This is a genomic window from Rhodococcus sp. IEGM 1379, from assembly GCF_030056815.1.
Classification (GTDB): Bacteria; Actinomycetota; Actinomycetes; order Mycobacteriales; family Mycobacteriaceae; genus Rhodococcus_F.
The window spans coordinates 1-57,671 of the sequence record NZ_JASHKR010000027.1; the positions used below are offsets into that span (position 1 = coordinate 1).

Here is a 57,671-nt window from a genome sequence, read left to right on the forward strand (position 1 = left end):
CGCCGTCCTTGAACTGCACCGTGCCGGCAGCGTTTGCGGGAGTGACCGTGGCCGTCAGATCGACGGCGGTGCCCGTCAACGTCGTCGGAGGAACCGACAACGTCGTCGTGGTGTCCACGGCCGGAGCCCCGACCTCGACAGCTGAGACCGCAGACTTCGAGTTGTCGAAGCCGGTACCGGATGTGTACACCGCAGTCACGTTGTGAGTGCCGAGGGTGACGAAGGTGTGCGAGAGAGTCGCCGTGCCGCCGGAGACTGAAACAGCACCGCCGATGTCGACGCCGCCGTCTTTGAACTGGACAGTGCCCCCGGCATTTGCGGGATCGACCGTCGCAGTCAGGTCAACGGCGGTACCGGCAGTGGCGTTCGCCGGAGCCTCCAATGTGGTGGTGGTGGGGGCGACGACGCGCACCCACGCGCCGCTGCCGCCCTGCTGACTGCCGAACGTGTAGACGTCGAACTTGAAGCCGGCGTTGTAGTCGCCGGTCGCCTGGGTCAGGGGGATTTTGTAGGTGACAGCGAAGTCGACGTTGTCGAGGTAGCCCTTGGTGCCGATGACTGGTACCGAGTTGCAGCCGCCGCCGGTGCAGGTCGCCTTGACGCCGGCAGCGCCCTCGGGGGTGACGTTCGACAGCTTGCTGATCGTGTGCGAAACGTACTCGAAGCCGGCGGGCTGGATCTGCCGGATCGCGGTCATGTACCGGCCGATACCGCTGTTCTTCCAGATCTTGGAAGTGAAGGTGACGGTGTCGCCCGGGTGGGCGATGTTGCTACCCGGGGCACCGTTCACCGCGGTCAGGCTCAGGTTCCACCTGAGGTTGTCGGTCGACTGGTCGCCCGTCGACGCGGGCGGCGTCGTTGCCGGATCGTATGCGACGGCGACGCCGGCGCCGGCGAGTATCAGTGTTATCGCGGCACCGGCCGCGATGATGGGTGTCGCCAGGCGACGACTTAGGGATGGATGCACGGGTGCTCCTTCAATTCCTTACCGCAAGTGCGGCATTGGGTTTGAGCAAGAATTCGTCTTAAAGAGAACGAAGCTATCCAGATTGGACACGTGACCAACACAATATGGGACTTTCATCCCGGAGGTCAATATTTCGAACGGGACAATCTGAAATATCGAATTTTGTCGAATAGTGTTGTAAACAAATAGATTTAATTTCAATTGTAGAACCTATTCAAACGAAAGGCGCGCCCCCGAACAATGTCGGTGACGCGCCTTTCGTTTACTGTCTTACGACTGCGATCTTAGGATCCGAAGATGCTTGACAAGCTGCCGAAGCCTCCCGGGCCCGGATCGGTACCGGCGGGAACCGTCAGTGCCTGCGGAGCAGACGCTGAGTCGATAAACCCTGCAGCGCCGATGAATTCAGCGGTGATGCTGAACTCGCCCGAAGCCGCAAACGTGGTAGGTAGTGTCGCAACACCGTTCACCACGGCGACGGGAGCGCCGAGAGTGACGTCACCCATCTTGAACTGGACCTTGCCGTTGGCGTTGGCCGGATCGACCGTGGCCTTCAGTGTGACCGGGGCGCCCTTGGTGATCGTTCCGACCGCGTCCAGGGTGGTGCTGGTCTGCACCGCTTCTGCCGGAGCGTTGGTGACGCTCACCGGGAATGCCGGTGCGACGGAGCCTGCGACGCCGGTGGTGCCGGAGTAGCGCGCGACAACCTTGTGGGTGCCGGTGGTGCCGAAGTTGTACTGCGCCACTGCGACACCGTCGGTGCCGACCGTGCCGGTCACCTTCTCGCCACCATCGATGGTGAACTCCACCGTGCCACCCTCCACTGCCGGGGTGACCTGCGCGTGCAGGCTGACGTCCTGGCCGACGTAAGCGAGGTTCGGGCTGGTCATCGCGAGGGTGGTGACGGTGTCGTCGGTGCTGACGTTGATGGTCTTGACCGCCGAGGTGGAGGCGATGAAGCCGGTGGAACCGGAGAACGCTGCCGTGATCGCGTAGTCACCGTCGGTGTCGAAGGTGTGGGTGATCGAAGCGCTGCCGGCAGTGACGTCGGCGGTGCCGAGAGAGGTTGCGCCGTCGAAGAACTCGACGGTACCACCCGGTGCGGCGGGGGCGACGTTCGCGGTCAGGGTGACCTCGGCGCCGTTCTTGACGGCGCCGGGAGCCACCACGGTGGTGGTGGTTTGCTTGTCGGCTTCGATGATGTTGGTCGTAACCAGTGCGCCCGCACCGGCGTTGAGCGGTGTGGCATCACCCTCGGCATCACGTGGGGTGCACTGGGTCGGTGCCCATGCGGTGATTAGCAGGGTCGCCTTCGGTAGGAACGTCAGGAAGTTCTTGTCGTTGGCCCACTTTCCGGCGTCGCCGCCGGTGCGCAACTTCATTTCGATCGTGCCCGAGGCACCGGCCTTGAGCCGTGCTTTGACTTGGGGCAGCTTGAAGGTTGTTTCCGCGCCGCTGGTGGCCAGGGCTACGATCCCGCCCTCGGAACTCTTGCTCGTGTTCGGACCGTTGCCGATCGTGGCGTTGTTGCCCGAGAGGCGGATGATCTTACCGGCGGGGTCGGGATTGCCGTTCTCGTTGATGCGCAGCACATTCGGTGTCACCCCGCTCAGGCCGATGCTGGTGCCGGGCACGATGTCCCCGCTTATAAACTCGGCGTTCGCCGGGATATCGACGTCGATCTTGATGCGCGAGATGCTCTTGACGCTTGCACCCGAGACCTCGTTGGGGACGGAGATCGGCGGTGGTGTGATGGTGACGTCGAACTCGTCGCCGGCGTTGACCGATTCCGGGGCGTCAACGGACACGGTGGCTGGCTGACTCAGCGCGGTCGGTCCTGCTACCGCGGACGGCGTTGCCAGGCAGGAAGCTATGAATGTGTTGTCGACGGTTTGGGCTTGGGCGGGTACTCCGGCGAACATGGTGACGCAGACGAGGGCTCCCACACCGACAGGTGTGACGAGCCGTTGAATCCTCTTCTTCTGCACGAATTCTCCTACGGATGAATGGAAAGTATCGAAGGTGCCCGTCCGAGATCCGGGGCGCGGCGTGCGCGCCCCGGATCGGGCTACGGGCGCGGACCTAGCTACCGAAAATGCCGGACAGCGAACCAAGGCTGCCGGTACCGGGACCGGGGGTGGTTGCGGTGGTGATACCCACGACGGTGGGGCCGGACACGGAGTCATTCCATCCGTCGCCGCCGACGAAGGCGGCGGTGACGGCGTAGGTGCCTTCGGCGTCGAAGATGTGCGTGATGGTGGCGACACCGTCGACGACGGCAACGGGTGCGCCGATCGCAGTGGTGCCGACCTTGAACTGGATGGTGCCGTTGGCACCGGCGGGGGCGACAGTGGCCGTGAACGTCATGGCGTTGCCCACGGTGGAGTTGCCGGCGATACCGAGGGTAGTGGTGGTGTCTTCGCGGTCGGGTTCGACTGCCTTGACGGTGACCGAGTACTCAGCGGAGGTCGAGGTGGCGAATCCGGGAGCTCCGACGAACGTCGCTACCACGTTGGAGGTTCCGACGGTGTCGAAGGTATGCGGGAGAACGGCGACGCCGTCGCCGGTGCCCACATCTGCTGTGCCGACGGGGACGCCGTCGACGGTGAATTCGACCTGACCTGCATTCGGGAATGGCAGGACGGTGGCGGAGAGGTTGGTTTCGACGCCTACGGTTGCGGTGACCGGCTCGAGAACTGTTGTGGTGGTGCCGAAGTCAGCATCGTTGACGGTCAGTGGGGATGCTGCCGAGTCGGAGTTGAGGTTGCCGCCGGTGCCGGTGAAGTGCGCGGTGAAGCTGTGTGAGCCAGCCTCGACGAAGGTGCGGGTGATCGCGGCGCTTCCGTCAATCACGTCGACCGGGCTGCCGACGTTGACGTCGCCGTCCTTGAACTGGACCTGGCCGGTTGCGGTGGCCGGGCTGATCGCGGCATCGAAGGTGACGGGTGCGCCGACGACGGCGGTGGCGGGAGCAGTCAGCGTGGTGGTGGTGTCAGTCGTCACGTCGACGGTCGAGATCTCGGAAGTGGCGTCGTGAAAGAGGGTATCGCCGGTGAACACGGCTGTGATGTCGTGCGCACCCGGGGTTTCGAAGGTGTGCTGTGTGGATGCAACGCCACCGACGACGGTGACGGGGCTGCCGATGTTGTTGTCGCCGTCCTTGAACTGGACGGTGCCGACAGCGTCAGCCGGACCGACGTTGGCACTCAGGTCGATCTGCTCACCGGTCTTGGCGGCTACCGGGGCCGTCAGTGTGGTGGTGGTGGCGACCTTCGGGTCCACAACACGCACCCACGCGCCGCTGCCGCCCTGTTGACTGCCGAACGTGTAGACGTCGAACTTGAAGCCGGCGTTGTAGTCGCCGAACGCCTGGGTCAGGGGGATTTTGTAGGTGACAGCGAAGTCGACGTTGTCGAGGTAGCCCTTGGTGCCGATGATCGGTACCGAGTTGCAGCCGCCGCCGGTGCAGGTCGCCTTGACGCCGGCCTCACCCTCGGGGGTGACGTTCGACAGCTTGCTGATCGTGTGCGAAACGTACTCGAAGCCGGCGGGCTGGATCTGCCGGATCGCGGTCATGTACCGGCCGATACCGCTGTTCTTCCAGATCTTGGAAGTGAAGGTGACGGTGTCGCCCGGGTGGACGATGTTGCTACCCGGGGCACCGTTCACCGCGGTCAGGCTCAGGTTCCACCTGAGGTTGTCGGACGACTGGTCGCCCGTCGACGAGGGGGGTGGCGGTGTCGGGTCGGCGACGGCGGTGCCGGCACCGCCGAGCATCAGGGTTATCGCGGCACCAGCCGCGATAATGGGTGTCGCCAGGCGACGGCTTAGGGACGGACGCACGGATCCTCCTTTATCGTGTGCCGCAGGCGGCACTCGTACCAAACATGACTTAGGTCACATGACTGCAAAGGGTACACATAACTGGACGTCCGTATAGGTGCTTTGGGGCTTTTACGCCAGTTGGTTTCTGCACACATCGGAGACTGGTCCAGGGAACAAGGTCCTGCGGGGGCTGCGACGGCAATCTTGGGCGCGGACTGTCGATCGATAGTGAACTATCGGCATAGGCAGGCGTATGTACCACGCGCTGATCGAACAGGAAACGACTGCCGCAGACGAGCGCCGCGCTACATCGATCCAGCCCAAGGTGGCGCAGTCGAAAAGGAATTACAGGCGAATTGGGGTAATCGGGGCCGCAGCGGCGAGTTTGGGCCGGGATGCCCTGAGTGGACTGGAGTCGTGTGTGCCACGGGAGTCCATCGGCAGTGGGGAGGACCGGGCCGAGCGAATTTTGGCGTGCGGGATTGAAACTTACAGAGATTGAATAGTTTTTCTCAGTAACGTCAACGGATCAGTGTCGTCACGTCGACCCCGGGGGCCGGCTCCCTCAGGATTGACGAAGCGGCCTTCGTCCGAGCGGGTCCATTCACGCACAGCCCAGCGCTCTTTGATCGCCCAATGCCCGCTACGACGCTCCATGTGGTCGACGAACCGTGCGCCGCTGGTGAAGTTGACCATCCCGACGCCTTCGGGGCCACCCCAATGTGTGGACATCGAGTACGCCTCGCTGATCGCGAAGTCGCCGTGCAGTTCGACGAGATGATTACCGATGTGGTGCATGGTGCCGCCGATGGCGGAGAGTTTCGGCGTCACCCACGCGATGTATTCGTCTACGTTGCCGTCGAATCCGGTGTGATGATCGATGGCATCGGGATGGTAGGCGCTACGTACGAGGTCGAAGTCGAGACGGTCGATGCCTCGGGCGTAGGTCAGGACTACTTCGCGAATTGCTTGCTTGTCCAGCAGATCTTGCACAGCCTGGTCCATCTCAGGCCTCCTTGATGTTGCTCATCCAGTTGAGTAGTTCCGGCAGTTCTTGCGCAGCACAGTCGAATACGGCGGGCCGAAATACGACGACGGATGCGCCGCGGTCGGACAAATCGTGGGCTCTTTCCGCGGTGGCTGCGAGATCGATAGTTCCGTTGTCGCGTCGAACGGGGGCGGCAGAGACCTGGATACGAACACTCTGGGGATCGCGTCCGTGTGCCTCGAATGTATTGCGCAGCAGCGCCACGCTGTCCGTGAATGTAGGTAGGTCGGTGGGGTTGACGGTCCAACCGTCGGCGACGCGTGCGATGCGGTCGAAGTTCCGTTGACTGGGAGCGAATCCGAAAAGAACAGGCACGCGGTCCTGCGTCGACAGCGGAAGGCTGTGGTAGTTCTCGAAGGAGAAATCGCGACCCTTGAAGTTGGCGGGTGCCTGCGTCCAGAGTTCGCGGCAGGCCTCGACGGTTTCTTCCATGCGACCGAACCTGGCGTCGAAAGGCATGTTGGTGGCGGTGTATTCGGCCTCTTGCCAGCCGACTCCGAAGCCCATCGTCACGCGTCCGTCGGACAAGGCGTCGAGGGTGGCGACCTGTTTTGCGAGCAGCGCCGGTGGCCGAACGGTTGCGATCAGGACCGATACTCCGAGGCGAGTGCGTTCGGTGACTGCCGCGATCGAGGAGAGCAGTGAAATCGGCTCGTACCAAGGATGATCCAAGGGAAATGCGAAGCCATGCTCGTCTACCCGTCCCGCATGAGCGTCGGCATTGAATCCGATGTGATCACCGGTGCAGATCAAGTCGATGCCGACTTGATCTGCGCGGGTGGCGAAGTCGAGAACCAGTCGGATCTTGCCGTCGAAGAGTGCTTCGAGGCCTAATACATTGACGCCAATCTCCACTGTGAAACTCTTTTCTGCCGAAGTTTGTTTCCGAATGTCAGATCCGAGGCAACTCGCACTCGTCGACGACGAACTGAATGATCTTGCTCTGATCCAGGAAATTGGATTCGTCGGCCCGGATCAGGTTGCCTATCTCCGGTCGGGCGTGGGTTGCCAGCATGTCGGCGTAGCCGGCTTTGTCGTGGAACCACATTTCGGTGATGACGTCGAAATGCGGGTCAGGAATGCCCTCGGCACGCAGAACCTGAGTCAGATCAGGGAAATTCCGTCGGTATTCGATGATCTGAGGAAAGGTTTTCGCAATCAGTGGAGCATGGTTGTTCTCGTAGTAGTCGATGAACTCTTCCCGTGTGAGTCCAGGCTTACGGGTGAGTAGCGCGATTGCTTTGAACATTGCCAGTCTCCTGTTTCAGGTGCAGTGAGATGTATTCAGAGTGTTCGTTTCGCGTGAGCGGACATGTCGCCGAGATGGTCCAGGCAGAAGAGTCGCTGCGTGAACTGCCACGATCCGTTGACGCAGCTGAATCGATCGAAGTATCGGCCAGACAGAATCGGTTGCAGCGCAAGGTCGTCAGTTCCCTGAATGACCATGACGTACGACAGCGCCGAGGCCTGATCGCCGTCAACGAAAACCCGAGTGTTGGTCAACATGTGCTTTGTACGAGGCATCGGGGGAGTGCCGTACATCCGGATGAAGCTGCTGCACGCGGCGAACACCGCATCGGCGTCGGAGGAAATGACGGTGGTGGCAATACCGTCCGGACCGCATTGACCGTAATCGGACTGCGCGAACAGCGCTGCGACTTCACGTAACCTGCCCTGATCGATCAGGTGTGTGTACTCGCAGAGCAGGTCACGGACCGCCATTTCGGCGACGATCCGTGACAGCTCTTCGGTCATACTGTGATCTCGCGCCGCACCATCTTGCCAGTTGCGTTGCGGGGCAGCAGATCACGAGTGATTCGCCACTTCGACGGCACCTTGAAGTAGGACAGGCGCTCGGCGGCGTACGCGCGGAGCTCTTCCTCGTCGGTGGTCGAACCGGGGCGCAGAACGACGACAGCCGAAACTTCCTGGCCGAGGTCCGGATGCGGCATGCCGATGACGGCGCATTCAACCACGTCGGGGTGCTCGTCGAGGGTCTGCTCGATCTCGGTGGGGTAGACGTTTTCGCCGCCGCGCAGGATGAGATCGGAACGACGGCCGGTCAAACGCAGGCGACCGTTCTCGACTACGCCGAAATCTCCGGTGCGGAGCCAGCGTCCGGGAGAGATTGCGGAGGCCGTGGCCTCCTCATTTTCCCAGTATCCGAGCATGACGAACGGGCTGCGTACGCAGACTTCACCTTCGATGCCGTCGGGCAGCCACTCGCCGAACGGGTCGCGTATTTCCATCGACACGGTGATGATCGGGCGTCCGAGAGTGCCCGGGAATTCTTCGAGTTCGGCTCCGATCGCAACAGCGATAGCTGTGCTGCATTCGGTGAGGCCATAGCTGTCGACCAGAGCATTGCGCGCGAAAGGCACCTGCTCCTTGAGCCGCTCCTTGAACGCGGGCGACGACGGAGCGGACGCCAGAGAGAAAGCAGTCAGCGAGGAGACGTCGTACTTGGCGATGTTGCCGTGCTCGATCAACCGCGACGCCATCGTGGGAACCGCACCCCAGCTGGTGACGCGTTCGCGCTCGACCAGTCCGAGAACCTTGTCGACGTCGAAGGCGCCTTCATACAGGATGACGGCGCTGCCGGTGGCTAGTCGCGGGACTACAAGGTTGTGCAGGCTGGCGATGTGGAACAGCGGGGACGTCAGTAGGTAGCGCAGTGGGCTGGGCTTGGATGCGTCGTACTCCCGGCCCATGAACGCAGCGCCGATAGCGTCGCTGTACTTGTGATAATCGACAACGGCCATCACGTTGCGGTGCGAGTGCAGGGCGCCCTTGGGCCGGCCACTGGTTCCGCTGGTGAACAGGATGACGGCTGGGTCGTCCTCGTCGATGTCGGTGTGCGGAACTTCGGCGCCTGCATACTCCGCGATGAGGGCCGGCAGGTCCTCTTCCATAGTCAGGACTGTTACGTCAGCAGGCAGTTCGGGCAGGGCTGCGCCGCGCTTGGCGTCGACTACGAGGACCTTCGGACGGGACAGCTCGATACCGTGTGTCACCTCACGCGGAACCCACCAGCCATTGAGACCGACCGCGATGGCACCGAGTGCCTGCGCCGCGAAGAAGGTCATGACCCACTCGGGGTTGTTGGCGGCGAGAATTCCCACACGATCGCCCTTGCGGATGCCGTACTTGTCCCGCAGCGCAGTCGCCAGGGCAGCTACGGAGTCGGCATGCTCGGTAAAGGAGATGCGACGGTCGCTTGTGACCAGATAATCGGCGTCTCCCCAGGCCCGGGACGCGGAGATGAGTTCACCGATGGCATGTCCACGATTCTTCATCACGGGCATGACGGTGCCGAGAACCTCTTCTTCGGCGATCTCGAACGGCCCACCGGGACCGGTGAGGCGTGAGACCACCTGGTCCAGGAGCAACTGCGGATCTGCGGGGGCAGTCATGGATTGGCCTTTCGTATTGTGGCGCTTTTCACGACACAAAATCTCACGTCCAATGATATCTGCGGGGATTGTTACCACTGAGCGAGACTGGTCGGGTTCCCTCCGCGGCACGCCGTTAGCGTTTCGAAACGAATCGCACTCTGCGCAACCACTCAAATGCGTACTGCGCACACAAGAGCTTCTTCCCATCTCGAGTAGGACACAGGACACGATGACGAACACCGCCACCGAAGCATCTACGAGCACGTCCGTTGCCACGCCGCAGCGCGAAGATGTCGCGCAGATGTTGATCGACCGCATCGGTGATCAACATCTGGGACTGAGGACCCGCACCCAGGACTGGACGTGGGATCAGGTCGTGCATGAAAGCGCTGCCCGCGGCTCTTACGCGAAGTCGCTTCGCGGCGCCGGCCCGTTCCATATCGGTGTTCTCCTCGAGAACGAGCCCGAGTTCCTGTTCTGGCTCGGTGGCGCGGCACTCACGGGCGCCACAATTGTAGGTATCAACCCGACGCGGCGTGGAGCTGAACTCGAAGCCGAGGTTCGGTACGTCGATTGCCAGATGATCGTCACCGACAAGGCCGGCCGCGAGAAGCTCGCCGGTCTGGATCTCGGACTGACGGACGACCGCTTCATTCTCGTCGACGACGCGTCCTACGTGGAAACCATTGCCGCGCATCAGGTGGAAGCGCCGCAGATCGACCTCGGTGTCGACGCGACGACTCTCTTCCTTCTTCTCTTCACCTCGGGCACCACCGGAATGTCGAAGGCTGTGCGCTGCAGCCAGGGCCGTCTGACCCGCTTGGCTTACGCGAACTGCGCTAAGTACGACATCGACCGCGACGACGTCTGCTACTGCTGCATGCCGCTCTTTCACGGTAATGCACTGATGGCACTGTGGGCGCCTGCACTCTCGCAGGGCGCCACCATCTGCCTCGTGCGCAAGTTCACCGCTTCCGGATTCATGCCGGACGTACGCTTCTACGGCGCAACGTATTTCACGTACGTCGGCAAGGCGCTCGGTTATCTGATGGCGACGCCGGAGAAGTCCGACGACATCGAGAACACACTGACTCACGGCTTCGGCACAGAGGCATCTCCGGGCGACAAGGCTGAGTTCATCCGCCGTTTCGACGCACAACTTTTCGAGGGCTACGGCTCGAGTGAGGGTGCCGGTTCGGTAGTTCTCGATCCGAACCAGCCGGCTGGAGCGCTGGGCCGTCCGGCCAGCGAAAACATCGTCATCGTCGACCCGGACACTCGCGAAGAGCGTCCGCGGGCGTTGCTCGACGAGCACGGCCGGGTCCTCAACCCGGACGAAGCCATCGGCGAAATGGTTGACAAGGCCGGCTCGCAGAAGTTCGAGGGCTACTACAAGAACGAAGACGCCATTGCGGAGAAGATTCGCCACGGTTGGTACTGGACAGGCGATCTCGGCTACGTCGACGAAGCAGGCTTCATCTACTTCGCCGGTCGCAAGGGTGATTGGATCCGCGTCGACGGAGAGAACACGTCGGCACTGATGATCGAGCACATTCTGCGTCGCCACCCCAAGGTTATTGCGACGGGCGTTTTCGCGGTACCCGATCCACGTTCGGGCGATCAGGTCATGGCAGGCATCGAGGTTGCCGACCTGGCCGATTTCGATCCGATCGAGTTCTCGAATTACCTTGTCGCACAGGCGGATCTTGGAACCAAGGCAGCTCCGCGATTCATTCGGGTGTCGACGCACCTGCCCACCACCGGTTCCAACAAGGTGCTCAAGCGCGAACTGCAGCTAGATCGCTGGCGCACCGAAGAGCCTGTGTACCACTGGGTCGGGCGCGGAAACCCGGAGTACAAGCTCATGTCCGACGCTGATTGTGATGCACTCGAGCAGGAGTTCCACACCCACGGGCGTTCGCGGTTCCTGTGAACCGTGTCGCGCTGGTAACCGGCGCCTCCCGCGGGATCGGCCGCGAATGCGCGCTGGCTTTTGCGCGCGCAGGGTTCGACGTTGCGATCACGGCCCGCACCATTCGTGAAGGTGAGGGCCGCGCGGCGCCGAGAACGCGTGCGGGAGAGCAGGTTATCCCGGTGCCGGGCAGTCTCGAGACGACGGTTGCTGAGATCGAAGCGTGTGGTGTGCGGGCGCTGGCCGTGCCGATGGATCTTCTCGATCGAGCATCGGTCATCGCGGCCGGTGAGCGCGTCCTGAACGAATGGGGCCGCGTCGACGTTCTGGTCAACAATGCCTACGCGCAGACGGTCGGAAACATGGATCGCATTCTCGACATCGAGATCGACGACGCCCAGGCGATGGTTGTCGGAAACTACCTGCATCAGCTTGCCCTTGTGCAGGTAGTTCTTCCGTCGATGGTCGAGCGCGGTAACGGCATTGTCATCGGACTTGCCTCGGGCTCGGCTACTTTGGACCCGCCAGCGCCTCCCGGTGAAGGTGGGTGGGGTTTGTCCTACGCGGCGTCCAAAGCCGCGTTCGGACGCATTGCCGGTGCGATCAACTCGGAGTACCGCGGCGCAGGCATCAAGGCGTTCAACCTCAGTCCGGGGTTTGTGATCACCGAGGCCGGTAAGGCTCGCGGCGGCGCAAACGCGATCGTGGATGCGGGATTTGCCGCTACACCGGCGTCGGTTCCTGCAGCGGCTGCAGTGTGGCTCGCAACAGATCCTGACGCCGAACGCTTCCTCGGCAGAGTTGTGGACGGTCCGAAATTGATGGCGACACTGGAGGAAACTGCATGAAGCTCGGCATTGTTGTCCCGGTAGAACTGGGACGTAGTGGTGATCCCGATTGGATTCTCCAGTTCGCCAAGGCAGCAGAGTCACTCGGCTTCGACGAAATCTCGGCAGTCGAGCATTCGGTTGTCATCGCCGATACCGAAAGTGAATACCCGTACTCACCGACCGGTAAATCTCATCTCCCCGACGACTGCGACATTCCTGATCCGCTCGAACTGTTGTCGTTTGTCGCCGGTGCGACAACCACTTTGGGGTTGTCGACCGGAGTGCTGGTGCTGCCCAACCATAATCCCGTAGTCCTCGCGAAGAGGCTTGCGACGCTGGATCGACTCTCCGGGGGGCGCCTGCGCATCTGCCTGGGATTGGGCTGGATGAAAGAGGAAATCGAAGCCTGCGGTGGCGATTTTGAGCGTCGAGGCAAGACTGCCGACGAGGCAATAGCCGTGATGCGCGCACTCTGGGCTGGTAAGGAAGCCGTCGATTTCGACGGCGAGTACTACTCGTTCAAGGGTGCGTACAGCTGGCCGAAGCCGCACAGCGAATCCGGTGTGCCGCTGTACATCGGTGGACACAGTCTGGCTGCAGCCCGCCGCGCCGGCCGACTGGGCAACGGCTTCCAGCCCCTGGGCTTGGTAGGCGAAGAACTCGACAAGGCAATTGCGGCGATGAAAGCTGCTGCGGTCAAGGCTGATCGCGATCCGGCTGAGGTTTCCGTGGTTCTCGGCGCAACGCTGCCGCGGTTGGACGAAGCGAAACTCGATTGGGCACGCGGGTTGGGAGCGGACCGCGTCGTGCTGTCTGCCAGCCGTCGCGGCACATCGTTGGAACTCGTCATCGACGAGATGACGGAATGCTCGAAGAGGTTGGGTCTGACCAACTGACATAACGGAAAAGCGGTCTGCAGCGTTAATGCTGCAGACCGCTTTTGTGTATTCCCGAGCGTCAGTTCTCGGAAGAGGTGACCGGAGGCGTTGCTTCGATATCGCGAATCATCTCGCCGTCGATGGACTCTTCCGGGAAGACGAATTTGCGCATCGCCCACCACCGGAAGACAGTCGCCAACAGGGTGCCGATGATCGATCCGCTGATGAAGTCGGAGAAGTTTTCCATCAACACGGAGACGTTGGGCTGGCGAAGATCGAACACGTAACTCGAGATCCAGAGCGGGACCTGGTTGATGGCCAAGCCGATGCCGGCGACGATGAAGAACAGTGCGGCCTCGTGGTGGCGTTGCCGTCCGCCTCGCTCGGCGAAGGACCATTCACGGTTCAGGACATACGACAGAACCGTCGCGACCAAGACCGCGATGATGTTGGCCGTGACTGGATGCTGAGGTAGAACCGTCCACTTGATGCCGAAGAACAAGATGGTCGTGACGACGAAGGCGATGCCTCCGACCACCAGGAACTTGAGCATCTCGGCGTGCGGGAGAACCCGCACGAGAACCTTCTCCGGAAGGCTGTTGACCAGTTTTCCTACAAACGCCATGTTTCGAGGCTAACCGGGTGGACGCCAGACAGCATAAATATTCGTTTCCCCGATGTTCATCGGAAGTTAAAACCCGTACCCCAGCACAGCCGGCCTCGCGGTGCCGAAGGCGACGTCGAAGCGGTGAATTTCTTCGGGGGAGGAGGCCTGGACACGGCCCGCGGCCGCGAAACCCTTGGCCTGGTGCGCGCCCAGGTACACACTGCTCAGAACGTCGGACGGCATGGTGATCCGGGCATCGGCGTCGGTGGGTGTGCAGGTGGCCTTGCCGCCGCGAATTGTCAGCGCGAAGGTGCCGCCGGCATCGAGGAATGGATCTTCGATCGTGATGACGGTATCGAGGTCAGCGACATATTCGCGGGCTTCGAGGGCTGCCGGAACATCCATGATCCGCAGCCACAGCCGGTCGGATCGGCGGGTGGTCCGCACCAACCGGTAGTCCGTCAGCATCAGCCGCAACGGATCTTCCGGATGCTGCCGAGTGTCGATACGGGTCACGAGATCGAGCCCGCACAACGTCCGCCACAAGGCTGCGTACACATCCGTCGTGAGTGCGACGAACTCGTCGACCTCGACGATGCTGTCGTGTCCTTCATTGCGGTGGCGGTAGGAAACGTAGCCGTCGGCATGTGTCAGAAAGAACAGTCCGGAAGCTCCGGCTCGATGCTCGGACGGGTCCGCGAGTGTGTGGTCCCAGTGAGCTTGCGGACGCTTTTGCACGCCAGGAGTCGCGAGGCGCCAGCGATCGTAGATGTCAGGAAGTAGCGTCGCCGCGGTCGGGGCGTCGGTGATGGACACACCACTCGCGTCGGGAGCCTCGGCGCGAAATTCGGCGAACCGGCGGTCCAGTGAGATCCCCTCGCTGACGGTTGCCGGTCCGTAGCCGAAGCGGTTGTAGATGCGGGCGTCACTGGCGGTCAGCGCGACCAGGGGAGCGCCGGTCGACGTTATGTGCTGATGCAGCCGAGTGAACATCGAGCGCAAGATCCCACGACGACGGTGCGTCGGGGCGACGGACACCCACGTGATGCCTCGGGTGGGTACTTGGTGGCCGCCCGGCACCGTGAACTCCATGTCGAACTCGATGGCCAAACCGACAACCTGGTCGCCATCCGTCGCGACGACGATGTCTTCGGGTTTGTAGAGCGCACGGGTGAGCGTCTTGTCGGCTGCCGACGGGTGGAATCCGAATCCCGTGGAGTCGAGTAGCTGGATCGCCGGCCAATCGGCTTCGGTGGCTGTTCGGATGGCGATCGTGTTGTCAGTGCTCACACCCGTCGATGCTGGCACAGATCGGCGGTGAGCGCACGTGAGATAACGCCGCCGACGTTTTCTCCCCGAGCAGTAGGGGTACCGCACGGGAAACAGACTCGAGGAGAAGCCAGTGGCAATCACCGACATCAAGGAATATGCGCATCTGACCGATGAAGACGTCGAGGCACTCGGCGTCGAACTTGATGCGATCCGGTTCGACATCGAGGACAAGCGCGGAAGCCGTGATGCCAGATATATCCAGCGGACCATCGCGTTTCAGAGATCGCTGATGGTCGCCGGTCGAATCGTCTTGTTTGCCAGCAAGAAAAGGCCGGCCTGGATTCTCGGAACCGCATTGCTCGGGGTCGGGAAGATCATCGAGAACATGGAACTCGGCCACAACATCATCCATGGACAGTGGGATTGGATGAACGACCCCGAAATTCATTCGAGCAACTGGGAATGGGACAACACGTGCCCGTCGTCAGGATGGAAACATTCGCACAATTTCGTACATCACAAGTTCACGAATATCGTCGGCCTCGATAACGACGTCGGCTACGGCATTCTTCGTGTCACCCGCGACCAGAAGTGGCACGCAGAGTATCTATTCCAGCCGATCACCAACGCGGCGTTGGCAACACTCTTCGAATGGGGTGTAGCGCTTCATCACTTGGAGACAGACAAACTCCGTAAAGGTGAAGTGAAATGGTCGGAGAAATCCGAGATGGCCAAGGACGTGGGAAAGAAAATTGCCCGCCAGGTCGCGAAAGATTACATCCTGTTTCCTGCGTTGACAGGTCCCGCGTGGAGAACCACGCTCACGGCCAACGTAGTTGCGAATCTCATCCGCAACTACTGGACTTACGCCGTCATCTTCTGCGGTCATTTCCCCGACGGCGCCGAGAAGTTCACTCTCGAGGAGTTCGAGAACGAGACGAAGGCGCAGTGGTATCTACGGCAGATGTTGGGTTCGGCCAACTTCCACGCCGGACCGGTCATGGCGTTCATGAGCGGAAACCTCTGCTACCAGATCGAGCATCATTGCTTCCCGGATTTGCCGAGTAACAGGTACTCGGAAATTGCGGTGCCACTTCGTGAACTATGTGACAAATACGATCTGCCGTACACCACCGGTCCGTTGTGGAGGCAATACGCGCTGACGTTGCGGACCATCTGGAAGCTGTCACTGCCCAACAGATTTCTATCTGCATCAACGGACGACGCACCGGAAACTCACTCGGAACTGAAGTTCCGTATCAGGGGTGGGTTGAAGGAAGTTTTCGGTACGGATCCGAAGACCGGAAAGAGGCGCGGCCTTCGGACTGCGATCGCGATGGTCTCGAACTGATCGTCGGCTACCGACCGAGCAGAACCACCGGCACATCCTCAGCGAAATCGACAATCAATTCACGACGCGAGAACAGCCACGTGCCGTCGACCTTCTCGAAACTGTCCTGGTAGCGCAGTTCGATCAGGTTGTCCCGGAAGCCGTCGCCGCGCGGATAGATGTGGTGGGCGGAGCAGTAGGCCTCACCGTGGGCGGTGGTGTCACTGTCTAGATCGAGTACCTGCTGCTGGACGATGTGCCGCGTGGAATGCAGGTGAGCGACGGCGTCGACTATCGACGTGGACAGCGTCGTGTTGCCCGCGATCTCCGTCGGCGCGTCGGTTCCGTTCAAGGCCGGGGGCAAGACGAACTTCGCGTTTTCGGTGAAGAGAGTCGCGAGTGTGGTGGTGTTTCGGCGGTCGACGGCCTGTGCGTACCTGGCGGCCAAGTCGGTGAGTGCTATCCGATCCGAGGGGTCCATCGGCCTATTTCAGCCTATGTGACGGGCCTCATGCGGAGCTTTCCCATTCAACGAGACATTTTCAGCGCCGCAGTGGCCACGTCGTTAGCGTCCAGACCAAGAGTTGCTAGCCATGAATGCCATAGGAGAACCGCGATGGATCTGAGGGAATCGCCCGAGCAGCAGGAGCTCCGCAAGGAGTTGCGCGCGTACTTCGCAGCGCTGCTGCCGGAGGAGAAGCGCCGCACTGCCGGTGAACAAGGTGTGGGCGGCGAGTACTTCCGCGAGATCGTGAAGCTGCTCGGCAAGGACGGCTGGCTCGGTATCGGCTGGCCCGTGGAGTTCGGTGGCCAGGGTCGCTCCATCGAAGAGCAGTTCGTGTTCTTCGACGAGGTTCAGCGCGCGGGTCTGCCTTTCCCCTTCGTGACCGTCAATACCGTCGGCCCGACGTTGATGAAGTACGGCACCGAGGAGCAGAAGGAACGTTTCCTTCCGGGCATCCTCGCCGGCGACATCGTCTTCGCCATCGGTTACACCGAGCCCGAGGCCGGAACCGACTTGGCTTCGCTCAAGACTCGCGCAGTGCTCGACGGCGAAGAGTGGGTTGTCGACGGCAACAAGATCTTCACCAGTGGTGCCAATACTGCTGACTACGTCTGGCTCGCGGTTCGCACCGACGCCGACGCTCCCAAGCACAAGGGCATTTCGATCCTGATCGTGCCGACGGCTGACCCCGGCTTCGAGTGGTCGCCGATCAACACTGTCGGCGGTCTGATGGTGACGTCGACGTACTACGCCGGCATCCGCGTCCCCGCGAAGGACGTTGTCGGTGAGGTCAACGGCGGCTGGAAGCTGATCACCGCGCAGCTCAACCACGAGCGAGTTGGCTTGGCCGCCATCGGTGGTCGTACGTACGGCCTGTGGAACCTGGTCCTGGACTGGGCCAAGGAAAACGGCACCATCGACATCCCTTGGGTCCAGCAGGATTTCGCTCGCACGCATGCGAAACTCGAAGCGATGCGTCTGCTGAACTGGAAGATGACGGCTGCCGTCGCCCAGGACACGCTCTCGGGAGCCGACGCCGGTGCCACCAAGACGTACGGCACCGAAACTCACGTCGACGTGTACCGCACGCTGCTCGGCATCCTCGGCTCTGCCGGCCGTATCCGCCCCGAGTCTCCGGGCGCGATCCTCGCCGGTCAGATCGAGCAGATCTCCCGTCAGGGCGTCGTGAACACCTTCGGTGGCGGCGTCAACGAGGTTCTGCGTGACATGGTCGGCACCATCGGCCTCGGCTTGGTCCGCGAAAAGAGGGTCAAGTGAGCGACTTTCAGACGCAACTCGAAGCCTTCGTAGGCCAGACGCTCGTTCCCACCACGTGGGGACCTGACGAGGTCAACGTTCCCATGATCCGGCATTGGGCCGAGACCATGGGCGATACCAACCCCGTCTACCTCGACGACGAAGCTGCCCGCGCCACCGGCCGCGACGGTGTCGTTGCTCCCGCGCAGATGCTTCAGGTCTGGATCATGCGCACCTTCACCGACAAGATGGCCGGCAACGACCCGTCGCAGGTGTGGACCGATCTGATCGCCACCCTCGACGCCGCCGGATTCAGTTCCGTCGTAGCCACCGATTCCGATCAGGAGTTCCACGCCGAACTTCGCCCCGGCGATCGGATCAACTACACCGAGGTCATCGAGTCGATTTCCCCGGAGAAGAAGACGGGCCTCGGCACCGGACACTTCGTGACGACGCTCAAGACCTACCGCAACGGTGACGATGAGGTTGTCGGTACGCAGAAGTGGCGGACGTTGCGGTTCAAGCCGCAGGAAGCCAAGGCTCCGGAAGCTCCGCGGGCATTGCGTCCGCGTCCGGCGCTCAACGCGGACAACGCTTTCTGGTTCGAAGCTGCCAAGGAGCACCGTCTGGTGATCCAGCGCTGCACCGACTGCAAGACGCTGCGTCATCCCACCGGACCGATGTGCGGCGAGTGCCAGTCACTCGCGTGGGACACGATCGACTCGACCGGTCGCGGCACGGTGTACAGCTTCGTGGTCAATCATCACCCCAAGATCGACGCGTTCGACTACCCGCTCATCGTTGCGGTCATCGAACTCGAAGAGGGAACCCGATTGATCGCCAACATGGTGGGTATTGCGCCCGAAGATGTCGTGGTCGACATGCCCGTGGAACTTGACTGGATCGACGCCGACCCGGATCTGACGCTTCCCGCGTTCCGGCCGGCCGCACGCGAGGAGCACTGATGGACTTCAATTTCAGCGAAGAGCAGGAAGCTATTCGCGAACTGGCCGACGAGGTTTTCACCAGCAAGGCCACCATCGACCGCACCAAGGAGATCGAACTCTCCGCCGAGCGCGTCGACCGCGAACTGTGGCGTGAACTCGCTACCACCGGTCTGCTCGGCATTGCATTGCCGGAGGAGTTCGGCGGCGGTGGCCTCGGTCTGGGCGAGCTGTACGCACTGCTCGAGCAGCAGGGGCGCCACGTTGCGGCTGTCCCCATCTGGGAGACCACGCTCGCAGCCTTCGCGATCAACGAGTTCGGATCGGATTCGCTTCGCGCAGAGTTCCTTCCGGGTGTTGCCGACGGTAGCCGTTTCCTCACTATCGGCCTCGAAGAGTTCGGCCCGTACTCCGGCGGCGACCCGCTGACGACGGCATCGCAGGGTGCCGACGGCAACTGGACGCTCACAGGCGAAAAGGCCGTTGTGCCGATCACGCATATCGCTGACCGCGCACTGGTATCTGCGACGGCGGCCACGGGTGCGGCGCTCTTCCTGGTTGATCTGGCTGCCGACGGCGTCACGGTCGAGCAGACGCAGTCCACCAACCACGAGATCTGCGCCAACGTCACCTTCGCCGGTGCACCCGCGCAGCTGATCGGCTCCGCCGACGGCACCACCGTTTCGTGGCTGATCGATCGAGTTGAGCTTGCATTGGCCGCAATTCAGTGGGGCGTCGGCTCGGGCGCAGTCGCTCAGGCCGTCACGTACCTGAACGGCCGCATGCAGTTCGGCCGTCCGCTCGCGACCTTCCAGGCCGTGAATCACCAACTCGCAGATTGCTACATCGATCTCGAAGCGATGCGCGTGACACTGTGGCAGGCCGCCTGGCGCATTACCGAGGGCCTGGACCTCGGCACCTCGGTGCTCGTCGCCAAGTGGTGGGCCACCGACGGCGGACAGCGTGTTGTCCACCGCACCACGCACGTTCACGGCGGCATGGGCGTCGACACCGACTACCCGGTCCACCGTCACCTCCTGTGGGGCAAGCAGATTGCCGCCACGCTCGGCGGTGCCAGCTCGGACCTTGCGCGTCTGGGTGCTCAGCTCGCGTCCGGCGTCGAGGTGGTCGCATGACAGTCTTGACCGGTCGCAACTATGCCGATATCACGGTCGGAGAGGTATTGCCCGAGTTGGCAATTCCGCTCACCCGCACGCTGATCATTGCTACGGCAATCGCCACCCGCGATTTCCAGGACGTCCACCACGACCCGAGCCTGGCTCAGGAACGTGGTTCCAAGGATGTCTTCATGAACATCCTGACCAGCAACGGTCTGGTCGGCCGTTACGTCACCGATTGGGCAGGGTCGGCATCGACGTTGCGTCGCATCGCCATTCGTCTGGGCACACCCAACTACCCGGGTGACACCATGACGATGTCCGGTGAGGTTGTGTCCAAGGAAGACGGCGTCGTCGTGGTCAAGGTTCAGGGCGCCAACAGCCTTGGCAATCACGCAGCCGGAACCGTCACAGTCGCTTTCAAGGAAGAGGGGAATGCCTGATGGCGATCAGCCCACTCTCGGGTGCCGCTGCCATCGTCGGCATCGGGGCCACCGAGTTCTCCAAGAAATCCGGACGTAGCGAACTACAGTTGGCCTGCGAGGCCGTCGTCGCTGCGCTCGCGGACGCCGGCATCGAACCGTCCGAGGTCGACGGTCTGACCACCTTCACGATGGAGACCAACGGCGAGATACTCGTCGCTCGCAATTGCGGGCTCGGGGAGCTGAAGTTCTTCTCCCGCATCGGCTACGGCGGCGGCGCGGCATGTGCGTCGGTGCAGCAGGCAGCGATGGCAGTGGCAACCGGCATCGCCGACGTCGTGGTGGTCTACCGTGCGTTCAACGAACGTTCCGGGATGCGCTTCGGTGCGGGCCAGCATGATCGACCCATGGACAGCACCGCCGACCGCGCCGCGTACGCGTGGCTGACCCCGCAGGGCCTGTCGACACCCGCTCAGTGGGTTGCGATGTTCGCGAGGCGGTACATGCACCAGTATGGAGCAACCAGCGAGGACTTCGGTCGTGTTGCCGTGGTGGCGCGCAAGCATGCTGCTAACAACCCGGCGGCTTGGTTTCACGGCAAGCCGATCACGCTCGAGGATCACCAGAACTCCCGCTGGATCGCCGAGCCGCTGCACTTGCTCGACTGCTGCCAGGAGACCGACGGCGGTCAGGCCCTCGTTATCGTCTCGGCCGAGCGCGCAAAGACTCTGGCCAACAAGCCCGTCATCATCAAGGGCGCGGCACAGGGCAGTGCCAAGGATCAGCACATGATGGCCAGCTACTACCGCCCCGACATCTCCGGTATCCCGGAGATGGGGTTGGTCGGCCGTCAGCTGTACGGCCAGAGCGGCCTAACACCGGACGACATCAACGCCGCGATCCTCTACGACCACTTCACCCCGCTGGTGCTTCCACAGCTCGAAGAACTGGGCTTCTGCAGGCCCGGCGAGGCCAAGGACTTCATCCGCGAAGGCAACCTCGAGATCGGTGGACGCTTGCCGTCCAACACTCACGGTGGCCAGGTCGGCGAGGCATACCTGCACGGCGTCAACGGAATTGCCGAAGGTGTCCGACTCGTTCGTGGCACATCGACCAATCAGCCCGAGGGCGTCGAGAACGTATTGGTCACTGCCGGAACAGCAGTACCCACCAGCGGTCTCATCCTCGGCGCGGTCTGAGAGAGGAATTGAACATGACTGCTTCCGAAACTGTGAAGACCGCCGGCGATTGGCGCGGAGCCGATCTCGGTACCCGCACCGTCTCCTATACCGAGCGCGACGCGATCCTGTACGCACTTGCCGTGGGCGCCAAGGCAACCGAGCTGGACCTCGTCTTCGAGGATCGGCTTCGGGTACTGCCGACCTTCGCTCTGACGCTCGCACAGTGGGCTCCGGATGCGTTGGGCTCGCAGGGTGCGTTCGACACGTCGACCGCACTTCACGGCTCCCAGGAACTGAAAGTGCTTGCCCCGCTGCCCCGCAGCGGTGAGCTGGCACTGAAGGCTTCCGTCGGCGAGGTGTGGGACAAGGGCGCTGCTGCAGTGTTCGAGGTGAAGGTGGAGTGCGAGTACTTCGTCGCAACCTGGTCGCTGTTCGCTCCCGGTGCCGGCGGATTCGGTGGGGAACGCGGACCGTCGCGTCCGGCCGAGCCCACGGGTGACCCTTCGCTGACAGGTGTCCTGACCACCGCCGAGAACCAGACGGCGATGTACCGACTCCTCGGCGACATGCACCACATCCACATCGATCCCGAGGCCGCAGCGCGTATCAACCAGCCGCGTCCGATCATGCACGGCCTGTGCACCTTGGCGGCCAGCACGCTCGAACTCGCTCGTGTCACCGGAGTTCACCCGGCTGATCTCGTGAGCCTCGAGGGTCGTTTCGCGGCTGCCATCCATCCGGGTGAGACTCCGTCCATCGCGGCGTGGGGAACTTCGGAGGATCTGGCATTCCAGGTATACAAGGACGGACAGCTGGCAATTTCCGGTGCGCGAGTGAGCTTCTCCGCCTCGTAGCACCCACAGTCGCAACTGCGGGGCGCTTGATCCCCGTCGCGCCCCGCAGTTGTTCATACAAATAAGGAAGCCCCGGAGCATTCGCTCAGGGGCTTCCTTGTGGGCTGTTTCAGTTCTCGCGCATCGCCATGTAGCGGGCCGGGTACTCGCCGCCGCCGTGAACGGCAATGTCGGCACCGTTGACGTACGAGGAAAGCGGGCTGGCCAGGAACAGGCAGGAATTCGCGATGTCCGACGGTACAGCCATGCGCTCCATCGGAAGTGTGGCGGTGACAGCAGAGCCGTCGCCGTACACCGATGCTGCAGCCTCGGTGCGGATCAGCCCGGTGGTGATGTGATTGATGCGAACCTTGGGGGCCCACTCGAGCGCCAAAGCCTTTGTCAGGACCAGTAGTCCGGCCTTCGCAGCACTGTAGGCGGCGGTACCGGGCTGCGGATCGATGGCCGAGACGCTGCCGATGTTGATGATGGCGCCGCCGTCGTCCTGCGTCTGCATCACAGCGTTGGCTGCCTGCGCAACGTTGAAGGGAGCCAGCAGGTTCAATGCCACGATCTTCTCCACGAAACGCGGGGAGACGGTGGCTGCATCGGCGTCGGGGGAGCCGCCGGCGTTGTTGATCAGGACGTCGACGCGGCCGTAAAGGTCGACGGCTTCCTGAACGAGGGCTGCGGCGTCTGCGGGATCACGGACGTCCGTAGCTTTGAAAGCTGCAGTGCGGCCGTCGGCCGAGGGGAGCGTTTCCGGCTCGTTTCGGCCACAGACAAGTACGTTTGCGCCGGCGGCCAGGAAGGTTTCGGCGATGACGAAGCCGATGCCCTTGGTGCCGCCGGTGACGACCACCGAACGTCCGCTGAAATCGACAGGGTTGGGGAGTGACACGGTGGAGCCTTCCTGATGCGGGGCCGAGCTGAATTGCCGCCCAATATGATTGACGCGGCATGGTCGCACACTTTAGGGTCAAGCAAGTGCTTGGTTGTTTAGTAAGTCGAGTGTAGACGACAAACACCGGCAGTCACCAGAATCGACCAGTCCCCGCGTCAAGGACATTGGAGTAATCACATGGGCAAGCTCGACGGCAAAGTTGCACTGATCACCGGTGCCGGCCAGGGAATCGGACAAGGAATCGCACTTGCATTGGCCAAGGAAGGTGCCGTCATCGCGGTTGCCGGGCGCACCGAATCCAAGCTCCACACCACCTGCGGACTGCTCGCCGACATCGGCGGCCGCGGCGAGGCTGTTGTCTGCAACGTCAGCAACAAGGACGACATCACCGCAGCTGTGGACCGTACGGTCGAACTGTTCGGCGGAATCGATATCTTGGTCAACAATGCCAACGACTGCAAGCCCGGCCCGCTGCTCAGCGTGCTCGACGAGGATTTCGAGCGCTCTTTCGCAACCGGTCCGCTTGCGACTCTGCGCATGATGCGGGCAGCGCATCCGCACATGGACGCTCGCGGCGGCGGCGTCATCATCAACATGGTTACCTCGGCGGCCGTCCGTTGGGATGCCAGCAACTACGGTGCTTACGGCTCCATCAAAGAAGGCATGCGCTCACTTACCCGTGCTGCGGCCTGCGAATGGGGCAAGGACAACATCCGCGTCCTCAATGTCGCGCCGCACGCCCAGACGCCCGCTCTGCAGTGGTGGATGGACAAGAACCCCGAAGAGGCTGCTGCCTTCGTTGCCGGCATTCCCCTCGGCCGCGTCGGCGATCCCGAAGCGGATATCGGACGCGCGATCGTCTTCCTCGTTGGCGAAGATGCCGGCTACCTGACAGGTGCGACGATTCCCCTCGACGGTGGCCAGTCGCGTTGGGGCTGACCTCCTGCCGTGTGGGCGCAGGCAAGCCATTGCTTGGCATCTGCCGGGAAGTCGGTGGTGGTGCCGTCCACTCCGAGTTCTAGGGCGCGGACCGCATCGTCGGAAGTCTTCAGCGGCCAAGCATGAACCTGCAGTCCGGCTTCGTGGAGCTCGCGGACCAGATCTGCGGTCAGCCCGTTCCAACCGCAGTAGAAGGCACCCGAGCCGGTAGACGCCAGGACAGATCTGATGCCCGCCGGGTGGTTGTCGGCATCGGGGTAGGCCGCCACGATCAATCCGCGCGGAACGAAGGGCGCGACCTCGGCGACTGCATGCAGTGCGTCGGCTGAAAAGCTCGTGAACTGTATGCGTTGAGCGTCGTCCGGGCGTGCCTGCGCGATCCGTCCCAGTTCCGGAACCACCTCGATAGCTTTGATCTCTACCTGCAGGGTGACGGTGGTGTTGTCGAGCGCTTCCTCGAAGGTGAGGACGCCGCGTCCTGAATCCAATTCGATGTCTTTGATCTGGTCGAAGTTCAATTCCGCGACAGGGCCGAGTCCACGGCCGGAACCGTCGGCGGCAGTGCGATCGAGTGTTGCATCGTGGAGCACGATGGCAACGCCATCCGCGGTTAATCGCACGTCCAACTCGATCTCGTCCACGCCCATCTGCTCGGCGAGGCGAAATGACGCGATGCTGTTTTCCGGCGCGTGGCCCATGGCGCCGCGATGGCCGACCAGGGTGAATGATTCGGATCGCATTGTCAGGCGACCTTGCTTTCGTAGACCTTGCGCACGGACTCGGTATCGGCGCGCAGTTTGGTTGCCGTCGCTTTCAGAGTTGCGGCGGGATCGGCATTTTCGGTGTACAGCTTTTGGATCGCGGTGCGCATCTCGATGATGGTGCTTTGCACGTACCGGCGAACCGGGTCGGGTTGCCGTGCCAATTCGAGTTGGTCGACGGCCAACTTGTAACTCGGATTGTCGGCCATGACCTGGCGGACTTTTGTAGAGTTTGCAGCGGCTATCGTCGAGGGCAGGTATCCCGTTCCGACGGTCCAGGTGGACGACGCTTCCTCGCCGGACAAGTACGCAAGTACCTGGGCCGCAGCGTCCTTGCGTTCTGGGCTGGCGTTTTTCATGATGCCGAGACCAGCGCCGCCGGTCGGCACCCCGTGAGTTTTCTGCTGAGGTAAGAAGCCTGCCCCCACCTCGAAGGGAGAGCCTTTGATGAGCCCGGTCAGAGATCCGGTCGAGTTCGTAATCGTTGCCACCTGACCGTTCATGAAATCGTTGTTGACGTCCTGTGCGAGATAGCCGCTCTTGTCGTCATTGACCACTGCGCGGTCGAACTCCGCTGCAGCAATTGCGGCGGCCGAGTCGACAGTGACATCGAGGCCTTCGGAGATCGCCCCACCGAAATTCCAGACGAGACCCTGCATGTACCAATCGTCGGCGCCGGTATATGCGCGCATCTTCAGAGAGTTGCCATTGTAATTCTGACCCGTGATCTGCTTTCCCCACGAACGGAATTCGTCCCAGGTCGCGGGAGCGCGGTCCGGTAGACCGGCGGCGGCAAAGATCTCCTTGTTGTAGTAGAAGAGGGGTGTCGATCGACCGAACGGGAGCCAGAAGGATTCACCGCGAACCACGCCCTCGTCGAAGAGGCGTTCGTTAAACGCACCCCGACCGAAGTTCTTGTCGAAGTAGCCATCCAGTGGTTCGAGGGTGTCGTTGAGAAAGAACTTGTTCCACGAGACGTCGGAGAAGACACCGATGTCAGGTATCTGCCTGGCCTGCAGTCCGGCCGCGATCTTCTCGGTTACTCCGTCGTATCCGTTGAACTGCTGTACCTCGGCGTAGATGTCGGTCTGCGACCGATTGAATCCGTCGAGGACACCGGTGAAGACTTCGTGGTTATTTCCCGACCACGGGCTCCAGATGACGACATTGGTTCGTCCGGCAAACTCAGTGGGGGGCTTGACATCCGGTGCGGAGAAAGATGATGTCCCGCCCGCAGGGCTGCCACATGCAGCGAGAATGGGAAGGGCGATTGCCGTCATGCCAGCAGCAGTGAGGAAGCTGCGGCGACTGATGTTCACAGGCTGTGATGCGGAGCCTGATCGGGTAAAGAATGACACGGTGGTATCTCCTGGAGGGTGCTGAAATGGCAAGGGAAGTGCGGAGAATCGAGACAGGTCAGCGCTTCAGTGACGCTCCGGCGAGACCGGCAACGATGAATCGTTGGGCAAAGAGGAAGACCAGCAACATGGGGAGGACGACCATCGTGGTACCAGCCATGATCGAGCCCCAGTTGCTGACCCCCTCGCTCTCTTTGAGGGCCATCAGACCGACGGGAAGAGTGCGCATTTGAACGGAGTTGGTGACGAGGAGGGGCCAGATGAAGTCATTCCATTCATCGATAACAGCGATCAATCCGACGGTGACAACAGCGGGTACGGACATCGGCAGTGCAATGTAGAAGAGCTTTCGGAGGTGTCCAGCTCCATCGAGTTCGGCGGCTTCCATTACTTCCTTCGGAAGTCCCAGAAAGTGTTGCCGCAAAAGGAAGGTGCCGAATGCGCTGGCGAGGCCAGGCAGAATGATTCCGGCGTAACTGTTGATCATTCCGAGATTACCGATGGTGATGTAATTCATCAGCAGGGTGACGTGTCCGGGTACCATCAACGCGCCCAGGACTGCGAGGAAGAGCCACTTCTTGCCGGGGAACGGTAGGAAGGCGAAAGCGTAGGCACTAAATATCGCCAACGTGACCTTGGCGGTGGCACCGACGACCGTGACTATCAGCGAGTTGACGAAGAAATTGCCGAACGGCACGGCGTTCCACGCATGGCTGAAGTTCTCCCACGCCAAGTGGCTGGGGATGATGCGTAGCGGCCATTGATAGATCTCGCTCTGCGGCTTGAGGGCCGACGAAATCATCCAGTAGAACGGTATTGCGAAGGCAAGTCCCACGGCGGCCAGTCCGACCCAGGACCAGTGAAACCGGCGGCGGGAATGAGTGGTTCGTGGCCGTTTCATAGTTTCAGGTGTGGTGGTTCTCGAGATTACGGACATCAGTAGTGCACTTTCTTCTCGATGAATCGCATCTGGAACACGGTGACGCCCATCAAGACGACGAACATCACCATCGACGACGCAGCAGCCGTGCCGGCACTGAATGTCTTGAATCCTTCTTGATAGATGAACCAGCTGAGCGTGGTTGTGGAACCTGCAGGTCCGCCGCTGGTCATCATCGCGATTACATCGAAGGACTGAAATGCACTGATGACTTGGGTGATGAGGAGGAAGAACGTGGTCGGCGACAGGAGCGGCAGGGTGATGTGGCGGAATGTCTGCCACGCGCCGGCTCCGTCGAGACGCGCAGCCTCGAGCACATCGGTCGGCATCGACTGAAGCGCCGCCAGATAGACGATGGCAACAAAGCCGATACCCTTCCACACCGCGACGATGATCAGAGCAGGCATCGCCCACGAACTTGACGTCGTCCAGTGCGGTGAATCAGCACCGAACAGCCCGAACACCGCACGAGACAACCCGTAATTCGGATCGAATATGAAGAGCCAGATTGCGGCGACTGCGGCACCAGACAGAATGTGCGGTGAGAAAGCCAGTGCCGAAACTGCCGTACTCCCATGGGATTTGCGGTTGAACAGACATGCCAGGGAGAGTCCGGCCGTCAAGCTGACGCCGACGATCACGACAACCCAAACCACGGTCAACCGCAAAACACCGAGAAATTCCGGATCGCTGAACAGTTTTGTGTAGTTGTCGATGCCGACGAACAGAGGTGTCGGCGCAATCATGTCCCATTCGGTGAGGCTGAGGCAGATGTTGCCGATGACCGGCCAGTAGGCGAATACGGCAATCAACAGGAGATTCGGGAAGGTGAAGAGGACAAAAAGCTTGTAGCCCTTGCGTCTAGGCCTTCGTGCTTTGCGCCCCGACTCTGATACGCGACTCGGGGGAGCGGAAAGCTCCGTCAGTGCCGGGCGCTGCGTTGTCAACGACATGTCGAGACCATTCTTCCGGGATATCGCTTTCTTGATGCGAGACAATGCAAATCACATGTGCGTTGTTATCTCTTCGTGGATCGACGTGATCGTTTCACTCGCTCGGATCTCCGTCAAATGGGCATTTGGGCTGCGGCAGCAATGTCGCAATGGCCGTTTGTTTTCTTAATTATCCTGTCTAGCAGCGTAATTAAGAAATTGTGCGGCGAAGAGTCAGGTGTGAGATGGTCGGATGTTTCGGTTCTGATGCCCAAGATTCTTAACTAGTTCATCGAGCATTCATATCAAGAAGAGTGATATAAATGGTTCGTAATCGCACCGGCAACAGCAAGGTCTTGGATGACTCGACGATTGATCACCCACACCAGACAAGAACGGCTGGACGGTATCCTTGAATGCTTGATGGCGGATGAATCGGCGTCAGCGCAGTCACTGGCCGCGCACTTCGATATCTCCTTGATGACGGTTCACCGTGATCTCGACGAACTTCAACGGCGTGGCATCGTCCGAAAGTTCAGGGGTGGAGTGAGTATCGAACGGACCAGCAGCTACGAGATTGCTGCGGCGCTGAGGCGTCGAATCGCGCTACCTCAGAAGCTCGCGATCGGCGCAGTCGCCGCGTCCGGAGTTTCCCCCGGACAGGTGGTGATGCTCGACGATTCCACCACTGCCTCGCAGATGATTCAGTATCTGATCGACATCGAAGAGTTGCGGGTCGTCACGAACTATCTGCCTTCGCTCCATGAACTATCCAGTGTGACAGGTATTTCCGTGACTGCGATCGGCGGCGATTTCGATTCCGGTCACGAGTCATTTGTTGGTGAGGGTGCAGCCAAAGCGGTACGCGAGCTGCGAGTGGACGCTCTGTACTTCTCGACGTCGAGTGCCGATCACGATGGCATCTACCACCAAGAAGAGAAGGTCGTTCGGCTCAAATCCGAGATGATTCGGTGCGCCGGCCGCCGGATTCTCCTGATGGACAGTTCGAAGTTGGGGCAGACCTCACTACACAGAGTGGGCGGATGGGATGTGATCAACGAGTTGATCACCGATGACGGCGCAGCGGTGGAGGTTCTCGAGAGTATTCGCGCGCAGGGTGTTGTGGTGCGCACCGTTCCATCGATTGACTATGTGGATACACACGAAGAAAGGAAGTCCTGATGTTGCAAGCGGTCTTCTGGGATATGGACGGCACTCTGGTTGATACCGAGCCGAGTTGGCATGCGGCAGAACGAGCCTTGCTGTCGCGGTACAACGTGGAGTGGAGTGACGAGCAAGCTCTTGCGCTGGTAGGGAATGCCTTACCGGATTCTGCAGAGGTGCTCCAATCGGCGGGTGCGGATCTGTCGATCCGCGAGATCGTCGACGAATTGGTCGCAGCGGTTGTAGCGGGAGTGCGTGAGTCGATTGAATGGCGTCCAGGCGCCCGTGAGTTGTTGGCGCAGCTTCGTGAGGCCGGCATCCCGTGTGTGCTGGTGACGATGAGTGAAGCGCCGCTGGCGGAGGCTGTAGTGAGCGCGCTACCGCCAGAGACATTTTCGCTCATGATCACGGGCGACATGGTCGAGCGAGGCAAGCCTCATCCAGAGCCGTATCTGCGTGCGATGAAGGAACTTTCCATTCTGGAAGGTCCGATTTCGATGGATCGCATTGTGGCGATCGAGGATTCGATTCCGGGGTTGGCTTCGGCGAGCGCAGCGGGTGCAGTCGTGTTGGGTGTCCCCAACATGGTGAGTCTCGGTGATAATCCGGCCGTGATCGTATGGGAGACGTTGGCGGGAAAATCGGTCTCGGACCTGGAGGATCTTGTGGCGGCGAGGGCCGAAATGCTTGAGCCTCAGTCCATATAACCGCAATGGAACAACAAGGTCCCGCCGCAGTTGGACATTGCGGCGGGACCTGGTGCGTCAATCAGTTGACGTCAAACGTGCACGGTGCTGTCCTCCGTGGACAGTCGGGTTCCGGTTGTCGGGTCGAACAGGTGCATACTTGCGGCGACGGGGAGCACGTCGATCCGTGAGCCGATCGGTGGCGGCGTATTCGCCTTCGATCGAATTACGAGTTCGTGACGATTTCCGTCGATCATCGTATGGCCGTACACATATGCGTCGGCTCCAAGTTCTTCGACGACGTCGACCGTTACCGGGATTCCGCGGTCGACCATTTCGAATGACTCCGGTCGGACTCCCACGGTGATCTTGGGAGTCAGAGCAGCGTCGGCTACAGAACGTGGGACTCGGTAGACCGTCCCACCGAGCGACATCTCACCCTCGTTGATGTCAAGATCGATGAAACTCATTGCGGGTGAGCCGATGAATCCGGCGACAAAAATGTTGGCGGGACTGGTATAGAGCCGGCGCGGTGTGTCGACCTGTTGTAGGACACCGTCTTTGAGTACTGCAACACGGTCCCCCATGGTCATGGCCTCGACCTGATCGTGGGTGACATACACCGTCGTGACACCCAGTCGGCGCGTCAGCGACGCGATCTGAGTGCGCGTCTGTACCCGCAGTTTTGCGTCGAGATTGGACAGTGGTTCGTCCATGAGAAAGACCTGAGGATTGCGAACGATGGCTCTTCCCATGGCAACTCGTTGTCGCTGCCCACCGGATAGCGCTTTGGGTTTGCGATCGAGATATGGTTCGAGATCGAGAATCCGCGAGGCTTCGAGAACCCGCGATTCACGCTCCTGTTTCGGCACTCCAGCGATCTTGAGGGCAAAGCCCATATTCGCTCCGACTGTCATGTGCGGGTAGAGCGCGTAGTTCTGGAAGACCATTGCGATGTCACGATTCTGAGGTTCTACGTCAGTGATATCGCGATTACCGATCAGGATTCGACCCGAATCGATAGGCTCGAGTCCCGCAAGCATGCGCAGGGAAGTCGACTTTCCGCAGCCGGACGGCCCGACGAGAACGAGGAACTCCCCATTTGCGATTTCCAAGTCGAGTTGGTCTAGTGCAGGTCGATCCGAACCCCCGTATGAGCGGGTTGCGCAGTCGAAAGTGACGCTGGCCATGTGAATTCCCTTCACGGGCAGGAACGTGCCCGACGATCCGAGTGAGTGGGCGAGAGCGTCGCCTCCACAACACAACACGAGTCGAGTGAACAGAATACGGTCACCAGGCAAAAATGGGGTGCGGCGCAACTGTCCACTGCTGGCGGGCCGCATCGCACGATGGTTGGCTACCGATGCCGGGCGCCGTGCGTACAAGCGGAGTGGCGTGTCGGTGGAGTCGGTCAAGGGTCATCTCAAGGATCGACGGGGCTGAGGCAGGTTTCTTGTCGGCGAAGTCGCCGGCTACCTGACGGGTTCGACCATTCCCCTCGATGGCCAGTCGCGTTGGCGCTGATCCCTGTTGTGCGCCTTCATGAACCGCGGGCGGTTATGTGAAGTGTCATGACATTGCGTCCACTTTCATGTGTCATGACACTTCATATGCCGTCGCACGGTCAATAAGGGTGCACAGCGGTGTAGATCAGTGAGCAAACGCGGCCTTTGCCGGTCTGCCTCCGTTGGTCTCGCGTAACTGTTCGACGACTGACGCGAGGGTCGTTACCAGTTTATGCGCGAGATCTCGACTGAATCCCTCTCGCAAGACGATTCGCAGAACTGCCACGTCCTCGGCGTCAGCCGGCATTGTGTATGCCGGTACCTGGAATCCGGCCGCTCGCAGCTCGTGCGAGATGTCGAACACCGTGAAGCCGGGATCCCCGACAACTTCGAATGACAGGACCGGGATGGCGGTGCCGTCGGTGATGATCCGCAAGGAATCGATCTTCGAGATCGCCGACGACAACATTATTGCCGTGTCACGGAGCGATTCCATGATCTGGGTGTACCCGGCAACACCGAGGCGGATGAAGTTGTAGTACTGCCCGACGACCTGATTGCCTGATCGCGAGAAGTTGAGCGTGAAGGTCGGCATATCGCCACCGAGGTAGTTGACCCGGAACACCAAGTCCTCGGGGAGATGTTCTTTCGAGCGCCAGACGACGAAACCGATGCCCGGGTAGGTCATGCCGTACTTGTGGCCGCTGACGTTGATCGAGACGACCCGCGGAACCCTGAAGTCCCACTCCAATTCCGGGTGCAGGAAGGGGACTACGAATCCACCACTTGCAGCGTCGACATGGATCGGCACGTCGGGGCCACCGCCTGCGGCGATCGCGTCGAGCGCGGCGGCGATCTCGGCGACCGGTTCGAGTTCGCCGGTGAAGGTGGTGCCGAGAATTGCGACGACACCGATGGTGTTCTCGTCCACGGCGTCACGTACCTGTTCGGGGGTGATGACGTAGCGACCCTTTTCCATCGGCAGGTACTTCGGCTCGACGTCGAAGTAACGGCAGAACTTCTCCCAGACGACCTGCACGTTGCTGCCGAGGATGAGATTCGGCCGTGTGGCATCCTTGCCTTCGCTCTCACGACGCTGCCGCCAGCGCCATTTGAGCGCGAGGCCACCGAGCATGACTGCTTCGGAGGATCCGACGGTAGAAACACCTGTTGCAGATGCGGGATCCAATGTCAGATCGTCGGCGTGGAACAGGTCGGCAACCATGTTTACGCAACGTGTTTCGATTTCTGCGGTTGCAGGATATTCGTCCTTGTCGATCATGTTCTTGTCGAAGGTTTCGGCCATCAAACGATCTGCTTGAGGGTCCATCCAGGTGGTGACGAAGGTCGCCAGGTTCAGTCGTGAGCTTCCGTCGAGCATCAATTCGTCGTGGATGAAGCGGTAGACAGCTTCGGGGTCCGTTTCGGCCTTGGGCAACTTGAGGGCGGGGATCGCATCGGTACCGAGTCGACCCGTGTACGCCGGTGCGAGGGTCTCGGTGGGGGCTGCAAAGCTATCTGACATCTTATCCTCCAATATGTTTCGGGTGCGATTAGTGGTTGGGTCCGGTCATGGCGGGTTGGCTTCGGGATGGTTGCCGCCCAGTTCGCATCACACCTCGATCGGTGGGTACAGACGTTCCATCGTGTATCGACGGTTGCGCCTGACCGAGAGTGCACTGACAGTCATCGAGCCGAGCAGAATGCAGACAAGTACAGCGATGGCTATCCACAGTCGCGAATCGACGTGTTCAGCGGTGATGAGCTGTCGGAGGCCGTTGACTGTGTAGGTCATCGGATCGAACGGATGGATGTACTGGAAAGGCTTGGCCGTTGTGGGCACAGGATAGATGCCGCCGGCGGACACCAGTTGCAGCATGAGGAATGCCAACGTCACGACCCGGCCGACAGCGACTCCGAAGAGGGCGTTGAACATCTGGATCATCGCCAGGTAGGTCGCCGAGACCAGCATCAGGAACAGGATCGTTCCAGCGACGTGTTTGACATCCAGGCCGACGCCGATGTGCACCACCGTGTACATCGTTACCACCTGGAGGATGCCGATCAGCAGTGCCGGCCAGTAGGAAGCGAGCACCGTCCGATACAAGCCGAGACCGCTGACTGTTGCGCGGGCTTGCAACGGGGTCAACAGCATCCAAGTGATGATGCATCCGACGAACAGCGCCAAAGAGAGGAAGAACGGCGCGAATCCGGTACCGAACGTGGGCGCCTCATTCGTGTACTTCTGATTGAGTGCGACCGGAGTCGACAGGGTTTCTGCAGTAGCAGTGCGCTGTTCGTCCGTCCAGCTGGGTACTTGTCCGGCGCCCTTCTTGAGTGCGTCGGCGAGTTCAGTGGAACCCGATTGCAACTCGGTCATTCCGGAGCTGAGTTGGTCGGCGCCACTCGCGAGTTGGACGCTACCGTCGGTCAACTGGATCAGGCCGGAGTTCAGGGTCTTGGCTCCGGAGCTGAGCTCGTCGGCTCCATTGCGTAGTTGCCGGACATCGGATGCCAACCCGCCGTCACTGAGCAGCGCGAGGGAGGATTGCAGCGGACTGGACGGGTCGGTCAGCTGGTACTCGAGTGCACGGGCGTCGTTGCTGAGTTGAGCGATCTCCTCTCGCAGTGCGGCAGTGTCGCTTTGACCTTCGGTGACGGTGAGGGCCGCAACTGCCTGCTTGACAAGAGGATCGGCATTAGGTCCGAGAAGATCGACAAGTTGCTGAATCGCAGGAGCCATTGTCACTCGAGGTGATTGCGGTAACCGATCGCCCAGAGCGGTGAGCGATCGACTCAGTTGTGATGCCTGGGAACCGATATCAGGGACCGCGCCGGATCCCAGTGCGGTGAGCAACGGGTTGGTGACACCATCGATTGCTGTCGCGAGTTGGTCGGCACCTGTGGCCAGCTGCGCAGAACCGTCTCGCGCCGTGACCATGTTGGTGGAGAGTTCGTTGGCGCCGGAGCTGAGTTGGTCGGCTCCGCTCTTCGCGGTGTCGATACCGGATGCGAGGGTGTTCGCTCCGTCGGCGGCCTGACCCAGACCTGACCCGGCGGTCTGTAGACCCGAGAGGACCTGGCCGACGCCTTGTGCTCCGACCGAAGAGTTGACCTGGTTGATTACTTGCTCGGAGGCGTCCTGTCCGATTATGGTGGCCAGGTAATTGTTGGCGTCGTTGAAGGTGAAGTTCAGATTCGCCTTCTCGGGGTTGGTCCCGTTCGGCGACTCGACCGCTTCGCTGAAGTTTTCCGGCAAGGTGATCGTGTAATAGTACTTGCCGCTTGCCAGTCCGGCTTCGGCCTCCTGTTCCGAAACCTCGTTCAAATCCAATTGTCCGGAGGCGATGAGTGACTTGACGACCTGATCGCCGGCATCGACCCGTTGGCCTGTCGATGTTCGCCCGCTGTCGTTGTTGACGATCGCTGCGGGGATCTTGTTCACCGCCCCGAACGGATTCCAGAAGGCCCACAAGTACATTGCGCCGTAGAGCAACGGCAATAAGATGATGGTGACGATCGCGATCCGCGGCATGGCGCCGCGGAGGTAGCGTTTGGAGTCACTGCCCAGAGAAATACCTGCCAGCATCGCTCACCTCACCTCGGTCATGACGCCGACATCGCCGGCGCCCAGAAGGCCCTGCATGTTCACAACTGCGTGGACTCCGGTGTCCGACGGAAGTGCGTTGACGTCCGCGGTGATTACGGATTGGTATTCACCTAGTGCGACAAGACGTTCCAGTAAGGCGGCACGTTCATTGTCGTCGGCGATCTTGTCGATGCGTCCGACTACCAGCAGCGGTGGGCGTTTGGTGTTGGCGACCGCTATTCGCAGCAGCAACTGTTGGATTTCGGGGAGATCGTCGACGAAGGCATTGAGGTGTGGCAGGTCGATGTCACCGAACGTTTCTGCGCACATCTCCTTGACACCCGAATCGTCTACCCGGGGTACGAACTGGTACCACGGTGAGTTCCACCGCAATTGTTCGGTCACAAGATCTCTTACGGTGACCGACGGACGAACCTCGTCGAGTTCGTTCATGCACGCAATGGCGGAGTTGGCCAACATCTTTGACGGTTTATCCGAGCCCAGCACAGTCAGTGAACCGCCGGACAAGCGCATTCGGCCGCACAGTGCCATCAGCAGCGCAGTGCGTGCGGCACCGGCCTGTGCGGCCAGGATCGTCACGCCACCCTGATCGATGTCGACATCGAGTGGGCCGAACACATGCCCCCAAGGGCCGTGAAGTTCGATCTCGCGGGCAGACACCAATGTTCCTGTGGTGCTGCGTTCCTCGGGCAATTGCCAACTTTCGGAACGTACTTCGACCACCGTGGCCTCCCATATGTTCGGTGTCAGGTCAGAAACGCGCACGAAGAAACGTCACATGTGAGTGGAACTCTCACGTGAGGTGCCTTCGTTGAATGTTTACGCCATGAATTGATGAATTACAGGATGTTCTTGACGATCTGACCGTTCTTGACGATGACCGACAGTCGCTTGGACGGGTCGGCCAGGAGGCTGAGATCCTCGAGAGGGTTTCCGTCGACGAGGAGCGCATCGGCCCAGGCGCCCTTGGTTATTACTCCGAACGGTGCCTGCCGGTACGGATCACGCTCGCCGGCAAGGCGGAATAGTTCGGCATTCCCGGAGGTGAGGACGCGGAGTGCGTCGATGTTGCTGTAGTGGTCGCCGAGGCGGGCTGCCATTTCGCTCTGCCTCGGTGCGAGTTGTGGTTCCAGGAGAAGGTCTGTGCCCCAAGCAGTTTTGACGCCGTACTTACGCGCCCACTCGTAGACTTTGTCGGTGCCGCTGCAGATCTCGCGATCCTTGCCGGCGCGATCAGGATCCGGATAGTGGTGATCGCCGAGCGCGAAAGGTTGCAGTGAGAGCCAGATTTCTTTCTCTGCCAGCAAAGCAATAGTCGGTTCGTCGGCAAGGTGCCCATGCTCGATGGATTTCACACCGGCATCGATCGCCCGGCGGATACCGGTGACGTTGTAGACGTGTGTAGCGACGTAGGTTCCGTAGTCGGTGGCCGCATGCACTGCAGCACGTAGTTCCGGATCGGTGAACTGGACTGTGTACAGCGGGTCGTACATCGATGCTGCGCCGCCGCCGACCATCACCTTGATTTGCGATGCACCCTTTTTCAACTGTTCACGTACGGCAGCGAGTACTCGGTCGGGTCCGTCGGCCACCCTCATGAAACCGATTTCTTCGGCGCGACTTTGGTTGCCGCCGAGCGCAGTTGGACACTCGTAGACGAATCCGAAGTCGCCGTGTCCGCTGGTTTGCGAAATGGCAGCCTGGGAAGGATAGATACGAGGACCTTCGAACAGTCCTCGATCGATCACGGATTTGATGCTGCTGGTGTCACCGGCCATGTCGCGCACCGTGGTGAACCCACGGTGCAGCATGTTTTTCGCCTCGGCGAGGCCGTTGAGGGCGATGTGGGCTTCGGTGCCGCTGACCATATCGAGGTAGGAGTTGGCATTGCCGACCAAATGCACATGGGCGTCACTCATGCCGGGCATCAGGACTCGGTTGCCGCCATCGATGACAGTTGTTTCTCGGCTCGGATCATTACCCACGGGGGATTCCGAGACTCCCGCAATCGTGTCGCCGTCGATCAGAACATCGCCTGTAATGAGTGAGGGCGATACTCCGTCGAAGATGCGAACATTGCGGAACAGTAAACGGTGTCCAGCTTTTGAGGTGGCTGTCATAAGCAGCACATTAACATCAAGATTCGGACATTACGGGCGAATTGAGAAAAGATCTGAGGTTCTGGCTCGGCACCGACTCTCTCCACCGAAGTGGGCTGAGACGTAAGTCCTGCCGGCAATCTGCAGGTGATGTTACAGATCTTGCAAAAATTCTTGTCAGTTGAACTATGCTGCCGCACATGTTAATTCACCCGACACTGCGAATGCAGTCCTGGGGCTTCGTGATCGGATCCACTCTGTTTGCGCTCGGTTCAGCCCCCTACCTATCGGTGCTCTTCGGTGCGACACTCGCGAATATTTTCTTCTTCGCCGGTTCGTGGTTCTTCACCGGAGCAGCATTTATCCAATTGGTGCTCAGCGGGCCGGCAACCACCACGGACTCCGGTAAACTCGCAGTCCGTGCTGAGTGGTTGTCGGCAGCAGTGCAGTTTCTCGGCACGATTTTGTTCAACATCAGCACCGGATCGGCGCTGCACGATCTCAATGTGCGCGGGGAGATGCACCTCGTCTGGAACCCCAACGCGGAAGGCTCGATTGCATTTTTGGTATCGAGTGGTCTTGCGGTGCTTATTCTGTTGCGATCGAACACGTACTGGGCGCCACGATCGACGGAATGGCAAAGCGTGTGGCTCAATACACTCGGATCCATTGCCTTCGGTGTGTCCGCCATCGGGTCCTTCATACTTCGTGACGGGAATACGCTGGACCCCAACATGGCCAATATCGGGACCTTCGTCGGTGCTGTTTTCTTCCTGCTTGCCTCCGCGGTATTTCTCGGCAAGAGCAGTCGGCCCTTGCCGGCAATGGCAGAAGCAGGCTGAATTCACTACCGTTTGCGAGACCGTCATGCCTGTGATTCATCGGGGCTCATCACGCCCTACGGCATCATGGCGCACGGTGACGTCGAATCGCAGCCGCTCACAGCGTAGCTCACGGAAAATTACATTAACAAGGTCAAACTCGGCATTGCATCGGGTGAGGGATTCTGCCGTTACAACTCTGAATAGAATGGGGCACAATGTATTACAGTAGTGGAAACTACGAAGCATTCGCCCGTTTACGCAAGCCTGCGGGGGTGGATGACAAGACTGCATGGTTCGTCGGTTCCGGACTTGCATCGCTTGCAGGTGCGGCATTCATGATCCGTGACGGCCGAATGGCCGGAAACAAGATCACCGTTCTCGAACGGTTGACGTTGCCCGGCGGTGCACTCGACGGAATCAAGGAACCGGAGAAGGGCTTCGTCATCCGCGGCGGCCGCGGTTGATTCTTCTCGTCATCGTGCCCTACTTGACCGCATTCCTTTACATTCTCGTCCGCGGCCGCGGAATAGGCGAACGCCAACTCGCAGCACGCACGGCAACGGATCAGTACCTCGAGAATGTGGCTGGGACGGGCCCGGCAGCGCAGATTACCGATGCGCGTGCGCTGCTCGACGCCGCACTATAACCACCAAGAAGTTCGACCAGCTCAAAGCGAAAGCCTTGAACTGACAGTAGAATCCGGCAAGAGTTGCGTTCGAAGAGCCGGCCTCAGGCTGAATACTCACTGACTGCGATGACGAAAGGTACCTTCCATGAGCCCGGACACCCAGAAAACTTCCGTACAATTGCTGCTCACCCCGCGTAACATCCTCGCCGCGGTGTTGGTGGTGCTGGCGGTGATCTTCATTCTCCAGAACCGAAGCACGACCACGATCCAACTGTTCTGGGTATCCGTGCAGTCACCACTCTGGCTCACCCTCGTGGTGATCCTTCTTCTCGGTTGGATCGCTGGCCTGCTTACCACCCGCCGCAATAAGTCCACTAATTGAACCCGCAGTGACGATGGGTGCCCGGCGTGTTCCACGCTGGCGCCAATCCAGGCGAACGATCTCCCGGTTTCCGGGATTATTCTCTCGGACAGTACTTCCCAAATCTGATGTGGCGCTGAAAAGGTCGACGCCTACCGATTTTCTCGAATCTATGGAAGGTGAAATGATGTGTACCAGAGTAATGTGGCCTGATGCCGCCGGGGCCGTTCTCGTCGGCCGCAACATGGATTATCACCGCGACACCGGAACAAATTTGTGGTTGCTTCCCCGGGGGATCAAACGTAACGACGGCGTCGGCGGCTCTCTCGGTTGGACCGCCGAATACGGCAGTGTCGTGGCCGGAGCCTACGACATGATGACAGTGGACGGCATGAACGAGGCCGGCCTGTCCGGCCACATCCTGTGGCTCGCGGAATCGGATTACGGTACTCATGACACGTCGAAGCCGGCTTTGAGCATGGCGATCTGGTTGCAGTATTTCCTGGACAATTTCTCCACCGTTGCGGATGCTGCCGCGTGGATCATCGAGTCCGATATTCAGGTTGTACCGCTCGGCGATCCGGCGACCGGTGAGGTGCCCGCCGTTCATCTCGCGTTGGACGACGCGACAGGCGATTCGGCGATCATCGAATACCTCGACGGCAAGGCCACTGTCTGGCACGACCGCAAACACCTCGTGATGACCAATTCGCCGTCCTACGACAAGCAGATCGAAATGCTCAAAGAGGTCGACGGGTTCGGCGGCAGCAAGCCGCTGCCCGGGACCACGCTGGCAGCCGACAGGTTCGCCCGCGCCGCCTACTATGTAGGCCGATTGCCCGAGCCTAAGACCGAGGTCGAGGCAGTCGCCGGAATGTTCAGCGTCATCCGCAATGCTGCGCAACCTTTCCGCATTCCTGATCCCGACAAACCCTATGCATCACAGACGATTTGGCAAACGGTCGCAGACCTGACCAACAAGCGGTTCGTCTTCGACTCGACGACGCGACCCAACGTAGTGTGGGTGGATCTCGACAAGCTGGACTTCAGCGAGGGCGCGCCGGCAGGCAAGATCGACCTGATGGGCGACACATCGCTCGAGGGCGGACTCGCAGGCAACGTCTCCCGCCGCTTCGAGGAAACAGTCCCGATGCAGTTCCTGACTTTGCCGTCCTGATCGAAGGCAGCAGGTCCGTGACGAGGGTGGCCGCTCTACTCGGGCAGTCACTTTCGTCGGCACAAACGTTGCCGATATGCCACAGCCGAGTACACGACCGATCCCATCAGGGGTGGACAGATGGATACTGCAGATCAGCGACCCTCCGTTGTAATGGCAACAGAGTGCGCGGACGAAACTCACCACAGGGCGAGTTGGTTACCTCTAGTGCTCGTGTGTTTCACCGGGTTGGTATCGGTGTTCAACGCTACGGTGCTGCCGATGGCGATCAGCGGGATCGTCGACGGCCTGAACACCACGATCTCGAACGTGCAGTTGGCGATTGTCGCGTACGGCGTCTTCGTCGCTGCCTTCACTGTCACGGGCGGCAAGATCAGTGGGGTCCTGGGTGCCAGGAACACTCAGCTGATCGGCTTGGGCATCTACGCGGTCGGCATGCTGTCTTGTTTTCTGGCGCAGAGTGTCTCGGTGTTGATTGCCGGCGAAGCGATAGCCGGACTCGGCGGTGCTCTGCTCGTGCCCAACGCTCTGGCGATTCTCGGCCAGGCATATTCCGGTACGCAACGCACAATTGCAGTGTCGGTGCTGGCAGGTACGACAGGAATCGGTGCCGCGCTCGCTCTGTTGGTCGGTGGACTACTCGTGCAGGCCTGGGGTTGGAGGGCGCCCTTCGTCCTATTGCTCGTCATCATTGTCGGAACGATCGGCATCACGTCCCGCGTGGTCCTTCCCCGGGTTCCGTTCCGGGGGGCCATCGACAAGACGAGCATCGTGCTCTCCGCCGTAGGTGTGCTGTTGTTGGTTGCTGCGATCAATCAGATCGGAACGTGGGGATTAATCCTCGCATCCGATTCTGCACCCGTGAGTGTGCTCGGCCTCTCGCCCGTTCTTGCGTTGTCGGTGCTTGGCGGCCTGGTATTGCACATGTTCGTCGCCCGCCAACACTCGTTGCGCGATGGCGACCGGACGCCACTGCTCGATCCCCAGGTGTTCGGGTCGGGGCAAAACCGTGCGTGCCTGAGTGGCCTGCTCGCGGTGAACCTACTGATGGCCGGCGTGAGCTACCTGCTGCCGTTGTATTCGCTGATGGTGCTGGGCAAGAGCCCGCTGGGTACGGCAGTGATGCTGATACCGATCTCCCTCGCCGCACTCGTCGCGGCGGCTGCAACACCTACTCTGATGCGATTGCTTGCCTGCCGCTGGCTGTTGACAGGGGCACACGTGCTTGCTGCCGCGTCCGTGATCGTGCTGGCACTGACCATCTCGAACCAATGGTCCGGTGTGTGGACCTGGGCCAGCGAGGTCTGCTTGGGTCTCGGTATCGGAGTCGGGTTGAGTGCGGGCAGTGCACTGCTCATGGAGTCCAGTCCTACGTCTCTCTCGGGAGAGATCGGCAGCGCTCGGGGGATGGCGAACTTTCTGGGGCTGTGTACGGGTACCGCCGTCGCCGGGGCCGTGCTGATGTCAGTGCTCGCTCAATCCGCCTCGGTCAGTGTTGCCGACGACCCGGATCTGTGGTCCGACAGCAGAATCGAAGTTGCGACCAGTTCGGTCAGCTTCGTCGCAAACGGCGACCTCCGCGGTCTCCTTGCCGGAATGGAGTTGACCTCGGCGCAACTCGACCGGGCGGTAGAGATCAACGTCGAATCCAGATTGGTCGCGCTGCGCGCGAGCCTCTGTGTGCTCGGGTTGGCAGTGCTCCTACCGATCGTGACGTTCCGGCATCTGCCTGCCCGACGGAAGGAATTGGACTGATTTGTCGCACGGATAGCGCTCCTGGCTGCATACACGTTGTGCAACATATTTCGAACTGGCCGTCCCAACTCGCATTGGGGTGGCCAGTTTTTCGTGGAGAACAATTTTTTCGAAGATGAAGTGGGTCAACGAGGTTCGAGTAGACGTTCTTCGAGTGTGGCGACTGTGCTCTCTTCGACTTTTAGTCCGTCGGCGAAGTATCCTTCGATGTTGCTGTATCGCTTCTCCATCTCGTCGAAAGCTGTATCAAGAGACTCCTTCTCGACACCGAGAATGTATCGGAGTAATTCGGGATCACCTCCGGCGGCTTCGAACTTGATGAATACCGGATGCAGAGCTGGGATCAGTTGCTCATTGGTGAGGAGGTAATCGTGGTAGATATCGGATCGATCAACCCCCAAAATGCTCAGCAATGCTGCTGCCGCCCAACCTGTTCGGTCCTTTCCCGTTGTGCAGTGAAAGAGTGAGGGGCTCGGATATCTGCCGGCCAGACCCTCGAACAGTGACCGGTAAGGGTCAATACGCTGGGCAGGGAGATTATCTGCCGGTAGGTGTCGATCATCATCTCAGCTGCGCGACCATCGCCCAATTCTTTAGTGGCTTGTGCTACCGCAACCTTGTTGTCGATCACTGAGGCGAGATTTGCAGAGATGGCAGTGGTGGCATCGGCCAATACGTCCAGTGCGTAGGAACTGACTCCGTCGAATTGTGGGTCGGGTGCTGTGCTCCGCTCGACTTCTGTGTGCAAGTCGTAGATGGTCTTCACTCCGAGCAGTCCGAACTTGTAGTCGCCGGCGGGGAGTCGGTGTAATTCGTTTGAGCGGTAAACGATTGACGAACGGACTCGCCAGTCGTTCCTGCGTTTACTCCTCCGATGTCTCTCAGATTGGGGAATACGACTGGCTTGTCGGGATGTCCACTTTCAGCACTTGTCATGCGCTAATCGTCCCAGATGGCGGAGTTGTCGGGCAATGCCAAATGCCTAGTAATTTTCGGTGTTGATGCAGGGTAAGTGGATCGTGAATTTCTGTGCCGCAACAGGAATGGGCGTAATTGTGCGAGTTTCGCGGGATCGACTCGCGCGCGATGACACGGCGTCCGGGAAAGAGGGTTCTTGCACACCTAGTTTTAGTCAGCTAGACTAAAACCTATGAACATCAGGGAGGTACTCGAAACCGTCGAATCGGCATCTGTCGCGAGCGACTTGTTCGGCCCTGTCTCACACGATGTTGCGCCGCGCCGGGCCATGAAACGGCGGTATTACCGATTGGTTTCGGTGATCCATCCGGATCGTGTGTGCCTCGGCGACGTTGCGCGATCCGCTGCCGCGACAGCGCGACTCAACGAACTGTATGGAATTTGGGTAGCTCAAGCCGACTCGATGAACATCGGACCGGTCTACATCGGCGAACGTGGTGAGTATCGATTGGGTGGCTCTGTTGCATCCGGTTCGGTCTCCGAGCTGTACGGGGCGCGGGATCAATCCGGAACCTCCGTCGTGCTGAAGATTCCGCGCGATTGTCGGGCGAATTCGATGATCGAAGCGGAACGGAATGCGCTGGGAGATATTGCGCATTCAGGCAATTCAGGGTGGTCCGTGTTCTATTTTCCGCGGTTAGTCGATCGAGTCTCTCATCATGACAATGTAAGTGGAGAGCGGCGAGAGATCAACGTTCTGAATGATCTGACGGGAGAATTCCTGACACTGTCGGATGTTCTTGCCGCGTACCCGAATGGCCTCGACCCGAGGGACTGGGCCTGGATGCACCGACGTTTGCTGCGCACGCTTGCAGTTGCACATGCGCAGGGTTGGGTGCATACCGCGATCACAGCCGACAATATTCTGATTCATCCTGATCTGCATGGAGTCGTGTTGGCGGGGTGGTCGTTTGCAACAAGACCCGGTGACCGCCCAGTGGCTACGATTGCCTCCGCTCATCCGTCGTATCCACCCGAACTGGGTGGGAGCGTCACGCCGGCCTGGGACGTCTACATGGCGCATCAACTGATGTCGACCATGCTGGGCGATCGAATTCCCAGTCGTATGAAAGCTTTTGCTCTCGGCTGTATGCAGTCGAATCCGAGGCTGCGTCCCGGCGCAGTCGATCTACTGGGCGAGTTCGACGAACTCCTCGATCTTCTCCACGGCGAACGCACGTTTCGGGTGTTTACCGTTCCTTCCACGAATTGGTATTGATCCATCATGGGATACGGATATTGGGACGACAATACTTACAAGGCGGGCAAGACATTTCGTGCCGCTCGCGGAGTCGACGATTTCGGCTACACCGATTCGCTTCGAGCACGTCCACGCGACACCTGGAAAGCCGATCCGACGCTCGATCCCTTCGGCGTAGACAAGCGTGAATGCCGAGATTCGGACGGGCACCCTGATTCTCTGCCGATAGCAGTACTTTTCGACGTAACAGGTTCGATGGGTGCTGTTCCGCGCATCATGCAGGACAAGCTCGGCAAGCTGCACGGACTGCTACAACGTAAGGGATATGCGGATGACCCGCAGATTCTGTTCGGCGGCATCGGCGACGCGGATTCGGATCGGGTTCCCCTGCAGGTAGGGCAATTCGAATCGGGAAATGCGATGGACGAGCAGCTTCGCACCATCTTCCTGGAAGGAAACGGTGGCGGTCAGAAATCGGAAAGTTACGAATTGGCAGCCTATTTCATGGCGCGCCACACCAGTACTGATGCGTGGGACAAGCGGGGCCGTAAGGGCTATCTTTTCATCATCGGTGACGAGTTGAACAAGCCCAGACTCTCGGCTCGCCACATTCGCGGCGTGATCGGCGACAAGGTTCGGCTGGATGTTTCCGTTCCCTCGGTCTACCGCGAACTGGAGGAGCGTTGGAACGTTTACTTCGTTCTGCCTGACCAGTCGTCGTACTACAACGATCCGGAGATTGCGGATCACTGGACGGAGTTACTGGGCGAGCGTTTCGTCAAACTCGACGACCCTGCTGCGGTGTGCGAACTGATCGCACTCACGGTCGGTATCGGCGAAGACCGCATCGATCTACGTGACGGACTGGCTGATCTACGCGACATCGGTTCGGTGGTCGAAGCCGCGACGGTCGGAAAGGCGCTTGCACTGGTCGGCGAACGTGCCCCCGCCACGGTGACGGGATTGCCTCGCGATCTCGGAACCGGCACGGACGACGTCGATTTCAGATAGAAGGGGACTCAATGAATGCTTTTGACAGTCGTGACATCGTGGTCGTGGATCTCGGTTTCGGCGACGCCGGCAAGGGTGCCACGGTTGACTGGTTGTGTTCGCCGCAGGCCTGTCTGAACGTGGCTGCGGTAGTTCGATTCAACGGCGGGGCACAAGCTGCCCACAATGTTGTGAACGGAGAACGGCACCACACGTTTTCGCAATTCGGATCCGGCACGTTGTCGGGCGTGCCGACCTTTCTCTCGAAGTTCATGTTGGTCGAACCGATTGCTCTCGCGACAGAAGCGCGGGAATTGGAAGCGATCGGAGTGCACAATCCGTTCGACCTGTTGACCATCGACGGGCGGGCCCTGCTGACGACGCCGATTCACGTCGCTGCCAACAGGGCTCGCGAAGATACCCGCGGCGGCAACCGGCACGGTTCGTGTGGCAAAGGGATCGGCGAGACTGCAGCGTATGCACTCGAGCATGCCGATGCCCTTACCGTCGGAGACTGCCTACGTCCGGAAGTTCTTCGTCGGAAGTTGGCGGGGATGGTGGCGTACTACGGCCGGTTGATCACCGAAAGTCGACATGGTTTCCCGTCGATCAACGACATGACCGAGATGTATTCGGAATTTGCTGCGGCAGTGAACATAGTCGGCCCCGGTGCGTTGCAAGCGATCGGTGCCGGTGGACGACTGATTTTCGAAGGCGCCCAAGGAGTTCTTCTCGACGAGTGGCGCGGATTTCACCCGCACACCACATGGTCGACAGTCGAACCGTCCAACGTGCGAGCGATGATCGGCCAGATGGGTAGGGAGAGTTACGTACTCGGCGTCACCCGGACGTACATGACACGCCACGGCGCCGGACCTTTCCCGATGGAAGACGGTGCTCTCGGGCAGGCTCTTCCGGAACCCCACAACGGCGTCGGCGAGTATCAGGGGTCGTTTCGGGTCGGACACCTCGACGAGATGCTGCTGCGGTACGCGATCGACGTCAGCGACGGCGTCGACGGGGTGGCACTGACGCACCTCGATGCTCTTGGCCGTGCTGCGGCAGCAAATACCCCGATCCATGGTGTGGAGAGGTACGAAGAGTGGGCTTCGATACCCGTCGGGGAGTGGAAGGACCTGGATCATCAACAAGCGTTGACGGACGCTCTTCGAACGGTAAAGGTTGCGGCGAAACAAGTTCCGTCTGAACCTGAGGAGTTTGTCGACTATCTGAGCGGCGCGCTCGGAGTGCCGGTGGTACTGACCGCGGACGGACCGGATCGGGCCGATCGTCGGCTAGCCGCCACCGTGCCTGCATGATGGAGAACGTGGAACAGTCACTTGTCTCGATCGACGTCATCGCTCTGCGATTCGGCAATCCGGAACCGGGGCACTTGCGGTTTGCCGTCGCGCAGCGGCAAGCAGAGCCGTACACCGGGCAGCGTGCGCTGCCCGGTGTACTCCTCGGCGCTGGTGAGCGGTTGCAGGACGCGGCCCGGCGCGCAGTGACCACCAAGCTCGGATTTCCCGACGAGGCGATTCTTGCGACCGGGCAGTTAGCCGTATTCGACGAACCCAATCGCGACCCGCGTGGTCCGACATTGTCGGTTGCCATGTGGGCCGTGATCTCTCCGGCTGAGATGCCCACCGGCGACATCAGGCCTGAGTGGGTGAGTTGGGAAAAGCCGGGTCATCTTGCCTTCGACCACAACCGGATTGTCGCTGACACGCGGCCGATCTTTGCGGACACCTTGTTGTGGCGGGACGAGTCCTTCACGCGGGCGCTGTCCGGGCCGTCGTTTCCGGCGTCGTACGCACTTGCCGTCGCCGCAGAACTGTCCGGCGAGCGGCCCGATGCCGGCAACCTCAATCGCACTCTCAAAGTTTTGCCGGGCCTCGAACGCACCGACGAACGAGTGCGGGTCAGCGCGACAGGACGTCCGTCGGTTGTGTGGCGGTGGACCGAAAATGACTGAGCTGCATCAGAAGTTTCCGCGCGCTTCTTGCTCCCGCTCGATTGCCTCGAACAGTGCCTTGAAATTGCCCAGTCCGAAACCGAGTGAGCCGTGGCGTTCGATGAGTTCGAAGAACACAGTAGGACGGTCACCGATCGGCTTGGTGAAGATCTGCAGAAGGTAACCGTCCTCGTCGCGGTCGACGAGGATTCCGCGCTTCTGCAATTCCTCGATCGGGACTCGCACGTTTCCGATCCGCGCGCGCAGTTCGTGATCTTCGTAGTACGACGCCGGGGTGGACAGAAACTCGATGCCCTCGGCGACCAAAGCGTCGACTGCACCCAAGATGTCGGCTGTAGCAAGTGCCAGATGCTGGGCACCGGGTCCCTGATAGAACTCCAGATACTCGTCGATCTGTGATCGCTTCTTCGCGATTGCCGGTTCGTTGAGCGGAAACTTGACGCGGTGGTCGCCGCTCGAGACCACTTTGCTCATCAGTGCGGAGTAGTCGGTGGCGATGTCGCCGCCGACAAATTCGGCCATGTTCGTGAACCCCATGACTCGGTGGTAGAAGTCGACCCACTGATCCATTTTTCCGAGTTCGACATTGCCGACCACATGGTCGAGGGCTTGGAAGATGGCAGTCTTGCTGCATGACGAAGTGCGAGTGACGTATCCAGGTAGATAGGGGCCCGTGTACCGGGACCTGTCGACCAGGGTGTGCCGAGTTTCTCCGTAGGTGGCGATGGTGGCGAGACGAACCGCGCCGTGCTCATCACTGATGTCATGTGGTTCCGCAATTACCTTCGCGCCCTGAGCGATTGCGTGCGCAATGCACTTGTCGACATCGGGGACGTTCAAGGTGATGTCGCGGATCCCGTCCCCGTGCGTGCCGTGGTGCTTGATCAGCAGGCTCGCCGGATCTACTGCACCTTTGACGATGAAACGCACTGCGCCGCTTTCGAGTACATACGCATGATGGTCGCGGTTACCGGTGGACGGTCCCGAATACGCAATCAGCGTCATGCCGAAGGCCGACTGGAAGAAATGGGCGCTCTGCGTGGCATTTCCGACGATCCATTCGAGTCCGTCCCAGCCGTGGACCGGGAACGGGTCGGCGCTGTCGTCGTACTCGATCAGTCCGACCAGTTGGCGCAACTGTTCGAGGTCGAGTCCGGCCAGTCGTTCTTCGTCGGTAAGAGTCTGTTCGATGGTCATGCTCGGCACCCTTCTGTGAGCGAGTGCGAAGAAGCGCACTGCGCGATACAAAGAGCTAAGTCCGCCGCGATACTGCTAGTCAATGAGCGTGCTTTCAGCTAGGCATTTCGACGGAATAGCGAAGGAATGAGGGGACTATTCCAGTCATTATGTATAGGTTGAAGGGCATGGCGGAATCGGTGCGGAATTCAGTGTCACTCGACGGTCTGGATTTGGCCTTGCTCGAAGCGATGCATGCGCATCCGCGTGCGGGGGCGTTGGAACTGTCGAGATTGACCAAGGTTGCGCGCGCGACAGTGCAGGCCAGACTGCGCAGGCTCGAAGACGGCGGGATCATCGCCGGGTATGCGCCGCATATAGACTTGGCGGCAGCAGGTTTCGGTGTCCAAGCGTTTGTAACCTTGGAGATCGCCCAGGGCGCCCTCGATACCGTCACGATCAAGCTCGAAGCCATCCCCGGTGTGATCGAAGCTTTCGCGACAACCGGCAGCGGCGACGTTTTGTGCCGAGTGGCGGCAGCGTCGCATCAAGGTTTGCAGCAGACGCTGCTCGATCTGAACCGCTCCGGCGTAGCCACTCGCTCCACGAGTGTGATGGTTCTGTCGGTAGTGGTGCCGTTCCGGGCGCTACCGTTGCTCGAGACGCTCGATACGCGCGGCACCGTCAAAGCGCCGGCCTACCGGGAGCATCGAAGCTGATTTATCCCTTGCGTCCGGGAGCCCAGAACCCGAGAACAACAGCGGACACCCACATGATTGCTGCCAATGTCCAGGCGCCTTGATCCATGCCGCGGATGAAGGCTTCTTTGGCGAAGTCTGCCAGTTGATCACCCTGCGGGCCGGCGACTTCGGCGACGTGGAGTGCGGCTGCCAGTGAACCGGATACGGCTTCTTTTGCTGATTCGGGAAGCATGTCGACGGCTGGTTGCACGTGCAGTCCGTAGCCCGCTGCCAGGATGCTTCCGGCCAAGGCGACACCGATCGCAGAACCGATTTCGCGGGTGGCGTCGTTAACGGCTGAAGCGACCCCCTGCTTGGCATCGGGTGCGTTTGAAACTATGGCGGCGGTGGCGGGGGTGGTCGAGAGGCCGAGTCCGACGGCAGCGACGATCAGTGGGATGGACACTTCCGCATAGGTTGAACCGGAGTCCAGTGTGGTCAACAGTGCGATACCAGTTCCCAGCAGTGCAACTCCGGAAGCGGTGAGAAGGCGTAGTCCGACAAGCGGAATCAGAAGTGGGGAAACTACAGAAAGCAGCATGACGGGCACCGCGATCGGGAGGAGTGCGAGAGCTGATTGCAGGGGTGAGTAGCCGAGGACTAGTTGCAGGTATTGCACGATCAGGAAGAACAGGCCGAACGTGGCCAGAAACTGCAGCGTGAGTGATGCTGCGCCGCTTCCGAATGCGCGATTGGCAAACAGTCTGACGTCGAGAAGTGGATGGGCAGTATGTAATTCCACGACACTGAATACGGCTGCCAGAGCGATTCCACTGATCAGAAGAGCGAGGACCACGGGGTCCAGCCAGCCCCGGGCCGGGGCCTCGATCATGCCGAGAACAAACAGTCCGATCGAAGCCGCAATCAGGGCAGTGCCAGTCAGATCGAGCGGAGCAGTCTCCGTGTCCTTCGAGGACGAGATCGTGAACGAGATCACGAGAATCAGGGTCGCGACCACTGCGAGAGAAATGAATATCGAATGCCAGGACCACTTTTCGAGTAGTAGGCCTGAAATGACGAGTCCGGCGATGGCTCCGGAACCTGCCACACCGGACCAGATGCCGACGGCGCGGCCGCGTTGCGCGGTGGGAAATCCTGCGGTCAGCAGCGACAGGGTTGCGGGCATGACAAACGCTGCACCTACGCCGGCAATTACCCGGGACGCGATGATCCAGGCGGGTTCGTCGGCAAAGGCTGGAATGGCGCAACCGGCGGCGAACACGAGCAGACCGAACATGAGCAATTCGCGTCTGCCGTAGCGGTCGCCGAGTGCTCCGGCCGGAAGCAGCAGGCACGCGAGGGTGAGGGTGTATCCGTCGACGATCCACGTGAGTTGGGTCTGGGTGGCACCGGTATCGCGGGCGAGATCGGGCAGGGCGGTGTTCAGAGCAGCCATCGCGGCAACCACCAAGGCGACAGCGCAACACGAGACCGTCAGCATCCAGATTTGCCGGGCGGTCCAGGTTGACTGTTCGATATCCGTATCGGTGCTCATCTGATCCCTCTCGACAGAAACGAGACCATCAGTATCGTTATAGGAACGCCAGTTCCACAAGCCCGGGGTGGGTATAACATCAACTACCCCGCCCTCAAGGACCAGGTTTGCTGCTCACCGACCTAGCTGGATGCTAGGGCGGTGGCTGCTATAGGCACGGTTGATTGAGCGGCCCAATACTTTTCATGTCCGAGTGCGGCGATATTGCGGGCAGCATTGCAGTCCGCGTGTGCGGACCACCCACACTCTCGGCACGCGAACCTAGCTTGACTTCTGCGATTCTTCACATCACAAAACCCACACTGCGAGCAGGTACGGGACGTGTTACGCGGGTTGACCACCACAACGGGCACCCCCGCCAACTCCGCCTTGTACTTGACGAAGTCCCGCAACTGGGCGTAAGCCCACGAATGCATCTGCGCTCGCTGCTTCTTGGCCAGCCGTACCCGATCACGAATCCCCGATAGATCCTCTATCGCGATACCCCGGTCGGTGCGTTGCGCCCCAGCGACAATTGTTTTCGACAACTGATGGTTGATGTCGGTGGCGAACCGTTGTTCCTTCCGTCGCCGAGTCTTCAACTTCCGCTTCGCGGACTTCGTGCCGACCTTCTGCAACGCCGTCCGCATCACCTGGTTCTTCTTCCGCCGCGCGGTAACTGCGCCGCCGGACCACCGGACATCAAGCTCGTCCGGGTTATCGTCGGTGGTGACCGCAAGGTTCACGATCCCCAAATCCACACCCACCCAACCCGCCACCGGATCCTTGACCGGTACGACAGGGGTCGGGGTGGGTTGATCGACGGTGGCATACAGGTAGAAATTGCCGTCACGGTAGACGAGATCGGACTCACCTTTGCGGTCCGCCAACAGCGTCCGCTGCCACGGCGCGCACACGAACCGCACACCCCGCATCCGCCCCGCCGTCGTCCAGATGGAGACGGTCGAGGAATCGATCTTCCAGGACAGGCACCGGTCGTCGAACGGTTGCGCAGCATTCGACCGGAAGCCGATCGCAGCATCAGCCACTGACACATACCGTTTCGACCCCGGACGGCCGTAGTTTCCGTTCGACAGGTTCGCCGCTCGGGTTACATACGCGTCGGCCACTTTCCGCAAAACATGCAACGACGGCTGCGCCGACAATCCCCGCGCCTTCACCATCGGATACATCGCGACCTGCAACGCCCGACGGGACCGCAGCTTCATCGCCTGCGCCAACCCGGCTACCTCATTGGCAACGTCGTTGCACAACACCAAGGTCGATTCCAGTGCCGCGAACTGTTCGGGCGTGGGTACGAGTTTGGCCATGACAATCCGTTTCACCTCGCACCCACCCCCTCGCGCCCATGTGGTCGTCGTCGCCAAAGTATCGTCGGGGAGCTTTCACAGACCCGACGCTTCCGCGGTGCGAAACGATCATGGCAGAGGTGTGCGACAAGTTCGGCGCTACGCTCACCGAGTTCAATGGCGAATCCGATCACGTGCACCTTCTGATTCACGATCCGCCGACCGTTCAGCTCTCCGCGGCGGTGAACAGCCTCAAAGGTGTGTCCGCCCGTTACCTGCGGCCTGAGTTTCCGGAACACATCCGCACATACTTGTGGGGCAACCATTTCTGGTCGCCCTCGTATTTTGTTGCGTCCGCCGGCGGGGCGCCGTTGTCGATCATCGCCGAGTACATCACCAATCAGAAGCGGCCGGACCCGACGGGGTCGCCCACGACCTGCAAAGACCGGAACACGGTTCAGCTTCCTCCCGGCCCTTCAGCGGCCAGGATTCCGCTGATAGCTAAGTTGAACGTGTGACGACGGTGAGAACGGATCAGCAGCCCATCGACGAGGATCCGCGCAAACAGCGATCCAGAACCAGACTGCTCGACGCAGCGACAACGCTCCTCTCCAAGGGCGGCGTCGACGCCGTGACGATCGACGCCGTCACCAAGCTTGCCAACGTGGCCCGCGCAACCCTGTATCGGCACTTCGACAGCGGTACCGAACTGTTGGCCGCAGCATTTGCACGGCTACTGCCGTCAGTTCCGGTGATTTCGGGAGGAGGTGACCTCCGGACCCAGCTTTTAGAACTGTTGACCAGTCAGGCCAAGGTGATCGAGAGTGCGCCGGTGCAGGTCACCGCGATGTGCTGGCTCGGCTTGGGCCCGGACCTGGCCGGTTATTCGAGCGCCGAAGCCCTCTCGGCCGACAAGCCGGAGATGCGCTCATTGCGGCAAACGATCATGGAGCAGTACCGAGAGGCGTTCGACCGCGTCCTGCGCACACCGGAGGCGATCGAGGAGTTGGGGGAGTACGACTACGACGTCGCCCTGGCGCAGTTGGTCGGTCCGTTGGTGCTCACCAGGCTGGCCACGCTCACCCCGCTCGGTGAATCGGCGTGTGAGCAGATCGTCGATGATTTCCTGGCAGCGCGCCGATCCTGACTTAAGGCTCGAGATTGCGTCGTAGGACGTACTGCTCGAGTCGGTCGATGCCGCGTACCCGTCGTGGCCTCAGGTGGCGGAGCTTGAAATTCGCGTCCGCACTCACGGCGCCGGCCAATTCCGAATCGATCAGTACGGTGCCCGGACGTGCCGAACTGGTCAACCGAGCAGCCTTGTTGACTACCGAACCGTAGAGATCGCCGAAACGGACCAGCGTCGGTCCCATAGCCAGGCCCACGCGCAATTGGGGGTCGTCGTGGTCGGAAAGGACCGATTCTTGGATCTGCATCGCGATTTCGGAGGCATGATGAGGACTCTCGGCGGCGAACATCACCTCGTCGCCGACGGTTTTGACGATCCAGCCGAAATTCCGGCCGATGATTTCTGCTGACGCGGATTCGAAACGTTCGAGCAGATCGCTCAATTCGGTCGGATCCAAGCCGCGGGTCAAGGATGTGTACCCGACGATGTCGGCGAACCCCACAATCAGAATGCGGCTGGCAACTTCTTCACCGGGGTTGCCGACATTGCGTCCTGTTGACGACGCGACGTGCCTTTTCCACACATAGGTCTGGAGTGATTCGACCGCCGGGATGATCTCGGATCCCAGGCGCAAGATCAGTTTCCGAACCGACTCCGGGTCCTGATCCCCGGACTCCGACAGTTGATCGACGATGTGTGTCCCGATGAGGGAAACCTGCCACTCGGCGAGTCTCGACATCGACTGCCCCAGCGAGCGTGCTGCAGCGACTTCACTACTGCGCGAGATGATTCCGCGGTCAACCATGCTGGTGAGGCTCTTGAGCGCGTCGGCATCTTGTTGGGTGAACATGATGGCATCCGGATCCCCGTCGACGGCAAAGCCCATCGCTACCCATAGTCGGTCGGCACGATCACGCGAGACTCCGGCGAACTCGGCGATCTGGGTTTGAGTGAAGCAACGGGGGCCGCCGAGAAGGGATTCTTCGATGTCGGACTGAATGCGGCTGAGCATGTGCGCATCGAACGGGTTTCGCGGTTGAGTAGCCCCTGGTTCGGTGCCCTCGTTCATACTCGCTGGCTCCGAACTGCTCACTGTGCTCCTTGAATTTCTTGCCTCGGTGTCGCCATTGACTGTCGCATGGTGCTCGCCGAACAGTACTTAATTCGACGAACATCAGGGCGGTGAGCGGAAACACGTCGGTGGCTTGTGCAAGAGTTGCCCCGAGAAAAGCACTACCGAAACTCTCGAAAGGATTTGCGAATGCCACCCCGTAGACGTTCTGGCGCGTTCCGCTCAACGCCGGATCACCTCACTGCGGAAAACTTGGCGACTCTCGCCTCGGCAGTCGCCGAAGGTAAACGCGCCACCGTATACCTGCGCGAGGCAACCCCCAGCCTCGGCATCGAGGCAGGCACTTCCGCCAAAGTGGTGTCGGTGGACGGAAATACCGTGCTGATCCGACCCAAGGGCGTCAATGACGAATTGCCTTTCGAGGCAGAGGAATTGCGCATCAACCGCGTGGCCTCGACGCCGCCGAAACCGGCGCCGCGCCCCAAACCAGTTGTGGAGTCCGAACCCCTCATGGAACCACTCGTCGAAACGCGACCCAAGCCGCGGCCCGCACCGGCAGCAGCCCCCGTCCCGGCAGTCATTGCGACGACGCCGACGCCGGCGCCTCGCCCAGCCGTCAAGCGTGCCAAGAAACTCCCGGCCGGAGTCAGCGTCACCATTCACGCCGGTGCCGACAACGACTGGAGTGTCACCGTCACTCTGGGCGCCAAGCGTCCGGGCAAAGCGGTTCCGGTAGCTCCCGACGCAGTCGAGCGCGCCATCCGCGAATTGGGGGAGCCGACGGCCATCGAGGCAGTCGAATCGATCATCGTGGAGGCCCGTGACGCGGCGGTTGCACGCGTAGACGAGCTGAGCCGCCAACTCGAAGAGGCACGCAAGATGCTGGAGGCCCTGGGTAGCACCGAATAAGGCCGTAGTACCGAGTAACGCCGCATCGCCGGGTAACTCTCCTGCGTAGCTGCAAACTTTCCGGGGTATGCGTTTTGTGCAGTGGGGGTCTACCAGCGGAGAGATAATGATGTTGCGAAAAATCGTATCTGTACTGGCAGCGTTGGTTTTTGCGTTGGGGCTCGGGTTCATCGCCAGTGGAACCGCAGTTGCTGCGGCCACTCCGATGGGCGGCGGCTCGGGCATTATCATCAACGACCAAGTCATTTGCACTCTGACAACGATCGGGCATGACAGCGGAGGCCGTTTGGTTGGTATCACCGCAGGTCACTGTGGTGAGCCTGGTGCGACGGTGGTGCCCGAGGACGATCAGGGGGCGGGCGTCGTCGGGACGTTCGTCAAGTCCAACCCTGACCTCGACTATGCAGTCATTGCGTTCGATCCCGGCAAAGTTACGCCCGTCCGGACCATCCGCGGTGCCACCATCACGGCAATCGGCACGCCGGCCAGTTTCCCGGCAGTTGCCTGCAAGGAAGGCCGGACCACGGGTAATACCTGTGGAATTGTGTGGGGAGATCTGACAGCCGACGCCCAGACTTGGACACAAGTGTGTGTCGATCACGGTGATTCCGGGGCACCTGTCACTGTCGGAACCACTCTGGTCGCGATGGTGAATGCGTACGTGTTCGTTCCCTGCTTGGGGCCGGAACTCGGCACCAACATGTCATCGATCCTGGCGAGTATCAACTCGCAGGGCGGTGTCGGTGCCGGGTACCAGCCTATCTAGCTCAATTCAGGTGGGTTCGGCCTCAGCCGCAGACTGCTCCGCCTGAGGCTGAACCCACAAGCTTGGTGTACTTGGCCAGCACACCGCGTGTGTAGCGCGGGGGCAACGGCTCCCAACCTTGTTTGCGCGCAGCCAGTTCCGAGTCGTCGACCAGCAATTCGAGCAATCCGGTACTGACGTCGAGTCGGATCTGATCACCGTCACGAACAAATGCGATGGGTCCGCCGTCCACAGCTTCCGGCGCCACGTGCCCGACGCAGAGGCCGGTGGTGCCCCCGGAGAACCGTCCGTCGGTCAAGAGCAGGACGTCCTTGCCTAGTCCGGCTCCCTTGATTGCGCCGGTGATGGCGAGCATCTCACGCATTCCGGGGCCGCCCTTGGGTCCTTCGTAGCGGATCACCACGACGTCGCCGCTGGTGATAGTTCCGTCTTCGAGAGCATCCATGGCAGCGCGTTCGCGTTCGAATACCCTTGCCGTGCCGGTGAATACGTCGGACTCGAAGCCGGCGGATTTCACAACTGCGCCGCCGGGTGCCAGTGAGCCCTTGAGAATCGTGATGCCGCCGGTGGGGTGGATCGGCTCGCTCATCGCACGCAGAACCTTGCCGTCCGGATCGGGAGGGGTGATGTCTGCGAGATTCTCGGCGATGGTTCGGCCGGTGACTGTCATGCAGTCACCGTGCAGGAGTCCGGCGTCGAGCAATGCCTTCATGATGACAGGAACGCCGCCGATCCGGTCGACGTCGGTCATGACGTGACGACCGAAAGGCTTGACGTCCGCGAGGTGCGGAACCTTGGCGCCGACGCGAGCAAAATCGTCGAGAGTCAGAGGTACGTACGCCTCATGGGCGATGGCGAGGAGGTGGAGCACCGCATTGGTGGAACCGCCGAAAGCCATGACGACGGCAATGGCATTCTCGAAGGCTTCCTTGGTGAGAATGTCGCGGGTGGTGATGCCTCGACGCAGGAGTTCGACGACGGCCTTGCCGCTCTCGCGAGCGAATCCGTCGCGTCGACGGTCCGGGGCCGGCGGGGACGCACTGCCGGGGAGCGACATACCCATTGCCTCGGCCGCGCTGGCCATGGTGTTTGCCGTGTACATGCCGCCGCAGGCACCTTCACCCGGGCAGATTGCGCGCTCGATGGTGTCGACATCCTCGCGGCTCATCAGCCCGCGTGAGCACGCGCCCACAGCCTCGAAGGCGTCGATGACGGTGACTTCGCGTTCACTGCCGTCGGACAGCTTTGCCACGCCCGGCAACGTGGAACCGGCGTAGAGGAACACGCTGGCGAGGTCGAGGCGAGCAGCAGCCATCAACATTCCGGGGAGCGACTTGTCGCAGCCGGCGAGAAGGACCGAACCGTCGAGGCGCTCGGCCTGCATGACGGTTTCGACGCTGTCCGCGATCACCTCACGGGAGACGAGGGAGAAATGCATGCCCTCGTGGCCCATCGAAATGCCATCGGAGACGGAGATGGTGCCGAATTCGAGGGGGAATCCGCCGCCTTCGCGGACGCCCTCCTTGACTGCCTTGGCGAGCCGATCCAGGGAGAGGTTGCAAGGGGTGATCTCGTTCCAGGACGAGGCGACGCCGATCTGCGACTTGACCCAGTCGTCGTCGCCCATTCCTACTGCGCGCAACATGCCTCGCGCTGCGGTCTTTTCGAGTCCGTCGGTGACGTCACGACTTCTAGGTTTGATGTCGGGTTCGGTCATTTCCTCAGCATAGGCTCCGACTGTGCGCTGTTCTTGTCAAACGGAACTGTGTATCCGGCAGCGGTTTCTGCGGCCCGCGTGGCGAGTTGGTCCCGGATCCGCTGTGGGGCGAGGGCAATGACGCCCGGTCCGACGGCCTATAGGGCGCGGATTGCGCTGGACTCTTCTGCGAATTCCAACTCCGATCTGGACCAACCGTCAGGCTCGATCTCGTGCTTCAGGATGCGAAGTGACTTGCCGGACAACGTTTCTCAGGCATCGCTCCAC

At 60.7% G+C, this 57,671-nt stretch carries 54 protein-coding genes and 2 pseudogenes; 28 read left to right on the forward strand and 28 right to left on the reverse strand.

Features of this window, described 5'->3' with window-relative positions; translation table 11 throughout:
- The 8 genes from QM600_RS16145 to casG all read right to left on the reverse strand — a co-directional run.
- Positions 1-967, reverse strand: a 967-nt coding sequence (locus tag QM600_RS16145) for an Ig-like domain-containing protein (protein ID WP_283262504.1), incomplete at its 3' end; no start/stop codon positions are given.
- Positions 968-1,251: 284 nt separating this feature from the next.
- On the reverse strand, positions 1,252-2,955 hold the full coding sequence (locus QM600_RS16150) for an Ig-like domain-containing protein (RefSeq protein ID WP_283262505.1): 1,704 nt from the start codon (positions 2,953-2,955) through the stop codon (positions 1,252-1,254).
- 94 nt (positions 2,956-3,049) lie between these two features.
- On the reverse strand, positions 3,050-4,810 hold the full coding sequence (locus QM600_RS16155; RefSeq protein WP_283262506.1) for an Ig-like domain-containing protein: 1,761 nt from the start codon (positions 4,808-4,810) through the stop codon (positions 3,050-3,052).
- Positions 4,811-5,281: 471 nt separating this feature from the next.
- Entirely contained in the window at positions 5,282-5,797 is a 516-nt protein-coding gene (locus QM600_RS16160; protein WP_283262507.1) for a nuclear transport factor 2 family protein, read from the reverse strand.
- 1 nt (position 5,798) lies between these two features.
- Positions 5,799-6,695: a TIGR03619 family F420-dependent LLM class oxidoreductase gene (locus QM600_RS16165; RefSeq protein WP_283262508.1), complete on the reverse strand. Its 897-nt coding sequence runs from the start codon at positions 6,693-6,695 to the stop codon at positions 5,799-5,801.
- Between the two features lie 37 nt (positions 6,696-6,732).
- Entirely contained in the window at positions 6,733-7,089 is a 357-nt protein-coding gene (locus QM600_RS16170; RefSeq protein WP_283262509.1) for an EthD domain-containing protein, read from the reverse strand.
- Positions 7,090-7,124: 35 nt separating this feature from the next.
- Positions 7,125-7,595, reverse strand: a complete 471-nt coding sequence (locus QM600_RS16175; protein ID WP_283262510.1) for a nuclear transport factor 2 family protein — start codon at positions 7,593-7,595, stop codon at positions 7,125-7,127.
- Complete coding sequence (gene casG / locus QM600_RS16180; protein WP_283262511.1) at positions 7,592-9,253, reverse strand: steroid-24-oyl-CoA synthetase; 1,662 nt, start codon at positions 9,251-9,253, stop codon at positions 7,592-7,594. Before casG ends, QM600_RS16175 begins: the two co-directional genes overlap by 4 nt.
- Before the next feature lie 283 nt (positions 9,254-9,536).
- Between casG and casI the strand changes: the two genes are divergently transcribed.
- The 3 genes from casI to QM600_RS16195 are packed head-to-tail and all read left to right on the forward strand — an operon-like array spanning position 9,537 to position 12,873.
- Positions 9,537-11,168 (forward strand): steroid-22-oyl-CoA synthetase, encoded by a 1,632-nt coding sequence (gene casI, locus QM600_RS16185; protein ID WP_502943001.1) that lies wholly within the window; start codon positions 9,537-9,539, stop codon positions 11,166-11,168.
- Complete coding sequence (locus QM600_RS16190; RefSeq protein ID WP_283262515.1) at positions 11,165-11,995, forward strand: SDR family NAD(P)-dependent oxidoreductase; 831 nt, start codon at positions 11,165-11,167, stop codon at positions 11,993-11,995. The genes casI and QM600_RS16190 overlap by 4 nt, the downstream gene beginning before the upstream one ends.
- Entirely contained in the window at positions 11,992-12,873 is an 882-nt protein-coding gene (locus QM600_RS16195) for an LLM class F420-dependent oxidoreductase (RefSeq protein WP_283262516.1), read from the forward strand. The genes QM600_RS16190 and QM600_RS16195 overlap by 4 nt, the downstream gene beginning before the upstream one ends.
- Before the next feature lie 61 nt (positions 12,874-12,934).
- On the opposite strand, the gene QM600_RS16200 is transcribed toward QM600_RS16195, so the two are convergent.
- Together QM600_RS16200 and QM600_RS16205 are read right to left on the reverse strand one after the other, a co-directional pair.
- Complete coding sequence (locus QM600_RS16200; protein ID WP_283262517.1) at positions 12,935-13,480, reverse strand: GtrA family protein; 546 nt, start codon at positions 13,478-13,480, stop codon at positions 12,935-12,937.
- Positions 13,481-13,546: 66 nt separating this feature from the next.
- Complete coding sequence (locus QM600_RS16205; RefSeq protein ID WP_283262518.1) at positions 13,547-14,752, reverse strand: enhanced intracellular survival protein Eis; 1,206 nt, start codon at positions 14,750-14,752, stop codon at positions 13,547-13,549.
- A gap of 112 nt (positions 14,753-14,864) precedes the next feature.
- Here QM600_RS16205 and QM600_RS16210 point away from each other — a divergent pair, with 112 nt between their 5' ends.
- Positions 14,865-16,085, forward strand: coding sequence for a fatty acid desaturase family protein (locus QM600_RS16210; RefSeq protein WP_283262519.1), 1,221 nt, complete (start codon positions 14,865-14,867; stop codon positions 16,083-16,085).
- Between the two features lie 7 nt (positions 16,086-16,092).
- Here QM600_RS16210 and QM600_RS16215 read toward each other — a convergent pair whose 3' ends face one another.
- Positions 16,093-16,545, reverse strand: coding sequence for a nuclear transport factor 2 family protein (locus QM600_RS16215; RefSeq protein WP_283262521.1), 453 nt, complete (start codon positions 16,543-16,545; stop codon positions 16,093-16,095).
- Between the two features lie 135 nt (positions 16,546-16,680).
- Here QM600_RS16215 and QM600_RS16220 point away from each other — a divergent pair, with 135 nt between their 5' ends.
- Genes QM600_RS16220 through QM600_RS16245 form a run of 6 tightly spaced genes read left to right on the forward strand, consistent with a single transcriptional unit; the run spans position 16,681 to position 22,345 of the window.
- On the forward strand, positions 16,681-17,847 hold the full coding sequence (locus tag QM600_RS16220) for an acyl-CoA dehydrogenase family protein (RefSeq protein ID WP_283262522.1): 1,167 nt from the start codon (positions 16,681-16,683) through the stop codon (positions 17,845-17,847).
- On the forward strand, positions 17,844-18,791 hold the full coding sequence (locus QM600_RS16225; protein ID WP_283262524.1) for a bifunctional MaoC family dehydratase N-terminal/OB-fold nucleic acid binding domain-containing protein: 948 nt from the start codon (positions 17,844-17,846) through the stop codon (positions 18,789-18,791). The genes QM600_RS16220 and QM600_RS16225 overlap by 4 nt, the downstream gene beginning before the upstream one ends.
- Positions 18,791-19,906, forward strand: a complete 1,116-nt coding sequence (locus QM600_RS16230; protein WP_283262525.1) for an acyl-CoA dehydrogenase family protein — start codon at positions 18,791-18,793, stop codon at positions 19,904-19,906. The genes QM600_RS16225 and QM600_RS16230 overlap by 1 nt, the downstream gene beginning before the upstream one ends.
- Entirely contained in the window at positions 19,903-20,331 is a 429-nt protein-coding gene (locus tag QM600_RS16235; RefSeq protein ID WP_283262526.1) for a MaoC family dehydratase, read from the forward strand. Before QM600_RS16230 ends, QM600_RS16235 begins: the two co-directional genes overlap by 4 nt.
- On the forward strand, positions 20,331-21,509 hold the full coding sequence (locus QM600_RS16240; protein ID WP_283262527.1) for a lipid-transfer protein: 1,179 nt from the start codon (positions 20,331-20,333) through the stop codon (positions 21,507-21,509). The genes QM600_RS16235 and QM600_RS16240 overlap by 1 nt, the downstream gene beginning before the upstream one ends.
- A 14-nt stretch (positions 21,510-21,523) precedes the next feature.
- Positions 21,524-22,345 carry a MaoC/PaaZ C-terminal domain-containing protein gene (locus QM600_RS16245; RefSeq protein ID WP_283262528.1) on the forward strand — a complete coding sequence of 274 codons (822 nt, stop codon included), beginning with the start codon at positions 21,524-21,526 and terminating at the stop codon, positions 22,343-22,345.
- 109 nt (positions 22,346-22,454) lie between these two features.
- Here the strand turns inward: QM600_RS16245 and QM600_RS16250 are convergent, their stop codons facing one another.
- Positions 22,455-23,225, reverse strand: a complete 771-nt coding sequence (locus QM600_RS16250; protein ID WP_283262529.1) for an SDR family oxidoreductase — start codon at positions 23,223-23,225, stop codon at positions 22,455-22,457.
- 180 nt (positions 23,226-23,405) lie between these two features.
- Here QM600_RS16250 and QM600_RS16255 point away from each other — a divergent pair, with 180 nt between their 5' ends.
- Complete coding sequence (locus QM600_RS16255) at positions 23,406-24,167, forward strand: SDR family NAD(P)-dependent oxidoreductase (protein WP_283262530.1); 762 nt, start codon at positions 23,406-23,408, stop codon at positions 24,165-24,167.
- Here QM600_RS16255 and QM600_RS16260 read toward each other — a convergent pair.
- From QM600_RS16260 to QM600_RS16275, 4 genes are all read right to left on the reverse strand, one after another.
- Entirely contained in the window at positions 24,113-24,907 is a 795-nt protein-coding gene (locus tag QM600_RS16260; RefSeq protein WP_283262531.1) for a glycerophosphodiester phosphodiesterase, read from the reverse strand. The genes QM600_RS16255 and QM600_RS16260 overlap by 55 nt on opposite strands.
- A gap of 2 nt (positions 24,908-24,909) precedes the next feature.
- On the reverse strand, positions 24,910-26,286 hold the full coding sequence (locus tag QM600_RS16265; RefSeq protein WP_283262532.1) for an ABC transporter substrate-binding protein: 1,377 nt from the start codon (positions 26,284-26,286) through the stop codon (positions 24,910-24,912).
- Positions 26,287-26,344: 58 nt separating this feature from the next.
- Entirely contained in the window at positions 26,345-27,088 is a 744-nt protein-coding gene (locus QM600_RS16270) for a carbohydrate ABC transporter permease (protein ID WP_283262533.1), read from the reverse strand.
- Positions 27,089-27,222: 134 nt separating this feature from the next.
- Entirely contained in the window at positions 27,223-28,179 is a 957-nt protein-coding gene (locus tag QM600_RS16275; RefSeq protein ID WP_283262534.1) for a carbohydrate ABC transporter permease, read from the reverse strand.
- A 339-nt stretch (positions 28,180-28,518) separates the two neighbouring features.
- Here QM600_RS16275 and QM600_RS16280 point away from each other — a divergent pair, with 339 nt between their 5' ends.
- Both QM600_RS16280 and QM600_RS16285 read left to right on the forward strand, forming a co-directional pair.
- Positions 28,519-29,340 (forward strand): DeoR/GlpR family DNA-binding transcription regulator, encoded by an 822-nt coding sequence (locus tag QM600_RS16280; RefSeq protein WP_283262535.1) that lies wholly within the window; start codon positions 28,519-28,521, stop codon positions 29,338-29,340.
- The gene (locus QM600_RS16285) at positions 29,340-30,029 is read left to right on the forward strand and encodes an HAD family hydrolase (RefSeq protein WP_283262536.1); all 690 of its coding nucleotides are present in this window, start codon (positions 29,340-29,342) and stop codon (positions 30,027-30,029) included. The genes QM600_RS16280 and QM600_RS16285 overlap by 1 nt, the downstream gene beginning before the upstream one ends.
- Before the next feature lie 71 nt (positions 30,030-30,100).
- Here the strand turns inward: QM600_RS16285 and QM600_RS16290 are convergent, their stop codons facing one another.
- From QM600_RS16290 to QM600_RS16310, 5 genes are all read right to left on the reverse strand, one after another.
- Positions 30,101-31,198 carry an ABC transporter ATP-binding protein gene (locus tag QM600_RS16290; RefSeq protein ID WP_283262537.1) on the reverse strand — a complete coding sequence of 366 codons (1,098 nt, stop codon included), beginning with the start codon at positions 31,196-31,198 and terminating at the stop codon, positions 30,101-30,103.
- 460 nt (positions 31,199-31,658) lie between these two features.
- A complete protein-coding gene (gene gad, locus QM600_RS16295; protein ID WP_283262538.1) occupies positions 31,659-33,038 on the reverse strand; it encodes a glutamate decarboxylase in 1,380 nt (459 codons plus the stop codon).
- 87 nt (positions 33,039-33,125) lie between these two features.
- A complete protein-coding gene (locus tag QM600_RS16300) occupies positions 33,126-35,102 on the reverse strand; it encodes a YhgE/Pip domain-containing protein (protein ID WP_283262539.1) in 1,977 nt (658 codons plus the stop codon).
- A gap of 3 nt (positions 35,103-35,105) precedes the next feature.
- A complete protein-coding gene (locus tag QM600_RS16305; protein WP_283262564.1) occupies positions 35,106-35,741 on the reverse strand; it encodes a hypothetical protein in 636 nt (211 codons plus the stop codon).
- 221 nt (positions 35,742-35,962) lie between these two features.
- Positions 35,963-37,243 carry a metal-dependent hydrolase family protein gene (locus QM600_RS16310; protein ID WP_283262540.1) on the reverse strand — a complete coding sequence of 427 codons (1,281 nt, stop codon included), beginning with the start codon at positions 37,241-37,243 and terminating at the stop codon, positions 35,963-35,965.
- Between the two features lie 179 nt (positions 37,244-37,422).
- Here QM600_RS16310 and QM600_RS16315 point away from each other — a divergent pair, with 179 nt between their 5' ends.
- The 6 genes and pseudogenes from QM600_RS16315 (at position 37,423) to QM600_RS16340 (ending at position 41,967) form a co-directional block, all read left to right on the forward strand.
- Positions 37,423-38,064: a hypothetical protein gene (locus QM600_RS16315; RefSeq protein ID WP_283262541.1), complete on the forward strand. Its 642-nt coding sequence runs from the start codon at positions 37,423-37,425 to the stop codon at positions 38,062-38,064.
- A gap of 197 nt (positions 38,065-38,261) precedes the next feature.
- Positions 38,262-38,504: pseudogene (locus tag QM600_RS16320) on the forward strand (oleate hydratase); the annotation flags it as partial.
- Between the two features lie 29 nt (positions 38,505-38,533).
- Positions 38,534-38,692, forward strand: coding sequence for a hypothetical protein (locus QM600_RS16325; protein ID WP_283262542.1), 159 nt, complete (start codon positions 38,534-38,536; stop codon positions 38,690-38,692).
- A gap of 127 nt (positions 38,693-38,819) precedes the next feature.
- Entirely contained in the window at positions 38,820-39,056 is a 237-nt protein-coding gene (locus QM600_RS16330; RefSeq protein ID WP_283262543.1) for a LapA family protein, read from the forward strand.
- Between the two features lie 166 nt (positions 39,057-39,222).
- The gene (locus tag QM600_RS16335; RefSeq protein WP_283262544.1) at positions 39,223-40,212 is read left to right on the forward strand and encodes a linear amide C-N hydrolase; all 990 of its coding nucleotides are present in this window, start codon (positions 39,223-39,225) and stop codon (positions 40,210-40,212) included.
- 153 nt (positions 40,213-40,365) lie between these two features.
- A complete protein-coding gene (locus QM600_RS16340) occupies positions 40,366-41,967 on the forward strand; it encodes an MFS transporter (protein ID WP_283262566.1) in 1,602 nt (533 codons plus the stop codon).
- 125 nt (positions 41,968-42,092) lie between these two features.
- On the opposite strand, the gene QM600_RS29660 is transcribed toward QM600_RS16340, so the two are convergent.
- Together QM600_RS29660 and QM600_RS29665 are read right to left on the reverse strand one after the other, a co-directional pair.
- Positions 42,093-42,488, reverse strand: a complete 396-nt coding sequence (locus QM600_RS29660; protein ID WP_349307268.1) for a tyrosine-protein phosphatase — start codon at positions 42,486-42,488, stop codon at positions 42,093-42,095.
- A complete protein-coding gene (locus QM600_RS29665; protein WP_349307269.1) occupies positions 42,374-42,862 on the reverse strand; it encodes a tyrosine-protein phosphatase in 489 nt (162 codons plus the stop codon). The genes QM600_RS29660 and QM600_RS29665 overlap by 115 nt, the downstream gene beginning before the upstream one ends.
- A gap of 255 nt (positions 42,863-43,117) precedes the next feature.
- On the opposite strand from QM600_RS29665, the gene QM600_RS16350 reads away from it, so the two are divergent.
- Genes QM600_RS16350 through QM600_RS16365 form a run of 4 tightly spaced genes read left to right on the forward strand, consistent with a single transcriptional unit; the run spans position 43,118 to position 47,111 of the window.
- Complete coding sequence (locus QM600_RS16350; protein ID WP_283262546.1) at positions 43,118-44,164, forward strand: hypothetical protein; 1,047 nt, start codon at positions 43,118-43,120, stop codon at positions 44,162-44,164.
- Positions 44,165-44,170: 6 nt separating this feature from the next.
- Positions 44,171-45,157: a hypothetical protein gene (locus QM600_RS16355; RefSeq protein ID WP_283262547.1), complete on the forward strand. Its 987-nt coding sequence runs from the start codon at positions 44,171-44,173 to the stop codon at positions 45,155-45,157.
- Positions 45,158-45,168: 11 nt separating this feature from the next.
- A complete protein-coding gene (locus tag QM600_RS16360; protein WP_283262548.1) occupies positions 45,169-46,455 on the forward strand; it encodes an adenylosuccinate synthetase in 1,287 nt (428 codons plus the stop codon).
- Entirely contained in the window at positions 46,452-47,111 is a 660-nt protein-coding gene (locus tag QM600_RS16365) for an NUDIX hydrolase (RefSeq protein WP_283262550.1), read from the forward strand. Before QM600_RS16360 ends, QM600_RS16365 begins: the two co-directional genes overlap by 4 nt.
- Before the next feature lie 6 nt (positions 47,112-47,117).
- On the opposite strand, the gene hppD is transcribed toward QM600_RS16365, so the two are convergent.
- Positions 47,118-48,308, reverse strand: coding sequence for a 4-hydroxyphenylpyruvate dioxygenase (gene hppD / locus QM600_RS16370; RefSeq protein WP_283262551.1), 1,191 nt, complete (start codon positions 48,306-48,308; stop codon positions 47,118-47,120).
- Between the two features lie 167 nt (positions 48,309-48,475).
- Between hppD and QM600_RS16375 the strand changes: the two genes are divergently transcribed.
- Entirely contained in the window at positions 48,476-49,006 is a 531-nt protein-coding gene (locus QM600_RS16375; protein ID WP_502942999.1) for an Lrp/AsnC family transcriptional regulator, read from the forward strand.
- A gap of 1 nt (position 49,007) precedes the next feature.
- Here QM600_RS16375 and QM600_RS16380 read toward each other — a convergent pair whose 3' ends face one another.
- Positions 49,008-50,522 (reverse strand): MFS transporter, encoded by a 1,515-nt coding sequence (locus QM600_RS16380; RefSeq protein WP_283262552.1) that lies wholly within the window; start codon positions 50,520-50,522, stop codon positions 49,008-49,010.
- Between the two features lie 122 nt (positions 50,523-50,644).
- A complete protein-coding gene (locus QM600_RS16385; protein ID WP_283262553.1) occupies positions 50,645-51,832 on the reverse strand; it encodes an RNA-guided endonuclease InsQ/TnpB family protein in 1,188 nt (395 codons plus the stop codon).
- 56 nt (positions 51,833-51,888) lie between these two features.
- On the opposite strand from QM600_RS16385, the pseudogene tnpA reads away from it, so the two are divergent.
- A pseudogene (gene tnpA, locus QM600_RS16390) lies at positions 51,889-52,233 on the forward strand (IS200/IS605 family transposase); the annotation flags it as partial.
- 92 nt (positions 52,234-52,325) lie between these two features.
- Entirely contained in the window at positions 52,326-52,958 is a 633-nt protein-coding gene (locus QM600_RS16395) for a TetR/AcrR family transcriptional regulator (protein WP_283262554.1), read from the forward strand.
- A 1-nt stretch (position 52,959) separates the two neighbouring features.
- On the opposite strand, the gene QM600_RS16400 is transcribed toward QM600_RS16395, so the two are convergent.
- On the reverse strand, positions 52,960-54,009 hold the full coding sequence (locus QM600_RS16400) for an adenylate/guanylate cyclase domain-containing protein (RefSeq protein ID WP_502943003.1): 1,050 nt from the start codon (positions 54,007-54,009) through the stop codon (positions 52,960-52,962).
- 192 nt (positions 54,010-54,201) lie between these two features.
- On the opposite strand from QM600_RS16400, the gene QM600_RS16405 reads away from it, so the two are divergent.
- Positions 54,202-54,921, forward strand: coding sequence for a DUF6319 family protein (locus QM600_RS16405; protein ID WP_283262555.1), 720 nt, complete (start codon positions 54,202-54,204; stop codon positions 54,919-54,921).
- A gap of 109 nt (positions 54,922-55,030) precedes the next feature.
- Complete coding sequence (locus tag QM600_RS16410; RefSeq protein ID WP_283262556.1) at positions 55,031-55,687, forward strand: S1 family peptidase; 657 nt, start codon at positions 55,031-55,033, stop codon at positions 55,685-55,687.
- Between the two features lie 22 nt (positions 55,688-55,709).
- Here QM600_RS16410 and ilvD read toward each other — a convergent pair whose 3' ends face one another.
- Positions 55,710-57,404 (reverse strand): dihydroxy-acid dehydratase, encoded by a 1,695-nt coding sequence (gene ilvD / locus QM600_RS16415; RefSeq protein WP_283262558.1) that lies wholly within the window; start codon positions 57,402-57,404, stop codon positions 55,710-55,712.
- Between the last annotated feature and the right edge of the window lie 267 nt (positions 57,405-57,671).

What these genes read in the sequence shown, in the direction of transcription:
- QM600_RS16275 (WP_283262534.1), bottom strand. Translation starts at nt 28,179, where the DNA reads ATGTCGTTGACAACGCAGCGCCCGGCACTGACGGAGCTTTCCGCTCCC.
- QM600_RS16270 (WP_283262533.1), bottom strand. Translation starts at nt 27,088, where the DNA reads ATGATTTCGTCGGCCCTCAAGCCGCAGAGCGAGATCTATCAATGGCCG.
- QM600_RS16230 (WP_283262525.1), top strand. Translation starts at nt 18,791, where the DNA reads ATGGACTTCAATTTCAGCGAAGAGCAGGAAGCTATTCGCGAACTGGCC.
- QM600_RS16365 (WP_283262550.1), top strand. Translation starts at nt 46,452, where the DNA reads ATGATGGAGAACGTGGAACAGTCACTTGTCTCGATCGACGTCATCGCT.
- QM600_RS16375 (WP_502942999.1), top strand. Translation starts at nt 48,476, where the DNA reads ATGGCGGAATCGGTGCGGAATTCAGTGTCACTCGACGGTCTGGATTTG.
- QM600_RS16215 (WP_283262521.1), bottom strand. Translation starts at nt 16,545, where the DNA reads ATGGACCCCTCGGATCGGATAGCACTCACCGACTTGGCCGCCAGGTAC.
- QM600_RS16235 (WP_283262526.1), top strand. Translation starts at nt 19,903, where the DNA reads ATGACAGTCTTGACCGGTCGCAACTATGCCGATATCACGGTCGGAGAG.
- QM600_RS16350 (WP_283262546.1), top strand. Translation starts at nt 43,118, where the DNA reads ATGAACATCAGGGAGGTACTCGAAACCGTCGAATCGGCATCTGTCGCG.
- QM600_RS16160 (WP_283262507.1), bottom strand. Translation starts at nt 5,797, where the DNA reads ATGGACCAGGCTGTGCAAGATCTGCTGGACAAGCAAGCAATTCGCGAA.
- QM600_RS16255 (WP_283262530.1), top strand. Translation starts at nt 23,406, where the DNA reads ATGGGCAAGCTCGACGGCAAAGTTGCACTGATCACCGGTGCCGGCCAG.
- QM600_RS16340 (WP_283262566.1), top strand. Translation starts at nt 40,366, where the DNA reads ATGGCAACAGAGTGCGCGGACGAAACTCACCACAGGGCGAGTTGGTTA.
- QM600_RS16285 (WP_283262536.1), top strand. Translation starts at nt 29,340, where the DNA reads ATGTTGCAAGCGGTCTTCTGGGATATGGACGGCACTCTGGTTGATACC.
- casI (WP_502943001.1), top strand. Translation starts at nt 9,537, where the DNA reads ATGTTGATCGACCGCATCGGTGATCAACATCTGGGACTGAGGACCCGC.
- QM600_RS16290 (WP_283262537.1), bottom strand. Translation starts at nt 31,198, where the DNA reads ATGGCCAGCGTCACTTTCGACTGCGCAACCCGCTCATACGGGGGTTCG.
- QM600_RS16315 (WP_283262541.1), top strand. Translation starts at nt 37,423, where the DNA reads ATGTTAATTCACCCGACACTGCGAATGCAGTCCTGGGGCTTCGTGATC.
- QM600_RS16200 (WP_283262517.1), bottom strand. Translation starts at nt 13,480, where the DNA reads ATGGCGTTTGTAGGAAAACTGGTCAACAGCCTTCCGGAGAAGGTTCTC.
- QM600_RS16355 (WP_283262547.1), top strand. Translation starts at nt 44,171, where the DNA reads ATGGGATACGGATATTGGGACGACAATACTTACAAGGCGGGCAAGACA.
- QM600_RS16400 (WP_502943003.1), bottom strand. Translation starts at nt 54,009, where the DNA reads ATGAACGAGGGCACCGAACCAGGGGCTACTCAACCGCGAAACCCGTTC.
- QM600_RS16260 (WP_283262531.1), bottom strand. Translation starts at nt 24,907, where the DNA reads ATGCGATCCGAATCATTCACCCTGGTCGGCCATCGCGGCGCCATGGGC.
- QM600_RS16310 (WP_283262540.1), bottom strand. Translation starts at nt 37,243, where the DNA reads ATGACAGCCACCTCAAAAGCTGGACACCGTTTACTGTTCCGCAATGTT.
- casG (WP_283262511.1), bottom strand. Translation starts at nt 9,253, where the DNA reads ATGACTGCCCCCGCAGATCCGCAGTTGCTCCTGGACCAGGTGGTCTCA.
- QM600_RS16405 (WP_283262555.1), top strand. Translation starts at nt 54,202, where the DNA reads ATGCCACCCCGTAGACGTTCTGGCGCGTTCCGCTCAACGCCGGATCAC.
- QM600_RS16330 (WP_283262543.1), top strand. Translation starts at nt 38,820, where the DNA reads ATGAGCCCGGACACCCAGAAAACTTCCGTACAATTGCTGCTCACCCCG.
- QM600_RS16385 (WP_283262553.1), bottom strand. Translation starts at nt 51,832, where the DNA reads ATGGCCAAACTCGTACCCACGCCCGAACAGTTCGCGGCACTGGAATCG.
- QM600_RS16170 (WP_283262509.1), bottom strand. Translation starts at nt 7,089, where the DNA reads ATGTTCAAAGCAATCGCGCTACTCACCCGTAAGCCTGGACTCACACGG.
- QM600_RS16245 (WP_283262528.1), top strand. Translation starts at nt 21,524, where the DNA reads ATGACTGCTTCCGAAACTGTGAAGACCGCCGGCGATTGGCGCGGAGCC.
- QM600_RS16335 (WP_283262544.1), top strand. Translation starts at nt 39,223, where the DNA reads ATGTGTACCAGAGTAATGTGGCCTGATGCCGCCGGGGCCGTTCTCGTC.
- QM600_RS16175 (WP_283262510.1), bottom strand. Translation starts at nt 7,595, where the DNA reads ATGACCGAAGAGCTGTCACGGATCGTCGCCGAAATGGCGGTCCGTGAC.
- QM600_RS16300 (WP_283262539.1), bottom strand. Translation starts at nt 35,102, where the DNA reads ATGCTGGCAGGTATTTCTCTGGGCAGTGACTCCAAACGCTACCTCCGC.
- QM600_RS16360 (WP_283262548.1), top strand. Translation starts at nt 45,169, where the DNA reads ATGAATGCTTTTGACAGTCGTGACATCGTGGTCGTGGATCTCGGTTTC.
- gad (WP_283262538.1), bottom strand. Translation starts at nt 33,038, where the DNA reads ATGTCAGATAGCTTTGCAGCCCCCACCGAGACCCTCGCACCGGCGTAC.
- QM600_RS16195 (WP_283262516.1), top strand. Translation starts at nt 11,992, where the DNA reads ATGAAGCTCGGCATTGTTGTCCCGGTAGAACTGGGACGTAGTGGTGAT.
- QM600_RS16410 (WP_283262556.1), top strand. Translation starts at nt 55,031, where the DNA reads ATGTTGCGAAAAATCGTATCTGTACTGGCAGCGTTGGTTTTTGCGTTG.
- QM600_RS16280 (WP_283262535.1), top strand. Translation starts at nt 28,519, where the DNA reads ATGACTCGACGATTGATCACCCACACCAGACAAGAACGGCTGGACGGT.
- QM600_RS16240 (WP_283262527.1), top strand. Translation starts at nt 20,331, where the DNA reads ATGGCGATCAGCCCACTCTCGGGTGCCGCTGCCATCGTCGGCATCGGG.
- hppD (WP_283262551.1), bottom strand. Translation starts at nt 48,308, where the DNA reads ATGACCATCGAACAGACTCTTACCGACGAAGAACGACTGGCCGGACTC.
- QM600_RS16220 (WP_283262522.1), top strand. Translation starts at nt 16,681, where the DNA reads ATGGATCTGAGGGAATCGCCCGAGCAGCAGGAGCTCCGCAAGGAGTTG.
- QM600_RS16380 (WP_283262552.1), bottom strand. Translation starts at nt 50,522, where the DNA reads ATGAGCACCGATACGGATATCGAACAGTCAACCTGGACCGCCCGGCAA.
- ilvD (WP_283262558.1), bottom strand. Translation starts at nt 57,404, where the DNA reads ATGACCGAACCCGACATCAAACCTAGAAGTCGTGACGTCACCGACGGA.